Below are 57,671 nucleotides of genomic sequence, written 5' to 3'. Positions count from 1 at the left end.
CGGCGCGGCATGTCGCCAGGCTGCGGCGACCGTAATCTGGTCACGCTCTCCGACACCCACATCGGTGACGTAGTCCGCCCACCAGGCGGAGCATCGGACAGCGGAAACGTCGCCGGACACCATGTTCTCGATGTCGAGCAAGTGCAATCTGGATGGATCGATTCGGCTAGCCCGGTCGTCGCTCATGACTTCTCCGATCTCCGTCAGGACCCGCATATACGGGGTCTGACGATGATCAAACTGGAGGAGAGGCGACGACAACAGAATCGGTGCGTCCCCTTTGCCCGGGAACCTTGAATGCAACTACAGAACGACTGTTTGGCCGATGTCAACGGCTCAAGCTCTGCACGCCGACTCCCACGATATCTCGCGAGGTCGGTGGGGTAACCGCGTTTCCGCACATCCGAACATTTCGCTGCTTGGTTCCCCCGCGTAGAACGTACGTCGACGCGAAGCCCATTGCGCCTTTGAGTTCCGGTACGTCGAGCATTCTGAAGGACAGGTCTTCGACAGCGATCGGTCGGCGTGTGGACTTTCGATGGTGAGCGGCAGCGGGCACGACCAAGCCATGGTGGTTACCCGATGCCGTCACGGTGCAGAGAGCGTCGCTGACCGATCGCGCAGTCGAACCTCCACCTCGCAGCTCTGCGATGAACGGGGTGATCACCGCATGATGGCGGCCGCCCGCGGATACGGTCGACAGCGCCTCCGAGGTTCGATGATTCTTCGACTGGCCCCGCAGCACCGACACGAACGGCTCGAACACCGGGGCCCGCCCCTCAGACGGCCGTGATCTTGCCTGCCGATACTCGAACAGCGTGCCCGCGGCTTCTCTCGCGTCCTCGGCATGCGGAGCTGCCCAATACCGGTCGATGCCGGCCTGGATTCGTGCGATCGTTTTCGGCTTCAACGGACGAGTGCGGTCCCCTATCCGCTGGCCGGTCTTGGTCCAGTCGATGATGGTCGAGGCAGGGAGCCAGTCGGGCTCGAGCACGGTGTCCGCACACGCACGTGCGGGGCACCGGTAGGAGTACTGGCTACGGTACTTACCCACAGCCACCCCTGGGTTCTTCCAGGCCTGCAACGCACGCACGGGCCCGCAGCGAGAGCAGGTTGCCGGCGGACGGACCACGGTCTCGAAGTCAGGTGCCCGGTTGCCGGCCTTCCAGAAGCACACATAGAGGCGATCGCGGGACTGCGGCGCTGGTGTCCCAAAAGTCCATGAGTGCATCGAATTCAGGCAGATAAGGCGATGTTCGTAACCGAGGGCGTGCATCGCCGCGATCCATGGCCTGTAGAGAGGCCATGAGTAGATCTCGACGACGTTCTCGACGAAAACCAATTCGTATCGGTGATACTCGGTGAACCGAACGACGTCCCACATCGTCGCCCTCGATCGCTCGGCGGCCTCGGACGGTAGGTCGTCGGACAGTAACGAGATCTGCGCGGCGAGGCGCTTGGCCCCGCGAGCATTCGAGTGCCAGGTGCATTCGGGGCTGAACCATCCGATTGTCGTGCGAGGAAACAGCTTCGGAGTGATCTGAGAGAGGTCCGCGAGGATGTGCTCGGTGTGCTGGTGGTTGTACTGGTGCGTCTCGATTGCCTTGTCCCAGTGGTTCGACGCTGCCGATACCCTCACCCCGGGGATGGCGATCATTCCGGTCGTAGATCCGCCGGCACCGCAGAAGAAGTCCGATGCCGTGATGTCGAGCGATCCTCTCATCGTCCGGCTCCGTCGGGCACGCTGTCCCACACCCGTCGGTCGAGGATCCGGCCGGCGGCCTTACGGCCGACTCGTCGAACTTCGGTGCCGTCGTCGAAGTGGTGGTAGTCGCGGAATCTGGCGATCACCTCCGCTGGTGCCCACTCGCCCCACTGCTTGAACAGAAAGGGCACATCGGCAGCGGTGCACTGGTCCCGGATCTCTCGTACCCATCGCGGATGCATAGGCCGTGCCCCGCGGCCGGACTCACCGCCAACGATCACCCAGTCGAGCGCTGGTTCGCGCTCGCCGCCGCATTTCGAGTCTTCGACCGAACGGAGCCCGTCGCGAGTCAGCGCTCCTCCGATTCTGCTGGGTCGTAGGCGCGTGAAGTCGATCGGTCCGAGGAGCGGTTCGGCAGAGACGAACCGAAGAGCTGCAGGCGTGTCCAGCAGCGCCCATACTCGCAGGTCTGCAGTCTTCTGGTCTTCGGCCGAGACGCCGATCCACAGGTTCGGCAGCGGCCAGCTCTGGTACCAGACATCGGCGGGGCGGAAGGCTGCGACGACGCCAGCGATGGCGTCGTCGACGGCGCGGCGGAAGGCATCGGACTGGAGCAGTGCCCGCATCCGAGCGGGTCTCTTGGTGAGCAATTGAAAGGTGTGCTGGCGGGCGAGCGCGATCACCGCGAACACCGCGAACACCCGGGCGATGTAGTCGTCCGGGATTGCTGGATGGAAGAGGTCGCTCATCGAATTCACGAAGATCCGGCGTGGCCGGCTCCATCGCAGCGGCTGGTCGAGCTTGCCGGGGCGCATCTCGACGTCGAATCCGTGCTCGAAGTAGTGCCCCGGTGTGCCGCGGAACCGCTCAGCGAGGGTTTGGGCGTAGCAATGATCGCAGCCCGACGAGACTGCGGTGCAGCCGGTGACCGGGTTCCAGGTTGCGTCGGTCCATTCGATGGCCGTGGCGTCGCCCATCATCGCTCTTCCGGGTCGTGGAGGGCATCGAGGAGCTGGAATCGTAGATCGGCGTCAATCGCGAACGAGATCCCCCTGCTGGGCAATTCGATCGTGTAGCTGTTTCGATCAGGTGCGGTCGTGATGATCCATGGGTTGGGGTGGAGCGGGACAGCGTTTGTGTCGGTGGTGGGGTCGGTTTCGGTCATGGCGTCCTCCGAACGTTGGGTCATTGGCTGCAGACGCTCGACGCTGTTCGCGCATCGGCGCTGGTGATGTCGAGGTCGTATTTCGCGGCCACGGTGAGATACGAAGTGACGTAACGGCATTGGTATGGCGCGTTGGGTGGCAGCCAGGTGTCGATTCCCTTGTCCGACTTCTGCTGATTCGTACGTCCGTCCACCGCGAGCAAGTTGATGTCGACGTCGTTGGCGAAGGCGGTTCGCTGGTCGATCGACCAGGCCCACGCCCCTGCGTCCCACGCCCTCGCCAACGGGTACACGTGATCGATCTGAATCTTCCCGAGGTCGTCGATCGTCGATCCTGTGTAGGGGTCGTGGAGTATCCCTGCTGCGACTTTGCAGTCGCGGGTTCCGGGCTTGAACTCGACGTCGATCAGTTGGGTTGCCAGGACGTCGTTTCGAGTGTCACAGCCGTTGTGCGATCCAGGGGCGGACGAGTCATCGGTCCACGCCGGGCCGAACACGCACCCTGAGCCCTTCTTGCAGGATCGGTCGTATCCATCGACGTCTGCGAGCGAGTCCACCGTTTCGAGCTGAGCGAGGAGCTGCGCGATGGGTACAGGCGTGCTCGCCGCGGCTGGGTCTGGGGTGTTGACCACCGCTAGTCGTGAGAGCGGATCGGCGTGCGTTCCGAACGTGTACGTCCCGACCGCGAGTACGGCCATCACGATGGGCACCGCGATGCGGAGTCGTCCGCGCGCGCTCATCGAACCGCCTCCGCCGGCAAGTCGGCATGCCCGCAGCTTCCGCGCCGCCTACGGTCCGAACGGTCTGACCAACGATGCAGTAGTGCCAGAGTCAGAGCCGAGAAGGCAGCGAGCAACGTGCCGGCCAAGGAGATGACCAAACTGACGGTGACCAGATCCTTCACGATCGGCAGAGCCCCGTTGAAGATCGCGAGCATGCCGACGACGTAGCCGACACATGCAAGCGCAACAGTGCGAGCCTCGCGGCGGCCATCTTCGGCCGCGAGGTGGCGCTCTACGTCGTGGATGAGGCCGTCTCGGCCGGATTGTGGGTCCATCAGGGAGTCCTTTCGTAGTGAGCGCGATAGCAAACGCAGTCCTGCACGGGGTAGATAGCGTGGCGGTGAGGTCTGTGACAGCCGGCCACTGAATCGCAACCCAGGAGCGTTCTCCTGTGGCTGCACCGGGCGGGCAATATGCGCCCGGGTGTCACAAGCGTTGCGAGTTCGGGGCCGTCTGGTACTGGTCTAGTGGCCGGTCGCCGGGATGGACCGGGCCGACGTTGCGACGCCACGGCCCGGTCAGGTAGTCGTAGTGCTCTTGAGTGAAATCGGAACCGATCAGATCTCGTACGACCAAGCCTCGGCCGACATCGCGGGCAGCGACTCTGGCAGCCCCGCATCCGAGGACGCCGAGCAGGTTCATGGTCGCTGTGAGTTCGTGACGCCGATTGTCGCCGCAGGCCGCCGTGTGGGCAGCATGTGTCGCTTTCCGCCAGCCGGGTGCGCACCACCACGCGGCGCTGACCGTCTCCGGTGCGGTTTCCAGCAGATCGGACTCGACGTCGAGGGTGCGCGCCAAGTCGAACACCTGCCGCCACCGCAATCCGAAAACCACCTCGAAAACGTGGTCCGTCAGCTCATGGTCAGGAACGGTTGGTCGGAAGCGGTCGGCGGCGTTCGGAGTAGCAGCAAAGTACCTCTCAGACAGGCCGTGTTGCATCCGGCGATGGACTTCGCTGGCGATGGCGCTGTGCGCCTTACTGTTCGAGCTGCAGCCGGTACTGCCGGCAGCTCGTGCGTGCGGTGAGAGGTCGACCGAGGGCGGCCGCGTTGTCGAGATCGAGGATTGCATGGGTACTCCCGTTTCTGTGGGACAGATGGTCGGTCTGTCGATCAATTTCTGACTGGTCTCTGTGCCGCTATGCGACCAACAACGCGGCGCTATATCACTCTGCTGCTTAATTTTCCGATCTTTCAGCGCCGTCCAGCCAGTCACCGATCCTGCCGCGGACGGCGTCACCACCGGGGGGATCGTCGTAGGCGTCTTCGAGCGCTCCCCGCGCTCCGGATGAGATGACCGCGAGATCGCAGTCTCGTGTGTCGGCCCAGTCGCCCCACGTCCATCCCCTTCCTGCGTCGATGTGAAATTGTGTTGCTGCAGCCGGAACACCGTCGACGAAGACTTGGATGTGGGTAGGACCATCTGGATCGCGGACGACGATCACCTCGATCCGAAGTGCGGGGGCGAATCTTCTCGTCACGATGTCGCACCGGCCAGACGCTCGGGCCTGTCGAACTCCCCTGCCGCCCGACTATTCGAGTTCACAGTCCGGTGGTGGCGCGACGCAGCCTCTCTCGGTGGCCGTGCCCTGTGAACGGGCTTGGCATCCGTTGCGCCGCTACGCCGTCGAAGCAGCCACTCGATCCCGGTTGCTACAGCACACGCCACGGAGGAAACGGCGAACACCATCGCTACACGACGCGGATCTCCGTCGATGGCGGCATCGTCGGTCCGGCGCAGCAGTGCAGCCCAAGCCAAGCCGGCAAATGCAGCGAAGACAGCCAACACCCCCGCAACACCGCGCGCTACGGCTACCACGCAATATCGCGACGAACCCGAACTGCTCGCAGGTACATGATTCCTACCGTCGATCCGGACGAGGACTCTCATATTCGACACACCTCTGCACTTCTCGGAAGTCGGATGGTCAGTCCGCTCATCTGGTGAAAACGCCGACAACAACAGAAGTCGTCGTCGCCGCGGCTTCGTGGAACCACCCACCAAGCCGATACGCCAGGACACTACCCACCGGACCCGGAGTTCGCTAGGGCTCAGCAGCGAAAACGTCCCCGGCGCACCCAGTGCCGGGGACGGGCCTGGGGCGAGCAGCGACCCGGCGCACCGAACCGCCGCTCACTCCTCTCCCCAGAGCGTCCCCTACTCGGTCCCGTACAGCTCGCAGCGGTAGTGGTCTTGACCGCGTTCGTCTACGGCGTCCCAATCGACGCCGACGGCGTCGGCAAGGTGCCGCAGGTCGCTCAGAAAGTCTCCGAACACCGTTGTCAGTTCCTCGGTTTCGAGGCCGATCGGTCTGGCGTATGCGATCAGCCCTTCGGCAGCGTTGGCCGCTCGAACACCGTTGTCCCGGCTTTGGGTATCGAGGGTGTAGCCGATGCGCGGACGCTCGCGTCCCTCGACCGATGCGTGGAGTTCTTTCGGCGTCTCGATGCCGGATAGCCGCTCGGCCTTGTACTCGATACTTGTGTCGGACATGTTGTGTGCCTTTCTTTTTGGGGATCGCTACACGACGGGCGTGCAGTGCAGTGCGGCCATCAGGCCGGTGTGGGTGGCGTGAGCCGGGGATGGTTCGGCGTGTTCGAGGACGTGGGCGGTGGCGTCATCGATGACCACAGTCATGTGGGCTCGGTGGCGGGTGAGCATCACGCACGCTCTGCCGGGGTCGAGATTGAACGGCTCGGCTGTCCGGTACCCGGCAAGCGGGTGCAACACGACAACGGCGGCGCGTTCGAGGCCTTGCAGAGAGTTTGCGGTGCCGACCAGTACGTCGGGGTGATCCGAGAGCAAGGCCCGGACAGCGGCAGCCTGCGTGACATGAGGGACGACGACAGCCAGGTCCGCCGCTGTCATGGCCCGCTGTCCGTCCGGTGTGGTCACATCGGCGTCCAGCAGTTCTCGCGCGCGCAGGGCGCACTGTGTGGCCAGGACGGGGTCGGTTGGGCCTCCGATGACCCGCACTGGCCGATGCGCGAGTTCGGGCAGGCCGGGGCCGCTGGAATCGGTCAGATGCTCCGGTGGGCGACGGGAAGTGAAAGGCAGGCCGGGGTAGAACAGCGGTTGAATGAGGGCCGTTGTCCTCGCGCCGAGACGCCAGGTGTGTCGCAGACGGACCACGCCGACCGAATCGCCGTGAGCTGCTTGCAGAGCGAGGGGGGCAGGCAGGTTCGGTGCGGTCTCGCTGCCCTCCCACCGCGATACGTCTCCGGTGACCACCGGATCGATCTGTCCGGGGTCTCCGACGCAGACGACCTGTCGAGCCATCGCGCCGAGCGCCCCCAGATCGGCGTAGGTACATTGCCATGCTTCGTCCACGATCAACACATCGGCACCGATTCGGTCCGGGTCCGAGAAGAGCCACGGCGCCGTGGTACCGATGAGAATTGCGCCAGTCTCATTCGACCACCGCACTTTTCGTCCTGTCACTACGGGAGTGCTTCCACTGTCGGGGAGGGGTGCTTTCGCCTTCCAGATCAACGCTGCTCGATCTGTCAGCGCGCCGAGCCGACGCGCGATTTCCACGGCTTGTTCTCGGGTTTGCGCCGCGATACCCACCCGTAGGTCTGCGCGATGGGCCAAGGCGGCGGCGAGCAACGCGACCAGTCGAGTTTTTCCTGCGCCCGGTGGTGACGGGACGACGACAACGGGGTCTCCGGACCACACAGAGAACAGCACGCGTGCAGTGATCGGGTCGGCCATGATCTGTGATCCGGGCCAATGGGCGGGCGATGACGGTTCGGTTCCCTTGAAAGGTGTTGCGTCGGGGTTCGGGGTGTCCGCTCCGGGTGCGACGATACGCATTGTTGTCCCGTTCTTCTTCTAATGTGTTGTTCATGAATACTTTTGGTCGTCTTCTGATCACGGAGCGTCCTCTGCACCCGCTATCAGGACATCGAGCGGGACTTCGCGGCGCACGGCGCTCGGGGCTTGTCCGGTCGAAAGCCAGGAACGGCGAGCGCGGTACAGATTCCAGTACCTCGCCCGTCCTGCTCGCATCGTCGCCGGTGAAGGCGGTTGGGGCATCAAGGTCACCTGGTCTCCGTCGTTCGGTGCGTGCGCTCCGAACACCCCGATACCGAGCGTCAGTTTGCCGTTGACCACCTGTGCGGACGTGACGTCGGCAGAGAAGCGCTCGAAGGGTTGATCGAGCGGTGATCCGACCCATCCCGTAACTGCCGAATCAACCCGCATCCTTGAGTCCAGCCGGTCGCAGGTCACCGACACCGAAACGTTGCGGCGGCGTGAACCTGTCGGCGGTGCCGCCACCGATGCGATGCCCTGGGCCACGTGTCCTGTATGCAGCGCACGTACTCGCCACAGTGGATCACTCAGCAACGCAGCGGCTTTGAGGTCGGCGGCATCGCATCGGGTCCGTAGTCCCATGGCCGCACTAGCTGAGTTGTCCGGCCGTGACCAGTCGTGGCCCGCAGTCGTGGCCGACAATGTCCGATCCCAGGAGTATCGGTCATCGTCGTGTATCGGATCGAGAAGCGGCAACAGCGGTCCCGTTGCGATGCACGCTGCCCACTCATGCAGGCCTGCGACGCTCTCGTCGGTAATGCCGAGCCAGGAACGCCATGTTCGGGCCGCTCGCTCGGCGTCGGGCGCAGTGCCGAGGACCAGACGCGAGGACGACGCAGCAACCAGATCGATCACCGCCGACGTTCCGGGATGGTCGGCTCGATCGGCCCACCATCCGATCATGGCGGCAGCCCCCGCTATGTCCGGATCAGGGTGGTGGGCGTGCGCACGCGCCAGGGCCAGCAGGCTCGGTATCGTCGCGGCGTCATCGGTGAGCAGCATGGCCGGTTCAGCCGTACCCACCGTCGTTGCCCCGTTGCGAGCGAGCAGGGCCAGAGCCTCGGTGTCGTGCGCGGACTCTTCGGTGCATCCATCTCGAGCGACGGACACGGCCAGCGTTGTTCCTCGCGTGACCGCACGCACGGCCACGGCGGCTCTGGACGGCTTGAAGGTGGCATGTGCCAGCCGAGGGACCGGTTGCATCTTTTCGGCGGCATAGAGGCGTTGCGCGAGGTCGAACCACTCCACGCTCATCGCTCGTCACCGTCGACGAGGATCAGGGCGTTGCTCGCGCACTCCCACCCTGCGCGCAACGCCATTGTGGCGGCGTCGGCCGCTGCGCTGGCGACGACGATGCGGATATCGGCGGCGGCGATTCCAGTGCCGGTGAGCACCCTGTCTGCGTACTTGAGCAGTTCCACGGGTCCGCTTTCGTTCATCGTGTGGCCCCCGATCCGACTGGCACGTGCACCGTCGATGCCCATGCCGGTGTGACGCCCCTACCCTGGACGCCGCCGATGATTGCGCACACTAGGTGGGACCTCGTGGGCCGGTCGGGCCAGGGTGTATCGCCATCGGTCAGCACCACGACGACGTGGGGTGCAGGGCGCGCAGCGTTGGCTGCGGCGATTCCCACCCTCATATCGGTTCCGCCACCACCAACCAACGTCACATCAGCGACCGATCGTACGTGTTGTGCCGTAGTGGATTTGGCGTCACACGCCAGAATCCGAACCCGGTCGCGTGCTATGCCACCAGCTTTGAGAACTCCCGCCACTTCGCCCATCGCGGCATCGAGGTCTGCGGCGGGAGGGACGGGAGTACGAATAGTTCGTCCTACCCGCCTGCTCTGCCAACGCACGCCGAATTACGGCCCGTAGCAGACGATCCCACGCTACCGTGGGCGGGGCGAGAACATCAGCTGCCCACCGGACCAGTCCCGCCGGGGCACTACCTCGACCGGTACCAGCTGCTTCGCGAACTGCCTGCGCGATAGATCGGCGCACCAGGTCCGCTTCCGCATTGTCCAGTCCCTCCGTGATCACTTCTCCCGAGCCGATGAGTTCACCGGGGACCACAGGGCACCCCGATCCTGATCCGCATCCCGGATCGCCCTCAGCGCCAACGAGTTCGGTGACAGTCTGATGCGCAATCGGGTCACGCAGGTAGTCGTAGTACTGCTCGGCTGTGTCTCCGGAAAGGCAGCCGAATGATTGAGGGGTGATCACCCCTTCGGGCAGGCTGACTCCCGCAGCCAACAGGTCGTCGTTGATTTCGGCGTCGGCCGCGAAGTTCCACACCAGATGATCGATGGGCTTCGCCAGAGCGGCGGCACGGTCGGCGTGTGCCCGTAACAAATGCCCGACCTCGTGCAGCAGCACTGCACCGACCATCGGCACCGGCCACGCGCAAGGCCCGACCAACAGATCCGGATCCAGGTACAGCCGCCACCGAGCGTCGACCGCAAACGTACCCAGGCCCGGTGCCGCCACGGGTTGCGCTGCGAACAGAGCGCGCATGAAGTACGGCATCTGCTCAGCCGACACCAGCCGCGCGAGTCGGAACGCTCGCATTTCAACCGGCTCGAGCTCACGCACGCCGCTCATGCCGCAGCCTCGACCAAACCCGCTGCCACCAGCATCGGCGCAAACCGGCGCGCGCTCGCAGGAACAGCGGCCTTCGCCGGTCGCGCTTTCGCCAGAGTGCGTGCCGCAGCCCCGGCCACGTCGGGTGCTCCTGCCTCGGCGGCGGCAATCAGCGGACCCCAGGCGTTGCGCCACGCTTCGACGGTGCCCCGCGAGGCCGCCCACGCCGTCACGCCGGACAGCACGGCCCACACCAGATCAGGACGCGAGCGCCAATCGAACGCCGTCTCGGGGTTTTCGATCACGGCAACGGGGTCTGGGAGGTCGGCCTTGCGACGCCATTCGAGGAATTCGACACCCGCGCCTTCCCCGATCAAGCCGAATACCACCGCGTTGGTCGCCGCATTGTCGTCGTCGCAAAGATGTGGCAACACCCGCGCAAGCATCGACCAGGTGCGCCGAGACGGCCATGCTCCACCTGTCTGCACTCCGACCTTCGGAAACGCATCGAGCGCCTCGGGCGCACGCTGGATGTACCCGATGATGGAACTGCGCACCAACGCCTCCCGCTGCTCGTCGCTGGTCACCGCACGCGAAGAGGCCGTGCTTGCCCAACCCGTGGCCATACCGTCGAGCCATTCATCGACAGACGGCGTGAACTCGATGTGGCAGAAGCGGTTTGCTAAGGGAGCCTCCAACTCGTACCCCCCTGCAGCGCAATCGGGCGGATTCGCACCTGCGATGACCCGAGTCCCCTTCGGCAGTTGCAGATCACCCACCTTCAAATCCAGTGCGACTGCCAGCATCGCCGCCTGAACGGCCGGTGGACTCGTGGTCAGCTCGTCCAGAAAGAGGTAGCCCCCACCCTCTGCATGTAGCCGTCGCGCCCAATCCGGGGCCTCCAATCTCACGCCACTCTCACGGACTACCGGTAGGCCTGCGAAGTCGGCGGGCTCCCGCAAGGACCCCAAGACCGTTTCGCACAACACCCCCTCGGATGCAGCAAGTGCTCGAACCAGGCTCGACTTCCCCATACCCGGACCCGAGATCAACAACGACGGGACACCAGCCCTCCCGCACGCATCCACAACAGTTACCGCAGTCGCCAAATCCGGCATCGCAAAACTCCTCGAAAGATGGGCAAGATGGTCAGTCTCACCAACAACAGGACGCCTCAATCTTACTGCGTCAGAACGCTTTTCACCCAGTCACACCAACCGTCAACGTCCCCGGCGCACTCAGTGCCGGGGACATTGACGGTCCGGGCTCAAAGAGCACCGGACCGCCACGTGTGCTGCGTGAAGTGTCCGGGTCCCTCGATATCGTCGAACCCACTCGAAAAAGGCCGGGTCGCCCGAAAGAAAGGACCCAACACGTGACACCGCTCGAAACAGCCATCGCCGCGCCACTGCCCCCGCCCGCGGCGGAGGACATTTCGTCATGGCGCTCGGACGCATTGTGCGCACAGACAGACCCCGAGGAGTTCTTCCCGCCCCCGGGTGGAGCAACCAGCAGAGCAAAGCGGGTCTGCGCAGAATGCCCCGCCAGAGCCGCTTGCCTCGCCCATGCACTGACGTACAACGAACAACACGGAATTTGGGGCGGAAAGACACCACGAGAGCGCCAAGAGCTTCAGCACACCACAGCCATAGAGAGCCGGCCTACCCGGCATCAACAACAGGCGCTCACGATAGCCACGCTTTCGGCCCAGAACGTCCCAGCCGAGTCCAGTGCAAGCCAGCTCGGAATCACGACCCGGCAGGTGTACCGAATACGCTCCCGCACAGCGTGAATCAACGCGCGATTCGCCGGTCAGACCTGCCTGGTGATGCCTACCCCGTTACAGTCGGCGCGATCAACCGCGGTTGATCGTCGAAGCGTCTCGACTTGCGTCGCTCCTCGCTGAAGGCTTCTCGCCGCAGGTGATGTCTTGGCCGGCGAGAAGGTCCGCAAGAACGACCGCGCGCGCCGCATGGGCCAAGATTTCGGCAGGTAGCGGTGGACCATCGAGGGTTCGGATTCGCATGGTTGTCAGTATGGCGTTCGGCTCCGACAAGTTGCTGTCCCGCAACGTTTCCGGTGCGTGTTCACGGGTCACTGGGGTGTCCATGGCATGCATAGCTCGCGCATTCTCGACCGGTGCATGTGCGGTGGCCGTATCGCGCCTCGGCCCAAACCGCCTGTTTCGACTGTTGGTTTGCCCTGCAGACAGATGCGTGGGCTCAGGCGGCCGAGGTGGCCGTTCGGATGGAGGTGGCCGGCCGACCAGTCATCGATGTCGACGGGCTGCACTTCCCATCTCAGCACCTGCCCCTCGCCCTGGCTGCGCTTCTTCCCGATCGCATCGATCGACGCCAGGGTTGCGCTCACCCGGTCGATGTCGCCGACACCTCTCCAGAGCACAGTCCGCGTGGAGGTCAGTAGGAGCGGCATTTGGCGTGCGCGATATCGGCCCTGCCGGTCGGAGATGACCGATGGTCGGTACCTCGCGAGTTGCTCGAGCGCACGGTGGTCGGGTCGTCCGCTCCAGTGATGGATTTCCGGGGCGTCGGCCAGGTCTTCGGGATAGGCGTATGTCGCGCACCAATGCCAGTCGTCGCCTCCCCCCAGAGTGCACCGAGCGAGTGGTAGATCCAGATCGGCGGGCACCTCGTCGGGGCCGGCGGCTTCGAGGTACTGTCCGCGGTCCCGAGCAGCGGCTTTTTCGTCTTCCCACATCTCGGATGCGAGCAAGCCATCGAGGCTCGTCGCCCACGGAGCTGCATGCGCAAGTCCGACCGCCAGGTGTGCTTTTACCTCGAACGGCCTCATCACGTCAACGCCTCCATGACTTCCAGCGCCTCGTCACGGCGCTCTCGAAGATGGGTTCGCCAGTCGAGCTCTTTCGGCTCGTCGCCGGCGAGAAGGGTCCGCTCGAATCTGGTGCGGACGAGGCCGTGTCCGATAGCTGTACGCCCGCCGATGGTTCCGGACTCGACGAACCTGCCAACGACGTCGGAGAAGAAGGCCACGTCCAGATCGGTTGCGCGATCGAGACGCAAAAAGGACTCGAATCGTGTACCGGCAGGCAGCGTTTCGATCTCATAACGCATCAGAGAGCTACCGTCGACGGTGGCTGCGTCGGTTCGGCCGACTGCGGGGAAGTCATGATCGGTGGAATCGTCGAACCGGCTGTACCGTTCGAGCGCCATGGTGTCGAATTGGCTCAAGACAGCACGGTCCGGTGCGGGACGGCTCATGAGGTGGTCGGTTTCGAGGACGTGCGGGATCACTTTGCCCACGCGGAGACAGCCGTCGATCATTCGACCGCCGCCGCTCCCGCCGAACACGCTGACCTGTGGGTTCAATGTACGGAGCCGGTGTAGCCGTTCGCCGGACAGCGGCTCTCCGGTGACCTTGGTCAGGCTGCCCCCGTTCCGAAGTGTGTGTGCTGCAGACAAGCTGAGAAGCCCTTCGTATGCGAGGACGTCCCGTAATAGCTCCTCCCCGATCCGCCGGAGCGCCCCTCGGAAGGAGTTCCCGGACACAATCGGAACCAAGGCTGCGGAACCGTTGGGCTGCTGTATTTTTTCGCGCCGGAACAAGGTCGTTGTGGTGGCGCTGTGTTCACCGCGGTGCGAGATTGCCGAGACCGCTGTGATGTCGAGCTGCCAGCGCATGGTCGAGGTCACTTCTGCCTCCTGGGCGATGTAGCAGTCGCTGCGGTGGACCGGCGCGCTTGAACAGCTTCGGCCACGATCCGTGTTCGGAGTACGAGGGCGGTGGTGTTTTCCCGTAAGAGGGTCAGGACCGGTATCGATTCCTCGCGTAGAAGGACCGATAGTTCGAGGCGTTGTTCTTTCGTCGACGGCGCTGACTCGAGATCGGTTGCCACGGTGCTCCACCATCGATCGAGGTCGGCTCCGCCGGTGTATGTCGCGACCCGGACTCGGTCTGGCAGGTGGTGGTCCCAGTACAGCTCTCTCCGGCGTCCCACCCACCCGGTGTCCCAGTTGATTCCGTAGTGCAGCAGCAACAACAGTCGTTCAGCTATTGCTGCCGCACCGGTGACGGGCGGCAGAAAGCTCGCTGCGTCCAGCCAGGTTCGGGTCGGTGTCGTAGCTCTGGTCGGGGTCATGCCGTGCCTCTGGTTGACGTTGAAGCCGTCGCTGCGAGGTCGAGGTACACAGGACGCTCTCGCCACGGATCGAGGCTGTCCCAATCCGCGAACACAGACGTCCACGTTCGATGAGGAATGTTCTTGAGCGTGCTGAATGCCGGCGCTGCGCGCGCAAGCGCTGCCAGGGAGAACCCTCGCCGTCGCAATCGCACGACTGCGCTCAGGCGTTCCGCGTCGTGCTCTGTCCATGGAAGCGCGACGTCGTCGACGGCGACCCGACCCCACCGGGCATGAGGAAGAATGTGCTTGCGCCCAGGGCGTAACGGAACCACGACGGCGGACGTCGGAGAGATCGCTTGTCCCAGAACGCGACGTAAGCGGGTCTTCGACAATTTTGTGGCGCACACTGGATCACTGGTGACCAGCAGGAGGTCCGAGCGAAGTGCCGTTGTCGTGTACACCCAGACGCAGACGTGACACATCGTAGGAGCCGCAACGTCTACCCACCCGTCGAACCCGGTGAACGTTCTCGACACAGTCTCACGCACTCGCCGTCCGGAACCTTCTGTCGCGCCACCGCACCGCGCGCACGCGGAGTCACCAGAAACGCCGGCTGGTGGCCACGAAACCGCGCATCCTGTTGCGGCCTTGTAGGCGGTCGTCACAACGTCGAGCGCCGCACTGCCCCTTGATAGTTCGACCATCTCTGCACTCTAACGGCGCGCCCGGACACCACGGACAGGCCAACTTTCACCGGCACGGTCCAACTCACCAAGGACTCGGGCCGGGCGCTGGTGCGTGCCGGCCGACGTTGGCAGGAAAGTCGTCGGCGAGGAGAGCAGCCAGCTCGACGAACGCGCGTTGTGCAGGCTTGCCCAGTAACTCGAGATCGATGGTGTCGCCTTCGGCAAGGTGGTCGTCGTACGGGACGACCTGGACGGCGCGAGTGCGTTCTGCGAAGTAGGACTTGAGTTGCTCGACATCGAGGGCCGTCGAGCCCTTCCGTGATTCGTTGATGACGACAACGGTGCGTTTGACCAGGTCGTCGAAGCCGTGTCGCGACAGCCATTCGAGGGTCGCCCCAGCGCTGCGCGCTCCGTCCTTGGCCGCGGAGGAGACCAGGACCAATGCGTCGGCTTCTTTGAGGACCCCTGCCATGGCCGAGTTCATGAGACCGGTGCCGCAATCGGTCAAGATGATGTTGTAGAACTGTTCGAGGATGCGCAGTGCGGCGGTGTAGTCGTGCTCGTTGAATGCCTCGGAAACGGACGGATCACGCTCGCTTGCAAGAACTTCGAGCCTGCTTCGCGCTTGCGAGGTGTAGCTCCGTACGTCGGAGTAGCTGTGTACTTCTTTGTCCGCGAGCAAGTCCCGCACTGTGCGGTCACTGTCTCGGTGAATGCGGTAGGCGAGCGTCCCGAAATCTGGGTTGGCGTCATAGGCAATGACGCGCTCGCCCCGCAGTGCTGCGAATGTCGATCCAAGCCCTGTTGTCGTGGTTGTTTTTCCGACCCCGCCCTTCATGGACAGGACTGCGATCTTGTAGTTCCCTCGAACCGGTTGCCGTACGCGGCGCAGGAGCTGCTCGTACTCGAGTTCAGCCGGCGACTGTCCGGGATTGGCTGAACCGAACGAGAGTCGGTAGAGCCACCGTCGCCAACCTTTGCTCGGAGGCAGTTGCGCACGGCGGATCAGCTCCAGTTCGTCGATCGACCGCGGAGGGGCAACAGCTGCTGTCGGCCTTGCTGTCGGAATTGCTGTCGGCACTGGTTCTACCAACTGAACGGGCTGCGAGGTGAAGGGGCGATGAGCTGTCACTGCCAGAGAGTCGGAGGCGCTTGTTGGCTCCGGGTGAGACGTCGGTGCTGAACTGTCGACCGACTTGTTGGTGTGCCATTGCTCAACAGCGGGTGCGGAGCCGCCCTGCCCTGGCCAGGCCGAGGGCCGGTCCGGCATTGGTGCCTGACCATCGTTGACGCGCGGCGGCCGTGAGGCCGGCTCCGAGGTGGGTCGATGTGCACCAGAATTGGGCTGGCTCGCCGAGGGGGAGCTGCTGGGTGCGGAGCTGGGCCGGTCTCTCTGCGCGAATTCTGATGCGACTTTGGACCGGGCTTGGGATACGTTTTTCGACACGTTTTCATCAGCGTTGTTGGCTGCGACTTTGGGTGCGTCGTTCGGCACGAATTCGCTGGCTACAGGCTGTTCACGGGCGGGTTCTGGATGGCCTACGCCCGAGTCCTGGACGAGGTCACCGTCCTGCCCATCGTGGCGATCTTCCGACCCCCCTTCCGGCTCGGAATGGTTCGACTGATCGGTCGCATTGTTCGCCGCCGACGGATCGACCACCCACCGGGGCAACGCGCTGCCTGGGTCGGACTCTGTGGGACTCATCGGTCGCCACCTCTTCCTCTTGCTCATTCAACGGACGATATCCGGGCGAACATAACACCGGCACCGGACACCTCGAACACCCCGAAAACTGCTGCCGAGCGGCCCCACGGACCGCCGTTGTGCAACCGGTAATTCCGCCTGTTCGGGTACAGCTTCTGCTTTGTCCAGTCTGAAGTGTCCGTGTCCCGACTATCGTTGTGGCGGTGCGTAGCAACGATTTCGACGGCCTCGATCTCACTCGACTACGGTCCCTTCGATCCTCGCGGCATGACATTTCGACGATCGTCGATCGCGTGGCCGAACACCTCGACGAATTCGATGGGTACGTCGCATTCAGCGGTGGAAAAGATTCCGTCGTTGCTGTCGATCTCGCCCGCCAGGCGGACCCAGATGTCCCGGTAGCCTTTTTCGATTCCGGTCTCGAATACCCCGAGACCTACGCCTACGTCGAGCAGATTGCGACGAAGCTGGGACTGGACCTGCACATCATTCGCGCTGAACCAACGCTGCTGACAGTGATGGCCCGGACCGGGGAATGGGACCACGGCGGTAGCCCGTCGGCTCATGTACCCGCACGAGGCTTCGAGACCTTGATTGCGCAGCCTGCCCGGGCTGCGCACACCAAGTTCGGTGACGGGGAGGTCTGGGGCGTGCGGGCAGACGAATCCAGGAAAGGAACCGGCAGGTGGTCGATGTACTACTCCGCTCTCGCACGTGAGATCAGCGAGCGCTGCCAAGGCGCGAGCTGCTGCAGCAACAAAGCGGAGCAGCGTCGACACCACGGGGGGACGGTTCGCCGCACCGATGGAACTGTGGCCTATGGGCCGGTATGGGACTGGTCCGCGGACGATGTGCTCGCCTATTCGCATCAGCACGACCTTCCGAGCAACCCTGTCTACGCCAAACTGGCCGCGCTGGGCGCACCTGCAGCGAATCTGCGGGTTTCACACATTCTCGACGGAAATTTCCTCGAATCGGGCAGGGTCACTCGTCTGCGTCGAGGTTGGCCGAGCCTGTTCGAGGAGATCGCCGCAGTGCTCCCGCGAATACGCGAGTTCGTGTAGATCGCCATATCGACTGTGCGCGTGTAGCATTCCTGGCACTGAGATTGCACAGGGTGAGTCGGAGGCACACCACACGGTGGCCTCCGACTACTTTTTTTGCATCAGAACCAAACGACCTCTTGTCGGCCGATCGGCGCTAGCTCAGGCGTAGGTTCATGAGGTCTGAACTTTCCGGGTTGAGCTCCAACAACAGGCGATACCCCGGCCCTGTCCGCTCGGTCTCGTCGGGCAGGTTCAGCATTCGACCCACCAGATCGTCTCTGCCGATCTCATGAGCGAATTGTTCGGCGCTCGCGAGGCGCTGAGCGTAACGCGCCTCATCGCGGGGGTCGAGAAATTTCCTCATCGTGTACATGCCGTAGGCGGCCTGCTCGGCTTCGCGAGACGGAATCGGGTAAGTCATTGCTTCGAAGGCATCGTCGGTGAGCGGCGATCTGTTTCCCTCCATGTGGTGCAGGTTCTCGGCCACCTGCCGCACAGTCGGAGCCGCGCCCGAAGGCCCGGAGTGAAGTAGATACGCCCAAGGGGTCGAATGCACGAGATACCGTGGGATATAGCGCTTGTTTCGGCGGGTAGCAGCTGGGATGAGAGCTGGCGGGAAGACTGATGTGGATGGGTTCTCATAAATTTCTTTGACCTTCTGCGCCGCGGAGACTGCGCACCCCCAATCCAACGAGCCCCACATCGGATACGGAACGTGCCCGCCGTGCACCGCCCTGAGGTTGCGTGCGATCGCATCGATGTACTGGCCCTTTACGAGAAATCTATCTTCGGGCCACCCGTTGAAGAAGACATACAACGGAGTTGCACCGTCGAGCCTGCTCTTCAAAATCAGGGTCTCGTACTGCTTGACTTCTTTAACTGAGTGTCCGAGCTGCTCATAGCGGTTGAATTTGTGGCTGGCGCGTTTTGCTTGAATACGAAGCTTGATCCACCGCTCGTCGGCCGAAGAACCGATCCACCACTCCCAATCCGCACCGTTGCCCGCCTCGACCGCCTTGGCGTATTTCGTCACTCTCAGCGCCGGAATACGCTGCTGAAGCTTGATCAAGTTGAGGTCGGTGAGCGTCTCTTCTCCAGGTCCGATGCCGCCTGCAATTCCCGTCTCCATCAGACCCCAGGTATCAGAGGCTGCTTCATTCATCGCGTGGACCATGTAATTGGCACTGAAGTGTGTACTCATCCCGGGGCCGACTTCAGGCGCTCTTGCGGTCGCGTCGCGATCCCAGTTCGTCGATTCGGGTGACCTTGTCGCTTCCCACAGAAACTGCAGGGAGCGCACGGATATCGGCAGCCACGTCCGCGACTGTATGTCCGATCGCGATGCCGAACACGCCCTGACCACCGTGTAGCAAGTCCACTATCTCGTCGTCAGATGTGCACTCGTACACCGAAATACCGTCGCAGAGCAGAGTTACAGACGCCAGCCCCTGGGCGTCACGCGCACGCAGGCACTCGATCGCAATGCGTACATTCTGCAAAGACACTCCGGCCTCGAGGAGACGACGAATCACTTTGACCACCACGATGTCGGAGAAGGCATACATCCTTTGCGATCCCGAACCGGATGCAGGGCGGATCGACGGTGACACAAGCCCTGTACGGGCCCAGTAGTCGAGCTGGCGGTACGTTACCCCAGTCACTTGCTGGACCTGGGGCGATTTGTACCCCAGACACCCGTTCACGGCGTCGGCGGCGGTGCCGTTCGAGGTCTTGAAAAGCCCCGGCACGATGTCCTCGAACGAACCCTGTTCGCTGCAGCTCACAACTCGCACCCACCCTTTAATCGATCGTTCGATGCACGATACCGCTCGACATCGCTCTGCTTTCTCTCCCGGCCAGCGGGCCACCTCTGCACGTCCGCCCCCACCGTTACTCGGCGGACAAACCGAGCAGCCATCCGATGAACGGCGTAAGACGAGGAACACCGAACCTGAAGAGCAGAAACACCGCGAGGAAGACGGCTATCGTGACCCGCTTGGATCGGAACTCCGTGAAGGAACGGATCGCTATAACGGCAGTGACTGCCACTACCAGGGAGCAGAAGTTCAGCACGTCGTCGCCGCTCATCCGAGCAAACCTGCCGATGCAATCGGGCTGAGTGGGGTCATTTCATGGGGCGTGATGCTGTTCATCGCCGCACCGTAACGATTATGGCACCGATGGCGGAGGTCTTGAACGGAACGTAGAATTCCCCGAATAGGGGAATTCTACGAAGCTTGATCCCACGGGCGTGTCGGACAGTGTTCGGCCACCACCGTCGCCCTGCTGACGTTCAGCATTCTCGATCTCCCCGCCTCCGGTGGCCGTGAACCCGGATCTAGCGCATACCTGCGCCCTGACAATCACTGCCATACAACCTGTTTCGCAGATGTCATGTGCCTGCCCGTTACCTTTTGAGCAGTCCTGATAACCGAGCGTTACGGGTGAGATCGGCCGCGGAATCAGCCTGCGAGAATCACGTTCATCGCATTCAGGAGCGCGCCGACTGCCGGGATTCGGGTCGAGCTCGCCGCACGTAGCGAACGTGTCACGGCCGGCTCGGTCGGCAGATACCGCACCCTGGCCGTTCGGACTCGCGCGGTGTCCGGAACCAGCGCGACGGCCAGACCTGCTTCGACGAGGGCCAGTTGGGTCGAGTAGTCGGACACCTCGTAGCGGATCGTCGGTTCGACTCCAGCTTCGCGCAATGCGTGCACGAGCGCGGAGTGCGCATCCGACCCTGATGGGCATACCGTCCAGATCGATTCCGTTTCGCCGGAGAGGGTTGCCATCTCACGGTTGTCCTCGATCGGTACCGCGAGGTGTACATCCTCGGTGTGGAGCGTGTGGACGTCGATACCTGCGGGGACCGTCGCCGGCCGATGGTCCCAGGACTCGAAGACGACGAGATCGAGGGTGCGGTGCTGGAGGCGGTCGAGCAAATCGATTCCTTCTCCGTCGACGACCTCGGGGCGCAGCAGTGGATACGTGCGAGCAAGGTCTGCCAGAGCTGGGACCACCAGCCGACGTAATGCACTTGCGACCGCGCCTACTCTCAGCGCTCCGGCAACGTCGGTGTCGATCGAGGCAAGGTCGTCTTCTGCGGCTTCGGCGAGAGCGGACATGGCGGCCGCACGTGTCGCCAGTGCGCGACCGGCGGGGGTCAGCCGTATCGACCTTCCCTCTCTCTCGACCAGGGTGGTGCCGGCTTCCTTCTCCAACTTGCGGATGTGTTGCGACACTCCGGGTCCGGTGAGGTGTAAAGATTCTGCAGCTCGAGTGACCGAACCTTGTTCGGCTACTGCGGCGAAAACTTTCATCCGATCCCACGACAACATATAAGTGATACTACTGTTTCAGCGGTAGAACTGGCTAGTAGACTTATCGGTTTGTAACTGGTTGCCTTGACCAGGTGACCAGAACCGCGATACCGAGAGCTGACGCCGCCGATCGGGGGGTGGGCGGGAATGCGGCGCTGGTCATCGCCGGTGCCGCGTCGCTGTCACTGTCCGCAACCTTCGTCAAACTCGCCGATGTCACCTCGGGGACGGCGGCATTTCTACGATGTCTGATCGCGCTGGCGGCTCTCGTTCCGATGGCGCTGTGGGAACTTCACCGACGCGGCGCAATGCCGACGAGGTTGTATCCCATGGCCATTGGTGCCGGAGTCTTCCTCGGAGCGGACTACGTGATGTGGACCGCGAGCATCCTCGACGTCGGTGCCTCGATCGCCACCGTCCTTATCAATGTCCAGGTCGTCGTGCTGCCGCTGATCGCGCTCGTCGTCGATCGAACCGCAATCCCCCGACGATTCCTCATGGCGGTGCCTTGCATGCTGCTCGGCGTTGCACTCGCCGGCGGACTCATCGGCGGAACAGGAGCCGACAACGCGCTCCGCGGGTCCATCCTGGGAATCTCCGCCGGTGCCGCGTACGCGGCCTACCTGTTCCTGAACCGCCGCTCCACCCAGCGAAGCCCCAGCCATCTGGTCACCCCGATCTGTGTGGCCACCGCATCGGCAACGGTCACTGCCGGCATTGTCTCGGCAGGCCTCGGAGACCTCGATCTCGACATCTCCGCGGCCGCGTGGGGATGGATGATCGCGCTCGCTTTGCTCGGACAGGTTGCCGCCTGGCTGTTCATCAGTTCGGGATCCCGATCGCTGGCGGCTAATACCGTCGCGGCCCTACTCCTGCTGCAGCCTGTGCTGGCTATCGCGTTCGGATTCGTTGTCCTCAGCGAGCGACCCACCTGGATTCAACTAGCCGGAGCCGCCGTCGTCGTCGGAGCCGTCTGGACCGCAACCCGACACCCCCACCACCCTGACTCCACTTCAAGCCACGGAAGAGGCCTTCATGACCCCATCTCCGACGAGCATCGATCGAGTCGTCCTACCCACCGATAGCACCATCCCTGTCGCCCGCAGCGCCGAATACGACACCTACTTCAGGATCTCCCGCAGCAACGACCCGCACGCGTGGGCGGTCAGCGCACTGACCGTCGTCACCGCCATCACCACAGATCTGCCGCAGTCCACTCTGGACAACGACTCACGACTCCGCCTACTCGACGCCCTGGCCGTAGTCGTCGGCGATGCCTCCGCCGCAGCAGCCGTGTCCGCACGGGAACGAGATCCTTCCCAATTGGCAGCGCCGACGGACCACAGTGCGGACAATCGCACCCCGCAGGCTCCGAACGACTCTGCACGACAAGCGATCACACGCTGGAAGAAGGGCCACCACCTGTTCCACCTGTTCGTCATATCCATGAACAGCCGGCTCGCGGCAGTGCTGGAGTGCCTTGCAAACAAGCAGTGGCCCACTCTCGCCCACCAACTCACCGAACTAGGGACTCTCTATGCCGGGGCGACCGAGAGCATGCGGTACGCGTCCGATTTCTCACCGGAGATCTACCGTGACTTCGTCCGGCCTTCCATGGAACCGCCCTGGCTCGAACCCGGGTTCTCCGCCGTGTTCAACCGGGATCACGACGTGATGCTCACCCGCGCCAAGATCGTCCGTACAACGCTCAAGACGGCTGAACTTCCCGGCGTCGCAGCAGATTCCGCACGACGGCTCTGGAAGAGCCAGGCCGAGAACCGGCGCGCCCACCAACTCATCTGCCAACGATTCGTCCCCGGCGGCGATTCACTGCTGCAAGAGCACTTCGACAGCACCGGTCAGAGCAACTGAAACAGAAAGGCTTCGCCCTCTCATGATCACCGTCATCGAAACCTGGCACCTGACCGCCGAAGCGGCCGAGAACGCCCTCTCGGTCCTGCAAGAAATGGACGAACTCCTCGACGACAACGCACACCACCACCCGGGGTGGGCGGGCCACGCGCGCTTCTTCCAGCACGCATCGGACCCCCAACGCGTAACGATGACCTACCCCTGGGAAAGCGCCGAGCACGCCACGCACCTCCTCGAATCGGAGACGCCACTACTCGAAGATTTCTACCGCCGGTACTGCGAACGCCCCCGCGAGGTCGTCTTCGCCCACGAGCTGCCGGTCGACGTCGAATGACCCCCGACCCAACAAAGCCGACTGGCGACTGGACTCCCGAGCAGCTCAAAGCCTTCGGCACCGACACCCTCGATCGAATATGTCGACACTTCGCCGCGCTCGACGACGTGCCCGTCACGACGCCGGCCGATGCGGCCGATGTCGCCGACGCGATCGACAGCGAGCTGCCGTCCGAGGCAACAGATTTCGCCGACATACTCGACGACACCTGGAACAACGTCGTTCCGCATTTGACGCACTGGAACCATCCACGATTCCACGCCTACTTCAGCAACAGTTCCTCCGGACCGGCCATCCTCGCCGAGATGACCGCTGCGGCATTGAACGTCAACGTCATGTTGTGGAAGAGCGCGCCCTCGGCTGCCGCCGTCGAAGACACCGTCACCAGATGGCTCGCCGAACTGCTCGACTACCCCGCCGCAGACGCACTGCTCGTCGACGGTGCATCACTGGGCACGTTCTACGCGTTGGCCACCGCCCGCCACCGGGCACAGCCCGAGGTTCGACATCACGGAACATCCGGCCAGAAACCCGGCCGGATCTACGCCTCCGACCAGGCCCACTCGTCGGTCGACAAAGCTGCGATCGCTCTCGGCATCGGGCTCGACAATGTCGTACGCCTACCCACCGACGCTAGCGGCCAACTCGATCCTGCTGCTCTGTCGACTCGCATTGGATCGGACGTCGCGGACGGTTACACACCGATCGCTGTTGTCGCCACCGTCGGTACGACCACTTCAGGTGCTCTCGACCCGGTCGAGGCGATTGCGGCCGTGTGCCGCGACCACCGAGTGTGGCTGCACGTCGACGCCGCGTACGGAGGCTTCTGGCGCATAGCCCCGGCCATCGCGCAGGTCCTTCCGTCACTCGCGGCCGCCGATTCTCTCGTCGCCAACCCACACAAAGTGCTCTTCACCCCTATGGAGTGCGGGGCACTGTTCTGCCGTCACCCCGGAGCACTCGAAGCCGCCTTCACACTGGTTCCCGAATACCTGCGTACCGACACCACCGGCGGTATCGACTACATGAATTACACCCTCAACCTTGGGCGACAATTCCGAGCTCTGAAACTGTGGTGGACCCTGCGCGCCTTCGGAATACGAGGCATCCGAACTCGACTCGAACACAGTCTCACCCTGGCGACGAGGCTGCGAGACGCCCTTGCCGCAGACCCGCGGTGGCATCTCGCGAACGATTCGCCGCTCCCCTTGCTCTGCCTCCGGATCTCCTCTGCCGACGGACAGGCGACGCGGAAGATCCTCGAGACCGTCAACAGCACCCACCGGACGCTGCTCTCCCACTCCGAGCTCGACGGCCACTACGTCATCCGAGTGTCCATCGGCAACATCCACACCACTGCCGACCACATCGACCAACTGGTTGCCGAACTTACCGAGGCAGCCGACGCCGTCGTCGGCACACCCCGACCACTCGCTTCAGTGACCGTCACCCAACAGGAGGTACCTGCATCGTGACCACCACCATTTCCACCGAGGCCATGCTGCACGAGAAGGCGGCAGCAATCTCCGCCATCGGGCGGTGGTCCGCGGCCAACGAGAACTTGCCGTGGGCCCCGGCCCCCGACTCCCATGCCGTGCACTGGAGTTATGCCGAGCTTCGACCGCTCGCGATCGCGGCCGCCGACATGGTCAAGGGCGACCGAGCAGCTCTACGGGTACTGACCCTCGCCAATCCGGGCCATGCCCGCGAGGCCGCCGTCGGATATCTCTATTCGGGGCTGCAGATCATCAACCGCGGTGAAGGTATGACCCCGCATCGGCACGCGCCGACGGCCCTGCGCTACATGCACGAGGGTGACGGGGCATGGACGGCCGTCGGTGGAACCAAGATGTATCTCGAGCCTCGCGACGTGGTGATCACCCCCGCCGGCGAATGGCATGAGCACGGCAACGACAGCCCCACCGACTCCCCCGCCATCTGGCAGGATTGCACCAACGACCCCCTCGTCGCCGCCCTCGCCGCGACACAGTTCGAGCTCCACACCGACAACACCCACCTCGAGCCCCACATTTTCGCGCAAGACAGACACCACCGAAACCTGAGCGAGCCGCTGCTCTACAAGTGGGACAACGTACTTCGCGCTCTCGGTGAGCAACAGCGGACCCACGAGGCCGACCCGCACCACGCATACCGACACACCCTGCACGCAGAAGGAACCCACGACCCTGTCACACCGGTCATCGATGCTGCATTCACACTCCTACCTGCAGGGATCCAAACACAACCGATGCGGCGCACCGCTTCCGCCGTCTTGATCGGGGCACAAGGGTTGTCCACCATCCACGTCGACGGAAAGCCGTTCCGGTGCAGCGAAGGAGACAGCCTCGCCGTTCCATCGTGGTCGACTGTCAGCTACGTCAACGACACCGACATTCCAGCCGTGCTGTTCGAGTTCAACGACGCGCCCGCGATGACCGCCCTCGGTCTCTACCGCGAAGAGAAAGACGCACAACGGTGACACCAACGTCGACCATCACGATCCTGCTGTCCGAAGCCCACATTCTGACGCTCAATGACGGCTCCACTCAACCATGCGGCTTCTGGGCCGAAGAGTTCATCACAGCCCATCGAATCTTCACGGCCGCAAACATACGGACGATCATCGCGACACCCGGCGGCGGCGCTGCGCACGTCGAGCCCGACAGCATGCACGCCCCTCACAGCCCAGACCCTGACGGGTACAGAACGTACCTATCCGGTCTGAGCGAAAATTTGCGCGCGCCGGCCGCGCTCGAAACGGTTGACCCCTCTACCGTCGACGGGATCTTTGTGCCCGGCGGCTACGGGCCAGTGGTGGACCTGCACAAGAACTCTCACGTTGGAGAGTTTCTCCGCGCGCTCCGACGGGAGGGGACCCCGATCGCGACGGTCTGCCATGGAACTGCGGCGTTGCTTGCCGACACAGCATCCGGAGCAACGTGGCCGTATGCAGCCCTGACGATGACGAGTTTCTCGGACCAAGAGGAAGCCGATGTAGGACTGCTCGGCACGCTCCCCTTCACCGTCGAGCAGGAAATCCAGCGCCGGGGCGGCACGTACACCGCAGGACACCCGTGGCAGCAGCACATCGAAATCACCGACACGCTCATCACCGGACAGAACCCCGCCTCCACCGAGGCGGTCGCAGAACAGCTGACCCAACGGATCGCAAACTACTCCAGTTCGACTACCCGTTCAGGAACTCGCTAGTTCACCGGCCGGTTGACCTCTCGGCTTTATCCCTGGATGGAACTGCTCGGAACGCTGTAACGTGCGTGGGATTTGGAATTTTAGAGGCCTATTCTGTCTGTCAGGATTGACGTCTTGGCCGAAGTCGCCACGACCAGCATTCTTAACCACTGACCGACCGAAACGAAAACACGACCATGAAAACCGACATTACAGATACAGAAAACCCGCCACCCTAGGTCGAGTGACGGGTCTTTCCATCGATTAAAGCGCCGCAATAATGCAAATCAACATTAATATCGAAGGGATCAATGTAGACGCTGCTACAACCAATCCCGTTGTTGCCTTAATTACTTCTGTCACGGCAACAATGATCGCCGCTAAGGTGTATAATTTATCTATCATGATTCAAATAGATCCTCCATTCAATAGATTTACCGATGCTTTTCCGGCATCCACCAATTATAGCAGGTAATTCACCTTTTCGCTTGAGCAACCCATTCCTCCAAACGATGAGAACGAACTCTGCGAAGAGTAGAAGGCAGATACTTTAAGTAGTCCTATTGTCGCATCAATTCTGCCGCGCCGCTGCCCGGCAGACCTTACGGAATTGACCGCTTCGATACCTGCGATAGCACTTCCCGGATCACCGGCCAAAACGATTCAAGACCTCGCCTCAATCACCCCGGAGGCGTCGTGCATGCTGGGACCACTCTACAGCTGGCTGACTGCATTCGGCGACCTAGCATTGCTCGACCTCGTAGGCTGCACGAATGGACAGAGCAAGCATTCCGTCGCCTGGCGATATGGACCATCTGAGCAGCGCAGAACGCAAAGCGAAGCGCAAAGATGACCGTGGACGGCGAGTCGGCACCAAAGTGCGCGATTACGAGCGCATGTGCGGATCTGGACCCGATCGATTGGCCGAGACTCTGATTGCGCGCCACAACGTCAGGATGAAGAACACGGAGAAGCTGCCGGATGGATTCCGATTCGAAGCAATCCTTTTTCTGGCACCGATAGCAATACTGGATATCGCGCATCGCAAGCTGAACCTCACTTTGGATCGCGCACCGTCAGCCTATTATGGCAAATGGCCTCACGACCTCGGTTGGGGAGTGGACAGCTGCGTCGCGGCCACCCGACTGCTTCTCGCAGGACAAGTGGTGGCCGCTGCCACGATCGCCCGACAACAACTCGAACGATGGACTGCGGTCATGGCACCTGTCGTCGGAGTCGAGCAACATCCGTCTGAAAAAGTGGAGGACTTCATCGCGCGTGCGTGGACCGCATACGCCGAGCGCATGCCAAATCCTGGCGCACCGCCGGAATCATCCAACATCGAGGGCGACGCAGACCCGACTACTGCGCAAGATATCGAGGGCGACGACAGCTCCGCAAGCACAGAGGAGCCAACCGCACCTCATAAGCACGTCGTCCTGGCGAACGGACGTGAAGTATGCCCAGCCGTCGTCTACGGCGTTCTCAGCGAAATAATGCATGCGCGACTCTTCGAGGAAGCCATGTGGTGGGAGTCGGCCGCGCTCCTGAGCAGATTCGATGTACCAAGTGTCGTATACGGCGCGGTGGACTGCATAGCGGACGCGTTGAGCTTGAGCCTTACCCAGATCCAGTACATGACGGCTGCTGGCCTGTATCGGCAGGGCGATCCCGAGGACGCCGTGACGTTGATAGCAAGTATCAACCTTGCCGTACGGCCGTCGGCTGACGTCGCGTGTGAAGAACCACCAGATGATGCCCTCCCTTATTCGGCATCGTTCGTACTGCCGAGATTGCCTACAGTCATGCCATTGTCGCCCGATGAAGGCCTCTTGCCGGTGTTTGTTCGCTACCTAGACGATCAACGATCCACGTACGAGTCGCTGGCCTGGAATCATCGGCCCGCAGGTCGCTTGTATCGGGACGACGAGCTTGCGACTTTAGCCTTCGGCGCTCATCGCCAGGCGAGTGCATCGTTTGCGCTACGAGCCCTCGCCGCCGAGCGAGACGAACTAGGCGACGATTTCAACATTGACTCGGTGGCCTCGCGCGGGACGAACTACATCGTGGTTGCCGAGTTGGCAGCTCTTGCTGCTCTGTGGACACGCAACGGTCCTCTGCTACCAGCAGCATCGACTCCACTGGCTCTGGTGTCGTCGACGTTGCGGTCCGCATACTGGCTGTGGTTGGAAGACGACGACCGGGCGATGGCCTCGCTTCGATGCACGCTCGAACAAATCGCTCGATCAAGAGTCCACCGGACGAAACCGGAGAAAGCGCAGCGCCTTGAAAAATCCGTACACAACAAGCCCCAGCGGTGGATAGAGACCGCCGGGTGGAGTCGACTGTCGGCTTGGAATCGAGTATTGGGCGCATACGCGCACGCCCACAAAAAGCCTAACTGGGAAGGCGCAAGAGAGCTCCTGAAGGACTTGCAGCTCGACGCTCACGAGCCGTACGCCTTGCAACGCGCGCGTGGTGACGCACTGAATGTGGTGACGACTCTGGTGGCGCACGAGTCAATCAGCATTCTGGCTCTATTCTCACAGAAGGTGGCGGCTACCGCCGCTGAACTGCTGGAAAACCACTCAGGCTTGGACATGACACGGGAATGGATGGATGCGTTGATGAGTAACGCACTTGCCCATCGGAAAACACCGATTACAGAACAAGACTGATCGGCCAGCCCGAACACCCCGCTCCGGTAGCTACTCGACGGGCTGGGCGGCGTCGGCGGGGCACCATTGGTGATCGAGGCGTTATGCGGTTCTGAACTTTGTCCGCAGGTATCGGTGATAGCTTGCGGCTGTGCATTCGGGGGGTTCCGGCGTATTGGGCTGGCGACTGTTTTTCACTCGTCAGCAGTTGCCTATACCTCGGTCAGTGAACGACCCGGGGGCTGAATCGGAGGATCTCGACAGATTGCCTCACACCGGCAAAACGCCGGATGGCACTCCGTACCTGATCGATCCGTCCGGACGATACGACGTACGCCTGAACGACTTTTTCACCACGGAGTTGATCAACGCACCGCCGACCACCCAGGCAGCGTATGCGTACGACCTGAAACGGTTCCTGAAATTCCTATGGGACAACCGATCCCAGAGATCATGGACTGATGCAACGCCAGGCGATCGTGATGCGTACAAGCATTGGCGATTGCTCGACCCGGCGGGCGCACGAGTAGAAGCTACGACGTGGGACCGTGAGGTAGCGACGGTGAACCAGTTCTATCGCTGGGCAGTCGTACGCGGGCACGCCGCATGTAACCCGTTCGTGCAGCGCCTATCTCGCAGCCGAGATCCACGGAGACCCCGCGGTCAAACACCGGCAGAGTCATCGCACAGGGGCCGAGTCAATGACGTCGCGTGGCTCCCACCGGCCACGTATCGGCGGTGGCGCGATATAGGTGTCCGAGGTTTCGACATGGCAGGGTTGCCGGATCCGGCGTTCCGCGGACGGTTTGCCTCACGGAACGGGGCTTATTGCGACCTGATGATTCGCACCGGTTTACGGTTGTCCGAGCAGACAAGCTTGAGTGTGTTCGAATTCCCTCACCCAGTAGCGGGCACGTTGAACGTTCGATCGTGGCTTCCGCGGAGTATCGCCAAGGGTGGATCGGCCCGCCACATCTACTTCCCGATGTCGACGTTGACCGAGGTATGGAACTACATCGCGATAGAGCGGGCGGAAGCCATCGAGATGGCCCAGGCGAACGGCGCGTACGAGCAGATTCGGAGTCCGCTGATCGTTGCCAATCGGCTTCGGCCGTTCGTTCGAATCGGCGGCGAACGGGTCGACGCTGCCAAGCTCACCCACGACGAGCGGCGCCGTACTTTCATCGAGTGCCGCGAGGGCTTGGAGCCAATTGCCCTGTGGATCAACGAGGACGGTCTTCCGAGCAAGCCGTCCGCGTGGCAGGAAGTGTTCAAGACAGCAAACCGCCGCTGTGTGCGCCGCGAGGTCCCGATCCGGTGTCATCCGCACATGCTTCGGCATTCGTTTGCCGTGATCACTCTCGAACAACTGTGGCGCGGGCATATCAAGGAGCTGACACCGATGTCGGGACCTCAGCGCGAGACGTACCAACGTGTGTTCGGCGACCCGCTGAACTGGATCCGCATTCGATTGGGGCATCGCTCGATCGAGACGACACAGATCTACCTGCACACCCTCTCGGAATTGGAGATGGAGACGCGCGTGGCGTTGGTCCCCGACGGGTGGGAGCCCACCGTTGTCGAGAAGCGAGTCGACCCCGACTTATCCTGCGCGGACAATTGCGTTGTCTGAGCCGATCAACGGCCAAGTGCGCCGTGCGGGACTGCATCACGTGGCACCGCATCCAGATGGCTACTACCAGCCCGATGTCACCGAGCAATCAGCAGGCGACCCGCCGGTTGTGCGGTTCTACGGCGAGGACAACAGGACAGCGCACTATTCGTTCGCGCGGTTGCCCTGCCCTGAGCTTCACGCCGATCTGGCTGTCGCATGGGCGGCTCGAATCGGGCCGGTGGGTCAGGTGCGCACCCGTTCGGGTGCCGACAACGGGTGGATCACTCTGCAGCGTTTCCTGAGGTTCCTCGGCGATCTCCCACAGCCGCCTGTCTGTTTGGACCGAGTGACGGTGGCGAATCTCGAGCACTATCGCGCACTGCAGCTCAAAAGAACCACTGCGACGCGCGTGACCCAACAGATGGCTGCAGTGAAACTGATACTTCGCCACCTGCCGGTCACCCGATTGCACTGGGAGGTCGCAGAATACGTAGCGCGACCGGGTGACTTCCATGAACCTCACCGACCCGGGGCCGGCGCGGCTCCCGGATACTCGGACCGCGAGTTCATGGCGATCATGGCAGCGGCACGTTCGGACGTCGCTGCCCTTCGCGGGCGGCTGCGGTCGTCGCGGCGATTGCTGTCCGTGTTCGAGCTGCAGCCGCACACGCTTTCAGCGGCAGAACGCGAGCGAGCCGCGCATCTGGCGGAGATGGCGAGCACCGGTGCCGTCACACCACCGCAACGCCCGAGCACTGTCTCCGGATCTGTCACCGACCTGGCCGGATGGCTGACGAAGGCCGGTCAACTATTTCTCACGACCCGCGACGTGCTGCCCCTGCTCGTGCTGGGCGTCGGACTCAGTGGCCGTAACAGCGAAACAATCAAGGAGCTTTCGCCCGAGCACCGCGTTCTGGAGGATCGCGCGGTAGCGGTCAACGTGATCAAGCGCCGGCGAGGAAAGGCTCGTACCTGCGAAACAGTGCACTGGGAGGGCGGCCCGAACGACTCCGGACTGCACACCCCCGGCGGCTTCTTCCTACTGCTCCACGAGTTGACCAGCAGTAGCAGAGCATTCAGCGGTAGCCGACGGGTGTGGTCCATTTGGACACGTGACAACATGCGAGGAACAGCGGACTTCATCCGGACGCGCTCGGCAGCCAACGGTCACATCGACCCTTTCGATCTGCAGGTTGGCCGATGGCTCGAGCATCGCAAGTGGGTTGCGCAGCATGGTCTGACAGCCGACGGCAATGGTCCGGGGGCGGAACCGTTGGTGTTGTCGATGAACCGTCTGAAAACCACGGTGGAAGTGCGTCGAACACGCGCTGTCGGAGGGCATCTCAGGTCTGCGTCGAGAACGAACACGCCGGATGTGTCATTTCTGCACTACCTGCGTAGCGATCCTAGGGTGCGTGACTGGGCCGATGAGGTACTCACCGAAGCACTCCACGAGGCAGAACACAATGCTCATGCCTTCCGTGGGAGAATTCTCGGACCCACTGGGGCGGCTGCATTCGTGTCGGATCCAACTGGCACCGCCGCCGGACTGGGTGTTTCGGTCGATCAGATCCGGCGCGCAGTCGACGGCGAACTGGACACCTTGGTGAGTTCGTGTCTGGACTTCGAGCACAGCCCATTCAGCGGCGGCGGAGTGTGTGGGGTGTCCTTCCTGACCTGCCTGCGCTGCCCGAACGCGTTGGTCACCGAACGCCACCTCCCCCACCTTTTCTCGTTGCTCGACTGGCTTCAACGTGATCTCGACCAACGCGACATCGACGATTGGTGTGGTCGGCACGGCGTCACTTGGCTGATCATCACCCGCCTGATACTTCCCAAATTTACTGATGCGCAACAGGAACAGGCCCGCGCCGCGAAACCTGACGACCTACCCGCCGACCTGCTCGACGGATTGAAGGAACTCGCATGAGCTTGCCAGCACCCCACCCCGGGCCAGCACGGATATCTGCCGAAACGCTGGTGCTCGGGGACCGAACTTTGCGACCGGGCGCGGTACTCGAAGACACGGCACGCTTTTCGGACACGGTGTGGAGGCTGGGACCCGCACAGCGACAACAACACCAGAAGCAGATATCCATCGACTTCACCAATGTTCCTAAGAGTTTTCGCGAGGTCGCGAAACAGGTTACTTACGCATTGCTCCGGGCGGATCGTCCTCGCGGGTGCGAACGCATCAAGGCGATCGACACGGTCGCAAACCTGTCCGGGCAAGTGGGTGCGGTCCTGCGCTGGGTCGACAACCGTGGCCTACGCTCGATCTCCGCGATCACGCGCGACGACCTACGGGCCTTCAAGCAGCATGTGCACGAGCTCCGCCTCACCGACGGAAGCAGAGCGCACCTTCCGCGGGCCTTTCAGCTGCTGTGGCTCTGCCGTGCACACCTCGATGATCCTTTGACCTTCGATCCGGCCGCCGCCCTCGATACACCCCGGTCCGGACACTCCCAGCACGGACACGAGAACGAGACCGCCCGCATACCCGAGCAGGTGCACGCACCGCTACTGGTCTGGGCCATGCGATGGGTCGACGATTTCGCACCCGATGTGCTCCGCGCCGGGGCAGAGTGGCACACGCTGCAAAGACCCCCGGCCGCGCCGGGACAAGATCGCCGAGGGCCGCAGACAGACACACGGGCCAACGTCGCGGCGATCTCCCGGGTAATAGCTCGCTATCGCGGTGAACGACGCGCGCTTCCGGCCTACCAAGGAACGGTGAATTTGAGTCACCTGCGCCGCGAAGCCAATCTCGGCCGCTCGGTCGTCGGCCCGACCCGGCCCGCCGGCGCGGTCATCATCGCTGCCGTCGCCGAGCTCGGGATCGACGACGACACCTACCTGCGGGCACCGATCGACGGACTGTTGGACGGACAACTCTGGCGGGGACGGATCCGATATGCGGAACTCGAAGAACTCACCAGGATGCTGTACATCGCCTGCTACATCGTGATCATCTACCTCTCCGGCATGCGGGACAGCGAGGTCAAACACCTACAGCGAGGATGCGTATCGGTATGGCGGGACGACACCGGAAAGGTCGCAAGGCACCGGATAACCGGAGTGGCGTTCAAAGGTGAACGACAGGCCACCGGGGTCGCCGCCACCTGGGTCGTTACCGCGCCTGCACAACGGGCAGTTGCAGTCCTGGAACGGTTGCAACCCACGACGGAGAAATACCTGTTTGCGCTGCCCCCGACCTCGAGAAGAAGCGGCAGCCCGCGGCCCAACCATGTGAAATCTACCGCTGCCACGAACCGCGACCTGGCCGACTTCGTAAGTTGGATCGACAAATTCAGCAGCAAACTCGGTCACCGCGATCGGATTCCCGAGGTCAATGGCGCGGCATGGAAGCTGAGCAGCCGACAGTTCCGGCGAACCCTGGCCTGGTACATCGCGAGACGCCCCGGCGGGAGCATCGCCGGGGCACTGCAATATCGCCACGTGCGCGTCCAGATGTTCGAGGGCTACGCCGGCACCTCCCAGTCGGGGTTCCGCGACGAAGCCGAAGACGACATCGCCCGCGGCGACAAGCTCGCCGACCTGATCACCAACCCGGATCTGCACCGTCTGACCGGACCCGCCGCCGCCGAGGCAGAACGACGGCTCGCTGAATTCGAGCGTCACGTTCGATTCGACGGCACGGTCATCAACGACCCCAAACGAATGCAACGCCACATGGCACGTCACGACCCCCACATCTACCCAGGCGAATTCGTGACCTGCGTCCACAACCCCGACCGCGCGCTCTGCCGACGAAGCGACGGACGAGACGGACCGTCACTGCCGGACTGCCAACCACTGCGCTGCCGCAACGCAGCACTGACCACCGGCAACCGCGAGCAGATGAAGGAAGCGCTGCAGTCCTACGACCGCGAACTCTCCGACACCGTCCGTCTGGGCCCCTATGTTCGTCACCGCCTCCAACTCAAACGATCCGAAATCGCAGAATTCCTCACCGACGAGCACAACGTTTCACTCACAGCACCGTGAAGAAACCACTCCCCGATGACGCCGCAGTCCAGGCCGCGATGGATGGCGTGCTTACCGAATGCGAAACATCGGGGCGTCGAGCAACCGTCACCTCGGTAGAGGACCGTCTCGGCATTACCCACGCGACGTTCTACCGGAACTATCCCGCCCTCATCACCTGGTTCCAGCAACAAAACAAGAGTCGGGCAGCGACACAGGTCAGCCGAAAAGACAGTGCAGCAGACGATCTCGCTCGACTGCGGCGCGATAACTCCGACCTGAAAAAGCTAGTGGCGATCTACGCGAACGCAATCCGTCAACTCACCCTCGACAACGCAGCGATGACAGCGGAGCTCGATAAGACGTCCGGCGTCACCACACTCAGACCTCGATGAAGCTGGCACCTTCTCCAGCCCAACTCCGATCCGCGTCGGCCGTAGCCGTGACCTCGCTGGTCAGGTTGACATATCGCGTGCCCAAACGCTTCCCGGGCGGATACGCAAGCCAGTGGCCAACGCGAATGGAGCGAAGCCTTGAGCCCAATGCGACAATCTCACCCCACCTCGAAGCTCCGGCGACTCCGGTGTTGCAGCTCTCGTGCCCGGACCGGCTCACACCCGCCCCGAGTTACCGCCACCGCTCTGAGCTGTAGGTCTAGATCGCAGGGTCAGGCGGTTTTGCGAATCACTGTTGTGGCGTACTCGACCGATCCTGGCCGTCTGCCAGGACGTTCGGGAACAGAGCAGTGAGAAGAGTTGAATACGCGGTATTCCAAGTCCATTGCGCCGCAACCCAACTGCGTCCGCGTTCACCCATCGCGCGGGCGCGGACCGGGTTGTCGAGGAGTTCGACGATGGCTTGGGTCAATTGCTCGACGTCTTTGACTACATAGCCAGTTCGGCCTGCCTGCACGGTTTCGGGGGCACCTCCGGAATCACCCGCGATGATCGGCAGTCCCATGGCGGAGGCCTCCAGGTATGCGATACCGAGTCCCTCCTCTTCGAGTCCCAGGCGACGCGTTCGGCACGGCATCGCGAAGATCGTGGCGCCGGCGAGGACTTGCGCAACGAGCTCGTGCGGAAGTCCCCCAACGAAGGTCACCGCGTTCTCCACGCCCTTTGTCCGGGCCAGACGCTGCAGACGTCGACGGTCAGGGCCGTCGCCGACGAGAAGCAACGTGGTGTCGGGATGTCGTTCCAGAACCGCAGGAAGCGCACGAATCAACGAGTCCTGGCCTTTCCGCGGGACGAGACGCGCGGTGCACACGATCACGCCGCTGTTGCCGTCCGGGGATGGATCGGGGCCCGCCACGGAGCCGCGCACGGGGTTGAATTGTTCGACGTCGACGCCCGGGCTCAAACGCACCAACGCTGTATCGGGCGTAACCGCTGGCAGGATTGCGCGGTAGGTATGGCCGGAGATGTACGTCAGCACGTCGACCCAACGGCCAATTGTGTGCAATCCCCACCGCGTCAAAGGAACCTTGGCCCACCATGTTTCATGCCCGTGAGTGGTGGCGACGACCCGCTTCACCCCGCAGGCCCGAAGCGCGGGAGCGATCAGGCCCAGGGGAGCTGCGGCAGCGATCCACGCGGTATCGCAGCCGTGTTCGAGCGCGATTCGACCTGCCCTGCGCATCACCCGTCCCGTCGGAAGCAGGGTTCGGCTGCGGTCCCGTATGACCAAGAATGGAAGCGAAGCGTCGTATGCGGCTGCTCCGCGTTCCGCCGAGGTGTAGACCACGATCGACTCGGACGGAAAGCGGTGAGCCATTTCCGATGCGAACGTTTCGATGCCGCCCTGCCTCGGCGGGAAGTCGTTGGTCACGATCAAGGTCCGGCTCATGCCGCGACCCGCTCGCTTTCACGATTGGGACTCGAGACGGCGGTGTCCGTTCCGGGAACCCTCGCAATCCACGCCATTCCCCAGAACATCAAAGGGTAGGCGAAGTACCCGAACCTGGCCGAAGGGGCAAGAAGGAACAGCACGGTGAGCCCGAGTGCAGCGATCGAGCAGGCCGCCGCGAACGTGCGCGGTGGTTTCACGCACAGTCTGATTCCGATGACGATGGCACCGACGAAAAGTGCGAGCAAAGAAACGATGTGGCCGTACTCGCCCGCTTCCGCCAACGCGCCGCCGATCACCGACGAGCCTGCCGGAGTCGGAACGTCTGCGCGACCGAGTGGGAACAACACCGTGTGCTCCACCAGTGCGCCGCCATCGAGGATCACTGGAGGAACGACTACCGCTCCCGCCAGAGCAACGGACACCGCACTGACCCGCACTGCTGACCATGTACCGGCGCGTTGACGATGTAGTACCAACGCGACGATGGCTACCGGCCATGCGGTCCACTTCAGTGCGCATGCGAACGCCAACACAGCAGCCGCGGCCCATCGGCGGTCTGCCGCCATCAGCGCCAAACCGAGCAGACAAGCACCGATGACCGGCAGATCCACCCCACCTGTGCACAGCGGAATCGCGATGAGAGGGGACGCTGTGAGAAGCCCGAGCTTCCCGAACGACTCCTGATCGATTCGTCCCCGGTCGGATCTCGTCAGCCGAACAACGATGAGCACACAGGCGGCGAAGAACACTCCGAACCAGACTCTGGGGTCCCCGAGCGGACCCTCCAGGACGACGCCAGGCAGCCCGAACAACGCCATCGCCGGAAGGTACGGGTTGTACTGAGTCAGCTCGTGAGGGTCATTGACATATGGACTGCCGGTGTCGAGCAAGTGGCGGGCCGAGTCGATGACTACTGCAACCTCGAGCTGCGCGAGTGCGCCCCCGATCAGCACGATCATCGGAACCAACACAGCGCCCAACACAGCGACACCAGCCGCTCGAGGTCGATTACGTGATCGCAACAGGACCGCACCCGCAGCGAGATAGCCAGTGACAGCGCACACTCCCCACACCCGATGCGTGGTCAATTCGGTGGTCATCACGTACACGGCCGTGTACGCGGCGAGTGCCACGTAGATCCCGACGAGTAGGCGGTCCCGACCGACAATGCTACGAGAATCCCTCTGTAAGAGCATGTTTCGACGCTACAAAGACAGTGGGACTATGTCGTCACGCATCGGAGCCAAACTCGGCATCCCCCGGAGGAGCTAGTCGAGTCGGTGGGAGAGTTCATTTTCGTAGTAGAAAACGACAGCCTGCGTCCGGTCACGAAGGTCGAGCTTGGTGAGAATCCGCCCGACGTGGGTCTTCACTGTCTCCTCCGCCAGCACGAGATCGGACGCGATCTCTCGATTCGACAGACCCGTGGCCAGAGCGTCCAACACGTCGAGCTCTCGGGGAGTCAACGCCGACACTGCGGCGGTGTTCGGGCGACCGCGCCGACGCCGGGCGAACTCCGAGATGAGCCGGGTTGTGACAGTCGGTGCCAGCATCGATTCCCCGGACGCGACTGTGCGGACGCCCCGGACGAAATCCGCTGCGGTGGATTGCTTGAGCAGAAACCCGCTTGCACCGACACTGAGCGCTTCGTACACGTAATCGTCGAGGTCGAACGTCGTGAGCATCAGCACGCGGATCGAGTTCGTCCTCTCGCCCAGTGATGCGAGGATCTGCTCGGTCGCCCGGATTCCATCGAGCACTGGCATTCGGATGTCCATCACGACAACGTCGGGCCGCAGGCTGACAGCAAGATCGACGGCCTCCGCACCGTTCGCGGCCTCACCGACCACGACGATGTCAGGTTCGGCCCTGAGTACGGCTGCGATTCCGTCGCGCACCAATTCCTGGTCGTCCGCCAGCAGAACCCTGATGGTCATCGGCGGCGCTCCACTGCGCTCGGATCATCGCCAATGTTACTGCGTGGTGGGATGTTTCGTCCGCGAACTGGGAAGATTACAGACACCTCGAATCGTCCGTTCTTCGTCATCCCGGCAGTCATGCTTCCGCCGAATGCGGCTGCCCGCTCGGAGATACCGACAAGTCCGTGTCCTCGGCCTCTCGAATCGGCGGACACCTGTTCGGTTTCGTTGCCGACAGTCACCCGAAGCTCGTCGTTCGTGCGGGTCACGCGTATCTCAACCTTCGTGCCGGGTGCGTGACGTGCTGCATTGGCGAGCGATTCCTGGAGGATGCGGTAGACGGTAGTGGACAGCGCTTCCGGCAGCGTGTCGAGCTCCCCGTCCGTATACAACGTGACGTGGGCTCCGGCCGCGCTCCATTGGCTCACAAGGGCGCCGATGTCGGACAGGTTCGGTGCCGGTGAGTGTTCAGTTGCCTCGTCCGGGTCACGAAGGACCTCGATAACCTGGCGCATCTCGGTCAGTGCGGTTGCCGATGCGCGATGTATGTCGTCGAACGTCGCAATCGCCTCGGGTGGGAGGTCGGGGCTCTTGAACCGTGCGGCCTGTGCCTGCACCGCGATCATCGACATGTGGTGCGCCACTACATCGTGCAGTTCCCGTGCGATCCGCGCCCGCTCTTCGATCACCGCCTGACGCCGCTCCTGTCCCATGCGGAGCTGCTGTTCGTCCGCCAGGGCGGTTTCCGCCGACGACAGTCGCATCATGACCACTCCCGCGACGGTGATCGCAGCCAACGTCGCGGCAATGATCAGCAAAGCGAACGGTGGCATCTTCACCGTCAAGACAGTCGGGACCACGACCGCCAGGAAGGACACGAGGGCGACCGCGGCTCCCACGTTCGGCGGATGCACTCGGGCCACTCGATACAGGGCGAGCCCCGCCGCAATGCAACTTGCCGCCGGCCATGGGAAAACCTCTTCCTGAACCAGCCCTGACAGCGTTCCGGCGAACATCCCGAGTGCGATCAACTGCCAGGTCAGCAGAGGTGCCACCCGGATCAGAAGGAGGGGAAGTGTCTGAACAGCGCCGAGGACGTAACTGGCGGCGACCGAGTTGACCATACTCGTCAGTTGACCTATCGCAGTACCGAACAGCACGGCGACAAGCACCGCTCCAGCTGCAAGCGCCATGAATCTCGGCCGACTACCAGGCTCGTCGGTCCGCCCTCTCATTGTGGGCAACGTCGGGCGCAGGGCCGTTTTGATTCCGGCTGTCAGTTCGGCAATCACCGACACGACCCTACTTTGAGAAGATCCGCTTCAAATCGAAGATTGCGCGGCCGCCCACGATGCAGTCGTGGGCGCGCGGCGAAGCTGATCGCAGACAGCTTCTAGATCGACTGTGGACGGTGACACAGGTTGAACGACCTACGGCGAGCCGGACATAGCCCTTGTCGTTGCCCTCAGCCACGTTCGGGTGACATACTCGAATGGTCAGGAGCGACGCCGTGGTGGTGCTACGGGGTTTCCGGCGAATCTTCCACTATTTCGGCTGTCCCTGCTTGGCAACCAGTCTGGCAGTGCCACGTGCACTCCTGGTCGCCCGGCTCGGCCCGGCTCTCAAACGAGAAGGCGGCACCATCATGACCAGCTACAGCGTAATGAAGGCATCACACGACCGGGCAGCGGTAATCGCGACGTGGCCGGGCTTCGACTCAGAAGAACATTCCATCAAGATCACCACCGTCGCCAGCGCCTCGTACGCTCACAGCCTTGCTTTTTACCTCACTCAACTATCGGAATCCGCATGGGACGCAGCTATGTGGCTCGACACCTACCCAGAGATAGCCACGGCCATATCGAAATTGATCGTGCAGCTCCGAACATCCAATAGAATTGGGCCACAAACAGTTTCGACCGACGGCCTGCGCCATGGAGAAACGTGGACGTCCTCGGCACTGGCAGAGCAGCTCGTCGACGACTACTTCATCTCCCTACTCGACGACCTGACCACCACACAACGACTCTCTGTTGCCGATGAACTCGAAACCGACGCTGACGAACGACGCGACCTACTCGACCACACTCGCGACGAATACGAAACCGACAGCAGAGTCAATCAAGCCGGCCTGGTCACCCGCGTTCAAGAATTCGGCTCCATAGGACCTCTACCCGAAGGCGCATCCGGCTACCTACGCACCTGCTACAGCGAAGGACTCGATTTCGGAGACCGATTGAGGGCCGCGAAACAAATCCGACGGATGGAACAACTCGTCGCTGCATGCAACCATCACGGCGGACGCGCACGGGCACATACCGATCCCTGCGAGGCACACTGCGTTGTCGCTGTGCACCCCGGGAAAATCAGCGACGGCGACACACCGTGCTACATCACTCCCGTTCGCTTCGGACCGCACACACATTCCCCGGGCAGACCCAACCCGTACGGCAAGCTGCGCATACGTCGCGGCCACGAGTGGATCGCCGAGGTCGACCCAGATGACACTGCAGGTTTTGTCACCGCCCTTGGTGACTGGGCTGGAACCTTCGCGTCGTAGTGCCTGAGGCCCAAAATCGGCTCTGCGGCCAACTGCCCGAGGGCGGTAAGGGAAGGAGACCTCGTCGACGCCCGCAATCACCTCGCACACGGCGATGAACCCCGCATTTGCAAACGGTCAGAGAACGAATGGTTCGCACTCTACGAATCCACCCTCACGTTGTTGGCATTGGTGGCGATGACGAAGCCGGCGTATTCGAGGCGGTGCAACTTCGTGCACTTCGACGCGGTGCTCTACGACGAGCAGGTGTCGATCGCAGAGAACGCGCGTTGAACCGTCCGTTGGGCAAGGCCCGGCCAGGCTGCCGATCGTGCTGGGGCGGGCTCTAGGGGTGCTGTGTAGCTGTCTGGTGCGCGAGTGCCACGGTGCTTACGGCCTAGCTTCCAGGGCGGCTGGGGTCGTTGTGCGGCCTTGCCCCTGCTGCGCCAGTCTGCCTGTTCGTGGTCAGTTCGGAAGTTCGCAGTCGATGGTTGCACTGCACACCAACCCGGCCAGGCGCGAGGGTGCCTGCAGGCGGCACAGGTGGGCTCACCTCCTTAGGGTGATTGGGTGAAAGCAATGCGTGGAGATCGCCCCTGGAGCCGCATCGCAGGCCTGGTGTGCGGTGCACTCGCCGTCATTTTCGGCACCTTTTCCCTCCACCGGACGGGGTGGACCGTAGATCGGGTCTTCCAGGAGTTCTGGGTAGCCACAGCTCTCATAGGCCTTGTATTGGGCTGTGCCGCGATCGGGTGCCCCATCAGCGATTTCTGGCGTGCCCGTCCACGCAAAAGAGACTGGGCGTGGTCCATGGCCGTAGCGCTCGGCCTGGTCGCCGTCCTTGCTCTGACGAGTACCCACACCAACGTGGATCTGGGCTCGCTGCCGGCATGGGTCTCGGCAGGTGGTGCTCTGTTCACCGCCGCAGGCGTCGTACTCGCCCTCCGGTCGTACCAATCGACGCGGCATTCGGACCTGGAGGACCAGGCGAACCAGGTCCGACTACTGCACATGCTCCCGTGGCCCGACGGCCTCGACGCGAACCGAAAGCAACAGTGGCGCACAGAATTCACCAATCGCAGCAAGGACCCGCTGTACGAGATCGAAATTCACGGCTTCCGCGCCCAGGTCGAAGACGACGCTGACGCGGTGAATATGCGGGCGTTCGCAGAGACAGCCCTGTCGGAGGACACACCGATCAGATCGGGTGGTTGGCGGAGGCAGGCCGTGCTCGAGGCGGGTGAAACGTTCAATATCCGGTGGGAATCAGACGATCCCGCCGAGCAGAACCCGGCTCCCGCATTCGTTAGCATCTGGTACTCGGTAATGGACGCCAACGGCCGCTACTGGAACGTCGTCGACAACAACGAACCCGAGAAAGTGCCCCGCCCGTCCCGTCGCCTCGGATGACACGAGCAAAGGCTCACACCCCCAGCCGCGGAAGCACACTCGACGGTGTCAGCCCTCTGCTTCTCCCCCTGGGCGGCTCAGACACCATCCGAGGTAACCGGAAGAACGTCGAACTCAGCGTCGCGGATCACCGATAGATCGAACGCGTCCGAGCCGTCGACCGGTGCAACGAGAATCGTCTGACCCTCATCTGGGGCTGTGATGATCCGCCCCCACTTCTCAGGCTCGTAGCGGACGAGCCCGAAGCGATAATTCCCGAGGTGACGGCCTCGGGCGGTGACGACACGAGCCGGGTCGATAAGCATGTTCGTAGCCATAATCGCACCGTACCCGAACACGGAAAGCCATAGTGCACAACACCATCAAGCATCAAAGACCTGCCGAACAATGGCAAGTTGCTGGTCGCGTTGTGTTCGCGATGACCCGAGGCTTCTACCGTCGAAATCCCCGCCGAGGGTCACGTGGCTCGTGTCCGTCCATGGCCGTGAACCACGTATCGCATGGAAAGACACGTAGACCGTGTGCCGCTGTCGCCGGGTGATAGAACACCTCGACATCGCGGTCGCCCATCAGAACGTCTGTGACGGCGTCCCAGTCGACGTCCCGCGGATGGGACGCCAGTACGGCAACATCGTCGCCGTACACCTCATCGGCCAGCGCTGCGGCGGCTTGGGCGATGACGATCATGAGCGCGAGCTGTTCGGCGATCGTGTGAGGCCGGGGTAGCCGACCGGCGTCGAGGTCCTGAGCCAAGTCGTCGAAAGATCGGGCCATCTGACGTCGCCACAGAGCGGACTCGGCGAATGTGCATTCGGGAAGTCGGTTCAACAAATACCACCACCGCACCGTGTCGACCGGATCATCACCGCGCTCCTCGACGTCGTCGTACGCCATGTCGGCGCACACCCACGCGTGGATCCGTAACAACTTCCGCTGCCGATCAGTCAGTGAGAACCGCGGCACAAACTCGATGACATCGCCCATGGTCGTCCATGCTGCCCGCCCCAGAACTGATCTGCGCACGGATCGACCACATCCGCACGTCGACCCGTGCATGCAGGAATACGCGCACGTCTGCATGCAGATCGGATACCACGTACCAGCCAGGGTCACTCGGCAGTGAGCTACCAGGACAGCCGGAAGCTCCTCAGATCATTCGATTCGATGGTGTCACCGTCCCACGCGAATCGATCGTCGGGCAGTTCAGCGTGTTCGGTCAGTTTCTCGAGGTGGAGCGCCTTGCTGTGATCGCGGCTGCTTAGGCTCGCGATGAGGCCGGTTCCATCGTCGATGACGATTGTCGTGGTGAGTCCAGTGGGCGATGTCAGCTCGGTCGACCATGCCGGACGGTCAGCGTGGTCGATCGCCGTCGGGCCCTGGGTGACGTGCTGAGGTGGTGTGCGCCGAGTCAGGAGTGAACGCGGGCCGAAGAGATCTCGCGGGGTGAACAGTGCGCCGAGGCGGATCAGGCTGGTGGTGCGTTGGTGGACCATCTGTCCATCGATGCGGGCGACGGGGACCGTATCAGTGGAGCTCGACGATGAGTAGACGATCTCGCCATTGCGTTCGACCCACCAGCGGTCACCCCGGCCGTAGCGGAACTCGAAACGGTCGTCGACGAAGCCTGTGTCGGTCACACCGACAACGTGCAGCGAGCCTGACATGTTGAGGTCGGTCGCCGCGGCATTGCGCGCTGTGAGTTGTTGCCACGTCGGGACATTCACCGTCTCGAATTTACACTTGACCTCGTTCGCTTCGACCTCCCCGAGCAGGGGCGCATCTTCCAGCCGGCGGCACGCTTCTCCCGGGCAGGCGATCGAGTCCGCACACAACCGCCGGAGTCGTTGATCGCAGGCAGCCTCTAAATCAACCTTGGACAATAGACACAAGATGAACGACCGTCATAAGAGCTGAAGGTACCCCTTGCCGTTCCCGATCGGAATTTTGAAACTTAGGCAGCAAATCTTGTGCATACTCGGTCACTGACCGGATCATGAGCGGCGATGACAAGCAGCCGATGGCATGTTCGTACCACTGCCGCAGAACTTTCCAAGTCCCGATCTTCACCTACCGCAGACGGCGTCACCTACACAGATGACTGGACCGACTGGCTCAAAGAGACTCGTCAGACTCCAGGGACTCCGTTCTTGCTCTCGCCCGCCTTCGACTACGACACCGATCTGAACGATTTCTTCCGCACCACTGCGATGGCCACCATGGCCAGGATGACACAGATCGGATACGCCCGCGACCTCGCGAGCTTCCTGACTTTCGTCAACCATGTTGACCGCGAACGTCATTGGCGTGACATCGAAGACAGTGACCACCTTTCGTATCTGCATTGGCGACGACATGATCCCGATGGCCCGCGCGTGTCCGGCAACACGTGGAACCGTGAAGTGGCGGCGGTAAACAGGTTCTACCGGTGGGCTCACACCGCCGGACACGTGCGAGTCAATCCGATCCCACAGACCTGGCGACGGCCTGCCCCTGCACATACCGGGTATGCGGTCTCGCGGCGATCCGACGAGCTGCGCCCTGCCACCTACAGTCACGACGGCGGCCGGGACCGCATCCAGTGGCTTCCCCTTGCCGACTATCGCAGGTGGCGCGAGGTCGGTGTCCGCGGGTTCGACGCCGCCGGGATGCCGCGAGAAGGTTTCCGTGGCCGGTGGTCGGGGCGTAACGCTACCTATTGCGACGTGATGGTCCGAACGGGCCTTCGGATCTCGGAACAATCTGCACTCACCGTGCTGGAGCTTCCACACATCGATACCAATCGCAGTGGTTATCAGCGGTTTTGGCTTCCCGGGTCAATCGCGAAAGGCCGCTCCGCACGGTGGGTCTACGTTCCGGCTTCCCTCGTTCGTGATCTGGCTACTTACAGTGCCTTCGACCGAGCCGACGTCATCGCTGCAGCCCGAGAGAAACAACGGTACGAGCGCATGCGGCACCCTCTGGTGGTGGAAGATCCGGAACACGCGATCGCCACGCACGTCACCGGTGCCGCGCTGAAGCGGACCGTGAAAGTCTCGGAGCTGAATTGGGCGGAGCGCCAGCAGTTGCTGATTGCGCGCCCCGGCGGTCTCGAACCCGCCGCGTTCTGGCTCGGCGAGCACGGCATGCCGCTGTCAGTGGCTGCGTGGAAGAAGATGTTCGCCGAGGCCAACACCCGCTGCCAGCGAGCCGGTGTGCCGCTGTCGGCGCATGCTCACATGCTCCGGCACACGTTTGCCGTCATCACCCTCGAACAGCTCCAACGCGGTCACATCGCTGCCCTTGGCGAGCTGAACCCGGACCAGCGCGGGCACTACACCCGCATCTTCGGTGACCCGCTGGACTGGGTACGCCGCCGACTCGGACATCGATCCGTGGTGACCACACAGATCTATCTCCACGCGCTCGCCGAACTCGAGATGGAGACGAGAATGGCGCTTGTGCCGGATGATTGGGAAATCCCCACACCGGATCCGGCCAGTGCCGGCGACGCAGCGACTCTCCCGGCGGCCGGTGTTGTGCTGTGACCGAATCGCGAACTCACCCCGGGACACATGCCCCGCTCCCTACGCCCGGAATCTATCGCCCGCCATCAGGACCATCCTCGGTACCGTCTCTGGTCGTCGACTTCCACGGCGACGACGGACGCACCGGCACCTTCGACGTCGAGGTCCTGGCCATGCCGAACTGGCATGCTCCGGTGGCAGAAGCCTTGGCATTACGCATAGGTCCCGCCGGTGACAGACGGACCCACAGTTCGGCTACTACCGTGTTCTCGTTCGTCGCACGGCTACTGCGCTTTCTCGAGAGCCTCGACAACAGCCCCGCCTCACCGGCTGACCTGACCGTGACCCACGTCGAGATGTTCCTCAACAGGATCGACACACCGCGAACCGTCGCCACCCGCACAGGCGAGCTCAGCGAACTCCGCCTGCTTCTTCGGCTTCCTCCCCTAGCGAGCCATCTCGATATCGAGGTCCTCGACCACATCAGCACCCCATCAGGCAAAGGCACCCTCGTTTCTCTGACCGGGTACTCCGACGGCGAATTCACGCGTCTAGTCGATGCCGCCCGCACCGACGTGGGGGCCATTCGCGCGCGCACAACAGCAGGAAACGAGCACCTCGAGGCTATAGACGGGATGGACGTCAAACCGACAACCCAAGCCGAGCAATTGATTTGGGACATGGCAGCTACCGGAGTCGTCCCGGTGCCCGGCGGACCGATCGTCCGCCACCGTCATCAACGCACAGCCTGGGCGGGTCAACTGTTCGTCACGCGTGCCGACCTGGCGCCACTGCTGACCCTGTTCGTTGCAGTCACCGGCCGCAACGTCGAAGCCCTCAAAGAACTGCCCGCCGAGCACCGGATCGTCGGAGACCGAGCCATCGAGGTCCAGTTGAGTAAACGCCGCAACGGACCGAACCGATGGCACGACACCGTGACCTGGGAAATCGGACCCCCGCACCGAGAACTGCACACGCCCGGCGGGCTGTACCTGCTGCTGCACCGCCTCATGGAGCGTGGGCGGGCACTCAGCGATCCGACCGCACTCTGGTCATCATGGCGAAACACCAACCACGATCGCGGAACCGTCGCCGAACACCACAACCCGTTCGCTCAAACCCTTACCGGCCGCGCCGATTTGTCGAAGTGGAGCAGGCTCCAAGGACTACACACGGACGCCGACGCCTTCGGACACACCACACCACTGGGGCTGGATATGCGTCGAGTACGCACCAGTGTCGAGGTCCGTCGCACTCGCTCGGTCGGTGGACATCTGCCCTCGGCTGCCCGCTCGAACAGCGTCGAAGTGCTGTTCAGTCACTACCTTCGCGGCGATCCCACCGCGAAGGAGTGGGCGAGAGAGACGATGTCCGAGGCCCTCCGTGATGCGGAAGCAGCGGCCCTCTCCGCACATTCCCACGTCTTGGCCGAACACGGCGTCACAGAACTCGAGGTGCGCGCCGGCACCGACGTCGATGAACCGGCTGCAGGCGAGGAGGGTGCCTGGACAGCATGCGCCGACTCCTCCGCTCACCCTGTTACCGGCCGTGCCTGTCGACGAGTGTCATTCCTGGACTGCTTCCACTGCGGCAACTGCGTCGTCACCACCGCTCATCTACCGGCCATCACCACCTTGACCGCGACCATAGCCAGGCGACGCACCGAGCTCGACGAACCCACCTGGTGGACGCGCTACGGACCGACTTGGACCGCGATCCACCACGACATCTACCCCAAATTCACTGCTACGCAGATCGCCACAGCAGCCGCCGAGGCACCTGAGTGTCTCCTCGAACTTGCCGAAGATCCTTGGGAGCATCCATGAACACCCCGTCTACTCGCACCGACCTCGAACTTGGCCCATCGATCGACGGCCGCTACGTCCTGACCGGTTTATGGCTTCGCCCTGGCTACTCACTGACCGATACCTCACAATTCCGCGACGATGCCTGGCGGCTGGAAGCTGCAGTGACACAAGCACATGTTCGATCAGTGGTCGTCAACTTCGACACCCTCGCCGCCCCCTATCGATTGCCGGCCAAGGAGCTGTGCCTGGCGATGCTCTCCGGTCCACTACCTGCAGGCGAGCGGCGTCAATCCGTCGTCGGGATCGGCAGCACATTTGTCGAAGTGCGCAAGTTCTTGCACTGGCTCACAGATCGCGCACCGGAGTCCGGTCGACCGTCCGTTCCGACGTTAGGTTCGTTGACCGCGGCCGACGTCCTCGACTACCACCGCCATTTGATGACTCTGTCCGTCGGATTCGGATCGCGCGAGAACTCCAGACGGGCGGTGTGCATGCTCTGGCGGTACCGCACTTGCCTCACCGACACCTTGTCCTTCGACGCACGCCGCATCGACGGCTGGACCATGCATAAACCCGGTACCACCGAGAACGCGACCGGCCGCATCCCCGAACTCGTTCTCGGCCCGCTGATCACCTGGGCGATCCGTTTCGTCGACGACTTCTCCGGCGACATCCTTGCCGCCGCTGCGCATCGAGATGATTACCGTTCACGGCGCACCAACGGACGGTACGGGCGTAACAGCGGTGCCGCCGAAGCGCTCGAACACTATCTCTCACGACACAAGGCCGAAAACGACCCGCTCCCCGGTTATCAAGGCCGCCCCAACATGCAACAGATCGCCGCCGAAATCGGCACCGGGAGAAACGGACTCGACACCAACCCTGCGATCCGCGGCAAAGTCCTTGCCTGCGCTGCGCGAGTCGGAGTCACCGACTACACCTGGATGCCTATCGCCATCGAGGGGCGACTCCACGGTCGCCCATGGATCGACGGAATCGCGCGCCAGCATCCCACAAAGTCGTACCTGCATCTGCAGCGAATGTTGCACATCGCCTGCTACATCGTCATCGCGTTTCTTTCCGGGATGCGGGACGCCGAGATCAAACACCTACGCCGCGGTTGCCTGAGCACCGCGCGCGATACCGACGGCACCCCCTACCGATGGACGCTGACCGGCGTGGCGTTCAAAGGCGAAGCCGATCCTCACGGTGTCACCGCCGAGTGGACCGTCGGGGCTCCCGCTGCCAGGGCGATCTCGGTCCTCGAGAAGATGCACCCGCACGGCCGGGCTCTGCTGTTCTCGCACCCGCCCGGCTCGCAGAAGGTCCGCCCCCGAAACGACGCCACGGTCGGGGTCTTGACCACCAAAGCCACCTCCGGACAACTGAAAGACTTCGCGATCTGGATCAATTCTTACTGCACCGAACACGCTCTTACAGAGTCGATTCCGTTGGTCAACGGCCAACAGTGGGTTCTGAGTACACGGCAATTTCGCAGGACGCTGGCATGGTTCATCGCCCGTCGGCCGGGCGGGTCGATCGCCGGTGCCATCGCCTACCGTCACCTGAGCATCCAAATGTTCGAAGGCTATGCAGGCACCTCGGACTCAGGGTTCCGCGCCGAAGTCGAAGCCGAACAGGCTCTCGCTCGCGGCGAAGACTTGATGGCCATCGCCACCGATCACCTCCATGCACCCGTCACCGGTCCAGCCGCCGACCTAGCCCACTACCGTCTGGACACGTTCGCCGCCGCAGCCGCGTTCTCCGGGACCGTCATCACAGACAGCACCCGCATCAAGCGGCTGATGAAGCGATCCGATCCCGCGATCTACCCCGGAACATTTGCGCTCTGTGTCTTCGACCCCGACAAAGCGATGTGCCAACCCCGGCCCGACCAGGGCGGCAACGTGCTCCCACAACTCGGTCACTGCCAACCGCTCGAATGCAGCAATACTGCCCTCACTACAGCCAACCTCGATGCACTGCGGACCGAACACCACCACCTGGAGCAGGAATTGACCACCAGAGCCGACCTGCCACCGCTACTGGACCACCGATTGCGTGAGCGGCTGCGCCGCCTGGTCGACTTCCTCGACCGCTACAGCCACGCCGACCCATATATCGATCGCACCCACAAGGGGAAGAGATGACAAAGAAGCGCGACGAAGACACGATCGCCATCGACGCCGCGATCGAACACCTCCAGGATGCGTCCGGCCGGACACCGTCGGTGCTCGCACTCGCCCGACACATGGGGTTGGCGAACACCACATTTCGCCGACGCTATCCCCATACGGTCAATCGGCTCAAGCGTTCGACATCACCTGTGACCGACCATGTCGCCCCACACCGGTGCTCGGACGAAGTAACCCAGATTCGGCAGCGCAACCGCGACCTCACCACCGACCTGGAGCTGGCAGTTGCCAGCATCCAGCGATTGTCGATCGACAACCGTTCGCTTCTCCGCCGAGTCGAGGAGCTCTCGAACGTCACCCACCTCCGGACCACGGACTGAAGACGTAGATCGTCGGACGTTGCCCCATGGACCCAACGGATGCTCTTCGGGACAACAGGTCCACACCGCTACGAGTGCTCAGGCGGTGGGACGCGCCGGGATTACGAAGGCAGAGATCACTGCGGCCAGTGCAGCAGCGGCTGCGGCGAAGAGGAACGCGTGTTGGAACCCGGTGTCACCGCCACCCGCGACGAGGCTGAGTGCAGCGATGCTCGAGACGGTTGCCACGCCGATGGATGCACCGAACTCGTGGAAGGTGCTCAGCAGGCCGGATGCGATGCCGGCCTCCTCGGGGCCGATCTGCCCGAGCGCGGTGGCCGAGGCGACGACGAACAGCGCGCCGATACCGAATGCGCCGAAGCTGACGCCGATCGTGGTCGCCGCAGTGGTTGCCCACACCGCTGGCACAAGCAATCCCAACGCCGCGATGAGCATCCCGGCGGTGCCGAGGATCCTCGCGCCCCATCGTCCGATGAGGCGTCCGCCGAGGTTCGCTCCCGTCATCGTCGCCACCGCAATCGGTAGAAACAACAGTCCGGTCACGAGGGGACCATGCCCAGCGGACTGCTGAAAATAGAAGGTTCCCAAGAAGAACACTGCAACCATCAAAGCTGTGGCGATCAAAATCACGAACACTCCGGCACCGACTGGACGCCGGCCCAGCAGTCCTAGGTTCATCAGCGGGGAGGACGCAGTCTTCTGTCGCCAGCAGAACAACAGGTAGAGCGCTGCCGCGGCCCCGGCGGCGGTGAGGGTCTGCGGGTTGGTCCATCCGATTTCACCGGCGACGGTCAACGAGTAGATGGCCGAGCCGGTCGCAGCGGTGACCAGCGCTGCACCGAGAATGTCGAGCGCGGGACGCGGCCCGGGTGCCGGGGTAAGCGGCGGTAAAACCCGGAGGAGGCCGAAGATGACGATCAGGCCAACCGGGATGTTGATGTAGAACACCCACGGCCATCCTGGCCCGGCGGTGATCAGGCCACCGAGCAGGACACCGACCGCCGCGCCGCCGCCGCCCAATGCAGACCAGATGCCCAGGGCGCGGTTGCGTTCGTCGCCGGCGAACAGGCGCACCACCACCGACAACGCCGCCGGTGAGAGCATCGCCGCGCCAATGCCTTGGACAATGCGGCCGCCGAGCAGGAACTCGGCATTGGCAGCCAGTCCGGCCGCCAGGGAGCCGGCGGTGAAGACGGCCAGGCCGGCGAAGACGATTGGTTTGGACCCGAACAGGTCCGCGCTACGCCCGCCGAGGAGCATCAAGCCGCCGAAGGTCAGGGTGTACGCGGCGACGACCCACGTCACCGCCTCCCGCGATAGGGCCAGGTCCACGCCCATCTGCGGCAGCGCGATCGCGACCACTGTGACGTCGAGAATCAGCATGAACTGCGCTGTGCCCAGCAGGGCCAGTGCGAGCCATCGCTTCGGGTGAAGCCCTTCGCCCGCTTCCGGTGTCGTTTTCGACGTGGTCACCACGGCCCCCTAAGTTGTACATAGTTGTTTGAGTTGGACACTGGTACCGTAACTCATACAAACGTGTTCGGGAAGTGAGGGTTCATGGCGACCGATACGTCGCAGGTCGTCGGTAAACGAGCCGACGCGGTACGCAACGTCGAGCGGATTCTCGATGCCGCGATCGTCTGCCTGTCTCGGCGGCAGAACGCAACGATGGGTGATATCGCACGGGAAGCCGGTCTCGGGCGGGTGACGCTCTACGGTCACTTTGCCTCTCGCCCAGCGCTCATCGATGCCGTGGTGGCGCGTGTGATCGATCGCGGTGAGCAGACGTTGGCTGCGGTCGATCTGGGTGGGGATCCCCGAGAAGCGTTGTCCCGGCTCATTCACAGCAGCTGGGAGCTGGTGGACCGGTCACGATCGGTCATTGCCGCCGCCGAGGAAGAACTTCCCCCAGCGCGTATCCGCGAGCTTCACGACGGCCCCGCGAGCCGGGTCGAATCGTTGATCGAACGCGGACGCAGTGCAGGACTGTTTTCACGTGACATGCCCACCTCGTGGCAAGTCGCCGTGCTCCATCAGGTCCTTCACGGTGCCGGAGCCGAGATAGCAGCAGGGCGACTGGATTCGATGGACGCACCCGATCTGATCGTGAGGACCGTCCTTGCTCTACTCGACACCCATTGAGGCTTGGGCGCACCACCTTCCGCTCGGTTGGTCGCACACCTTCGGTTCGGTCGGCGTAGATCGGTGAACCGTCGCCCTCGTTCACGCAAGACCTTGCCGTTACCGGTGGCGTTGTCGACGGCGGCGGGCGTCCTGGTTGTGTCGTTGTGGGCGAGCGGCGCGCCCTCGATGGTCTATCCGCTCTTAGCGGATCGGTGGCGCGTGGGTGAGGTCGTCACGACCGCGTTGTTCGCTACCTATCCGGTAGCGCTGGTTCTCGCTCTCGTTGCGTGTGGGTCTCTCTCGGACTCGATCGGGCGACGCCGCGTACTGCTTGCCGGTGTCGGCATGGTCGCCGTCGGCACTGCGCTGTTTGTGGTCACGAGCGGTCTCGTCCCGATCTTCGTCGGCCGCACTCTTCAAGGAATCGGGGTCGGGCTGGCGATGAGTGCGGCCAGCGCCGCACTCGTCGAGTTCGCACCGCGCCGCACCGCGGCACTGTCCACTTCCGTCAATACTGCGGCGACGGCCAGCGGTACCGCACTCGCGCTCGTTGTCGGCGGTGCGCTCGTGCAGTACTCCGCGTCGCCCACCACGCTTCCGTTTGCCATCTTGCTCGGCGTGACGATTGCTCTGCTGCCGCTGGTGTGGTTCCTCCCCGAGGAGGCCACGCGCAGCAATGTTCGATGGCGGCCCAGTCGGGCGCGAGTACCCGCGAGGAATCGAATGCAGTTCGCCATCGGTGTTGCTTCCCTCACCGTGGCCTTCATGATGGGCGCGGTGTTCATCGGGCTCGGTGCGCAGATCGTGAGGGATCTCGTCGGTACCGTCGACGCTTTCGTCGCCGCGTGTGCACTTGCGTGTTGGGCTGTTTCCATCGTTCCCGCGTCCGTCATCGCCCGGCGCGGTTCACCGACAACTGCATCTTCGGCCGGTTCGGTGCTTTCCGCCGCCGGGTCTGTCACCCTCGTCGCCGCATCGCACGTGGACTCGCTCACCGTCTTCCTGCTCGCTGCGGTTATCAGCGGGGCGGGCTACGGCCTGATGTTCTACGGCGGACTCGGAATGGTCGTCGCAGCCCCCGAGGCCGAGACGCGGGCGACGACACTGTCGTTGATGTACTTGGTGGCGTACCTGTCACAGGGTCTTACTGCGGTTGGGATCGGTGCGCTCGCAACCTTCTGGGGGCTCGACAGGGCGATCGTGGTGGCGATGCCGACGCTCGCGACACTCAGTGTCGCGAGCGGGGTGTTGGTTCACTGGTTCGCACGACCGAGAGCTGACGTCCGACTGGCCAGCTGAACGATGCACCGACGCTACCCCTGGGGGGTATGCCCTGTTACCGTCGAGAGCATGAACTCGACGATTCGTCGCTCTCGACGGGGCACAGCCTCGGCGATCGGATTGTTGATTGCAGTGACGGTGTTCGGGGTGTTGTTGATGCATTCTGTGACACCGGCATCGTCGATGGGCCCGATGTCGGAGTCGATGAGTGGTGGTCATGCCGCGATGGCGTCGACAGCCCCGGGCAGTAGCTCGGCTTCGGTGATGTTCGGGGAACACGATTGTCCGTCGGCGCATCAGATGCTGCATCCCTGTGTGGGCACTCCGGTGTCGTGGGCCGCGTTGTCCGTCCCGACGATGAGCACCGAGATAGGCCAGTCGCCGACAGCGGTGGACGGGATCGGCGGGCGCACAGACTCCATCCTGGAGCGTGCACCGCCGTGGACGTTGTGGGAGTTGGACAGATCGGTGACCTTGCGAGTGTGACAGGGAGCCCGGTAGACGCGCGTCGACCGGCGGACCGAAACACGTCACACACCCCTGATTGTCCACTCTTGCAAGGAGATTCCACATGCGTACCAAAGTCATGGCTTCACTCGCTGCTGCCGCCGCCAGCGCGTTCCTCGTCGTCGGCTGTAGCAACGACTCGACCGATTCGTCGATGGACGGGCATTCCATGGGCTCGATGTCCTCGGCACCGATGTCCTCGGCCCAAGCAAGCGCGTCCGCAGAGTTCAACGATGCCGACGTGATGTTCGCGCAGATGATGTATCCGCACCACGCACAAGCAGTCGAGATGGCCGACATGGCGGACGGCCGCACCGACAACCCGGACGTGCTGTCGCTGGCATCGGCGATCGCCGGCGCACAGCAGCCCGAGATGGACCAGATGACGGCATGGCTGACCGAGTGGGGTCAGCCCGCACCCTCGGCTGATATGGATCAGATGGGCGGGATGGACCACAGCTCTGGCAGCGGCATGATGACCGCTCAGGACATGGACGCGTTGATGGCAGCGTCGGGACCGGAATTCGACCGCCAGTGGTTGACGATGATGATCGCCCACCACACCGGTGCCATCGAGATGGCGAACACCGAAATCGCGGACGGTTCCAATCCTGACGCCCTGGAGATGGCACGCGCAATCGTCGCCACTCAGCAGCAGGAAATCGAGACCATGCAGCGGCTGCTCGGCTGACCCGGCCCGCCACACAACGATGGCCGCATCCTCTCCGGCGGAGAGGGTGCGGCCATCAGCGTTCCACAATTGTCAGGGCTGCGTTCCCGGTACGAGATCAGCTCTCACAGTACCGGTTCGCGCTGCGATGGAGCATCGGAATTCCCGTCGTTCACCGCTCCGGTGATGGCGTCGGGCGCGAGGTCGAGTCGCCGGAGCAGCTGCGCGTTTGCGGCGACGATGATCGTCGACAACGACATCAGGATCGCGCCGATGGACATGGGCAGTACGAACCCGACCGGTGCCAGCACCCCTGCCGCGAGCGGGACAGAGATCAGGTTGTATCCCGCTGCCCACCAGAGGTTTTGCTTCATCTTTCGGTACGAGGCGCGCGAGAGTTCGATCACCGACAGCACCGACCGCGGGTCGTCGCTGGCGAGGATCACTCCTGCCGATGCGATAGCGACGTCGGTGCCGGCCCCGATCGCGATACCGACATCGGCTTGCGCGAGCGCCGGTGCGTCGTTGACTCCGTCGCCGACCATCGCCACCGTACGTCCTTCGCCCTGGAGTGCAGCGACGGTGTGGGACTTGTCTTCCGGTTTCACCCCGGCGAAGTAGCGGTCCACACCGAGTTCGGTGGCGACGGACTTCGCGACGGCATCGGCATCACCGGTGATCATCACCACCGCGATTCCGCGGGCGTGGAGCGCGTCGATCGCGGTGCGTGATTCAGGCCGGATCTCGTCGGCGAGCGCGAGCGCACCGATCACGGCACGGTCGGCGAGGACGTGCAGGATGATCGCCCCGTCACCGCGCCACCGGTCGGCGACGGCGAGTTCGGATCCGTGTTCCTGCTCGAGCAGCGCGGGCCCGCCGACCTGTACGCGGGTACCGTCGACGTCGGCTGCGACCCCGACCGCGGGGGACGACTGGAAGTCAGTCGCAGGCTGCACGGTTAGGTTCCGTGATCGTGCGGCACCGATGATGGCGCGTGCGAGTGGGTGCTCTGAGTCAGCTTCTGCGGCAGCAGCCAAAGCGAGGACATTGTCGGCAGTGCGCCCGTTCGTCACCTCGATTGCGGTGACGGTGGGTTCACCCTTGGTGAGGGTCCCGGTCTTGTCGAAGAGCACGGTGTCCACTGTTCGCATGGTTTCGAGTGCGAGCCGGTCCTTGACCAGAACGCCGCCGCGGGCTGCTCGTTCGGTGGCGATGGAGACCACCAGCGGGATCGCGAGTCCGAGTGCGTGTGGGCAGGCGATGACCAGCACGGTGATGGTGCGGATGACGGCGTCGTCGGGCATCCCGAATAGCGTCCACACGGCGGCGGTGATGATCGCGGATCCGAGTGCGAACCAGAACAGCCAGCCGGCGGCGGTGTCGGCGATGCGCTGAGCGCGCGAGGTCGAGTTCTGGGCGTCGGCGACCAGGCGGCCGATGCCGGCGAGGGCGGTGTCCTCCCCTACTGCGGTGACCCGAACCCGGAGACCGGAGTCTGTGGCGACAGTGCCGGCAACGACCTGATCGCCTTCGCGGCGACGGACCGTCTTCGATTCGCCGGTGATCATGGACTCGTCCATACTCGCCGATCCGGAGACGATGGTGCCGTCCGCGGGTACGCGGCCGCCGGGGCGGACGACGACCAGATCACCGAGCAGCAACTCGGCCGGGGACACCTGCACTACGTCGTCGCCGTCGACGCGTTCGGCGGTGTCCGGGAGCAGTGCTGCCAATGAGTCCAGAGCGGTGGTGGTCTGCGCGAGAGATCGCATTTCGATCCAGTGCCCGAGCAACATGATCACGATCAGCAGGGCCAGTTCCCACCAGAAGTCGAGCTGATGATCGAGCAGGCCGAGGCTCGCTCCCATCGACGCGACGAATGCGACGGTGATCGCCAGGGCGATGAGAAGCATCATTCCTGGTGCGCGTGAACGGATTTCACTCACCGCGCCGGTGAGGAACGGGGACCCGCCCCAGGCATACATCACGGTTCCGAGCAGCGGGGAGATCCAGGCGATCCATGATGCGTCGGGTAGCGAGTACCCGAGGAGCATCGCGAACATCTCGGAAGCGAGGATCACCGGGACGGCGAGGGCCAGCATGATCCAGAACAGGCGACGGAACATACCGACGTGATCACCGTGGCCGGCATGCCCACCGTGGCCGGCATGCCCACTGTGGCCGTCGTGTCCGTCGTGACCGCCGCGCTCCGTGTGCTCGCCATGTCCCGAGGGGGGCGCGCGGTGCCCGGACATGTCGTGGCCCGAGTGTGGGTTCGCAGCCTCGGCCATCCCTGTGTCGTCGCCGGCATGTGTGTGGTTGTTCATCGTGCGAGTCCTTCCGTCCACCGAGTTCGGTGGTTACGCAGTGCGCGGGTCCGAGGGTTGCTGTTCCGCTGTGTATCCGGCCTCGCGAACAGCGGCGATGACTTGGTCCTGGTCGAGCTCGGCTGCGCTTGTCACCGTCAGGGTTCCCGCCGACGCCGATGCCTCCACTGTGACGACCCCTGCTACGGCGTTGACTTCTTCGCGAACCGAGGCTTCGCAGTGCCCGCACGTCATACCGGTAACTCGGTAGCTCGTGGTGATCATGTCCGCTCCTTCAATCGTGAATGCATACCCCCCTGGGGTATGTTGTTGACATGTCGGACCATACCCCCTCCCCGTATAATTGAAAAGGCCTAATACTGCATCAGAGGCTGACCAACCATGCGCGCCCTGACCGGTCAGTTGGTCAACAACAGACCGTAGCTACAACAAATCCACTGTCCCCTTCCAGTTTTCGCCCATGCGTGAAAAAGCCCAGGGGCCTTGACGTCCATCGCGAGACCTTCCGACCGGACTTTGAGCGGCACCCCGTCACGGAAGGATCCTCCAGACGAGCCAGCCACGGTGAGCGCTATGTTTTGTGCACGGATGGACAGATGTCCACGTACTGTTGCCCACCATGCCGAAACCTGGTTGGCGTGTTTGTATCACTCCACA

The 57,671-nt window shown here is 63.1% G+C and carries 54 protein-coding genes and 2 pseudogenes (1 of these 56 running past the window's edge); 24 read left to right on the top strand and 32 right to left on the bottom strand.

The window, feature by feature from the left end; translation table 11 throughout:
* From CH305_RS27855 to CH305_RS27785, 14 genes and pseudogenes are all read right to left on the bottom strand, one after another.
* Window positions 1–186, bottom strand: partial view of an NYN domain-containing protein gene (locus tag CH305_RS27855; protein ID WP_157773221.1) — the start only. 426 nt of this gene lie to the left of the window's left edge; only the first 186 of its 612 coding nucleotides appear in the window; it begins with the start codon at window positions 184–186; its stop codon lies beyond the left edge, outside the window.
* A gap of 142 nt (window positions 187–328) precedes the next feature.
* Complete coding sequence (locus CH305_RS27850) at window positions 329–1,723, bottom strand: DNA cytosine methyltransferase (RefSeq protein ID WP_015586227.1); 1,395 nt, start codon at window positions 1,721–1,723, stop codon at window positions 329–331.
* On the bottom strand, window positions 1,720–2,682 hold the full coding sequence (locus CH305_RS27845; protein WP_015586226.1) for a DUF5131 family protein: 963 nt from the start codon (window positions 2,680–2,682) through the stop codon (window positions 1,720–1,722). Before CH305_RS27845 ends, CH305_RS27850 begins: the two co-directional genes overlap by 4 nt.
* Entirely contained in the window at window positions 2,682–2,870 is a 189-nt protein-coding gene (locus CH305_RS27840; protein WP_139278549.1) for a hypothetical protein, read from the bottom strand. The genes CH305_RS27845 and CH305_RS27840 overlap by 1 nt, the downstream gene beginning before the upstream one ends.
* Window positions 2,871–2,890: 20 nt before the next feature.
* Window positions 2,891–3,610, bottom strand: coding sequence for an HNH endonuclease family protein (locus CH305_RS27835; protein ID WP_015586224.1), 720 nt, complete (start codon window positions 3,608–3,610; stop codon window positions 2,891–2,893).
* Window positions 3,607–3,927 (bottom strand): hypothetical protein, encoded by a 321-nt coding sequence (locus CH305_RS27830; protein ID WP_015586223.1) that lies wholly within the window; start codon window positions 3,925–3,927, stop codon window positions 3,607–3,609. Before CH305_RS27830 ends, CH305_RS27835 begins: the two co-directional genes overlap by 4 nt.
* Before the next feature lie 151 nt (window positions 3,928–4,078).
* The gene (locus CH305_RS27825) at window positions 4,079–4,486 is read right to left on the bottom strand and encodes a hypothetical protein (protein WP_032375879.1); all 408 of its coding nucleotides are present in this window, start codon (window positions 4,484–4,486) and stop codon (window positions 4,079–4,081) included.
* 343 nt (window positions 4,487–4,829) lie between these two features.
* Complete coding sequence (locus CH305_RS27820) at window positions 4,830–5,132, bottom strand: hypothetical protein (protein ID WP_032375878.1); 303 nt, start codon at window positions 5,130–5,132, stop codon at window positions 4,830–4,832.
* Between the two features lie 677 nt (window positions 5,133–5,809).
* Window positions 5,810–6,145 carry a hypothetical protein gene (locus CH305_RS27810; RefSeq protein ID WP_015586219.1) on the bottom strand — a complete coding sequence of 112 codons (336 nt, stop codon included), beginning with the start codon at window positions 6,143–6,145 and terminating at the stop codon, window positions 5,810–5,812.
* A gap of 27 nt (window positions 6,146–6,172) precedes the next feature.
* Window positions 6,173–7,468: an AAA family ATPase gene (locus CH305_RS27805; protein WP_015586218.1), complete on the bottom strand. Its 1,296-nt coding sequence runs from the start codon at window positions 7,466–7,468 to the stop codon at window positions 6,173–6,175.
* Between the two features lie 57 nt (window positions 7,469–7,525).
* A complete protein-coding gene (locus tag CH305_RS27800; protein ID WP_015586217.1) occupies window positions 7,526–8,722 on the bottom strand; it encodes a hypothetical protein in 1,197 nt (398 codons plus the stop codon).
* Complete coding sequence (locus CH305_RS27795) at window positions 8,719–8,907, bottom strand: hypothetical protein (protein WP_032364835.1); 189 nt, start codon at window positions 8,905–8,907, stop codon at window positions 8,719–8,721. The genes CH305_RS27800 and CH305_RS27795 overlap by 4 nt, the downstream gene beginning before the upstream one ends.
* Window positions 8,904–10,074: pseudogene (locus CH305_RS27790) on the bottom strand (VWA-like domain-containing protein). Before CH305_RS27790 ends, CH305_RS27795 begins: the two are co-directional and overlap by 4 nt.
* Complete coding sequence (locus tag CH305_RS27785) at window positions 10,071–11,171, bottom strand: ATP-binding protein (protein WP_015586215.1); 1,101 nt, start codon at window positions 11,169–11,171, stop codon at window positions 10,071–10,073. The pseudogene CH305_RS27790 and the gene CH305_RS27785 overlap by 4 nt, the downstream one beginning before the upstream one ends.
* Here CH305_RS27785 and CH305_RS29790 point away from each other — a divergent pair.
* Window positions 11,060–11,845: a WhiB family transcriptional regulator gene (locus CH305_RS29790; protein ID WP_255183024.1), complete on the top strand. Its 786-nt coding sequence runs from the start codon at window positions 11,060–11,062 to the stop codon at window positions 11,843–11,845. The two genes, CH305_RS27785 and CH305_RS29790, sit on opposite strands and share 112 nt — an antisense overlap.
* Before the next feature lie 302 nt (window positions 11,846–12,147).
* Here CH305_RS29790 and CH305_RS27770 read toward each other — a convergent pair whose 3' ends face one another.
* From CH305_RS27770 to CH305_RS29635, 4 genes are all read right to left on the bottom strand, one after another.
* A complete protein-coding gene (locus CH305_RS27770; protein WP_015586212.1) occupies window positions 12,148–12,864 on the bottom strand; it encodes a hypothetical protein in 717 nt (238 codons plus the stop codon).
* Window positions 12,864–13,724, bottom strand: a complete 861-nt coding sequence (locus CH305_RS27765; protein ID WP_015586211.1) for an RAMP superfamily CRISPR-associated protein — start codon at window positions 13,722–13,724, stop codon at window positions 12,864–12,866. Before CH305_RS27765 ends, CH305_RS27770 begins: the two co-directional genes overlap by 1 nt.
* Window positions 13,721–14,170: a hypothetical protein gene (locus CH305_RS27760; protein ID WP_015586210.1), complete on the bottom strand. Its 450-nt coding sequence runs from the start codon at window positions 14,168–14,170 to the stop codon at window positions 13,721–13,723. Before CH305_RS27760 ends, CH305_RS27765 begins: the two co-directional genes overlap by 4 nt.
* A gap of 750 nt (window positions 14,171–14,920) precedes the next feature.
* Window positions 14,921–15,970: a MinD/ParA family protein gene (locus tag CH305_RS29635; protein WP_306436928.1), complete on the bottom strand. Its 1,050-nt coding sequence runs from the start codon at window positions 15,968–15,970 to the stop codon at window positions 14,921–14,923.
* 770 nt (window positions 15,971–16,740) lie between these two features.
* Here CH305_RS29635 and CH305_RS27745 point away from each other — a divergent pair.
* The gene (locus tag CH305_RS27745; protein WP_015586207.1) at window positions 16,741–17,607 is read left to right on the top strand and encodes a phosphoadenosine phosphosulfate reductase family protein; all 867 of its coding nucleotides are present in this window, start codon (window positions 16,741–16,743) and stop codon (window positions 17,605–17,607) included.
* A 136-nt stretch (window positions 17,608–17,743) separates the two neighbouring features.
* Here CH305_RS27745 and CH305_RS27740 read toward each other — a convergent pair whose 3' ends face one another.
* The 4 genes from CH305_RS27740 to CH305_RS27725 all read right to left on the bottom strand — a co-directional run bounded on the left by CH305_RS27740 (window position 17,744) and on the right by CH305_RS27725 (window position 20,909).
* Complete coding sequence (locus CH305_RS27740) at window positions 17,744–18,751, bottom strand: DUF6615 family protein (RefSeq protein ID WP_141215470.1); 1,008 nt, start codon at window positions 18,749–18,751, stop codon at window positions 17,744–17,746.
* A gap of 52 nt (window positions 18,752–18,803) precedes the next feature.
* Window positions 18,804–19,457 (bottom strand): MerR family transcriptional regulator, encoded by a 654-nt coding sequence (locus CH305_RS27735; protein WP_371828345.1) that lies wholly within the window; start codon window positions 19,455–19,457, stop codon window positions 18,804–18,806.
* 22 nt (window positions 19,458–19,479) lie between these two features.
* Window positions 19,480–19,677, bottom strand: coding sequence for a hypothetical protein (locus CH305_RS27730; RefSeq protein ID WP_032375875.1), 198 nt, complete (start codon window positions 19,675–19,677; stop codon window positions 19,480–19,482).
* A 374-nt stretch (window positions 19,678–20,051) separates the two neighbouring features.
* The gene (locus CH305_RS27725; RefSeq protein ID WP_158514280.1) at window positions 20,052–20,909 is read right to left on the bottom strand and encodes a LysR family transcriptional regulator; all 858 of its coding nucleotides are present in this window, start codon (window positions 20,907–20,909) and stop codon (window positions 20,052–20,054) included.
* A gap of 92 nt (window positions 20,910–21,001) precedes the next feature.
* Between CH305_RS27725 and CH305_RS27720 the strand changes: the two genes are divergently transcribed.
* The 12 genes and pseudogenes from CH305_RS27720 to CH305_RS27670 all read left to right on the top strand — a co-directional run bounded on the left by CH305_RS27720 (window position 21,002) and on the right by CH305_RS27670 (window position 34,958).
* Entirely contained in the window at window positions 21,002–21,994 is a 993-nt protein-coding gene (locus tag CH305_RS27720) for a DMT family transporter (protein WP_230591638.1), read from the top strand.
* Complete coding sequence (locus CH305_RS27715) at window positions 21,945–22,781, top strand: hypothetical protein (RefSeq protein ID WP_015586201.1); 837 nt, start codon at window positions 21,945–21,947, stop codon at window positions 22,779–22,781. Before CH305_RS27720 ends, CH305_RS27715 begins: the two co-directional genes overlap by 50 nt.
* Window positions 22,782–22,803: 22 nt before the next feature.
* Window positions 22,804–23,115 (top strand): antibiotic biosynthesis monooxygenase, encoded by a 312-nt coding sequence (locus CH305_RS27710; RefSeq protein ID WP_015586200.1) that lies wholly within the window; start codon window positions 22,804–22,806, stop codon window positions 23,113–23,115.
* Complete coding sequence (locus tag CH305_RS27705; RefSeq protein WP_015586199.1) at window positions 23,112–24,590, top strand: pyridoxal-dependent decarboxylase; 1,479 nt, start codon at window positions 23,112–23,114, stop codon at window positions 24,588–24,590. The genes CH305_RS27710 and CH305_RS27705 overlap by 4 nt, the downstream gene beginning before the upstream one ends.
* On the top strand, window positions 24,587–25,594 hold the full coding sequence (locus CH305_RS27700; RefSeq protein ID WP_015586198.1) for a cupin domain-containing protein: 1,008 nt from the start codon (window positions 24,587–24,589) through the stop codon (window positions 25,592–25,594). Before CH305_RS27705 ends, CH305_RS27700 begins: the two co-directional genes overlap by 4 nt.
* Complete coding sequence (locus CH305_RS27695; protein ID WP_015586197.1) at window positions 25,591–26,325, top strand: type 1 glutamine amidotransferase domain-containing protein; 735 nt, start codon at window positions 25,591–25,593, stop codon at window positions 26,323–26,325. The genes CH305_RS27700 and CH305_RS27695 overlap by 4 nt, the downstream gene beginning before the upstream one ends.
* Before the next feature lie 752 nt (window positions 26,326–27,077).
* Entirely contained in the window at window positions 27,078–28,982 is a 1,905-nt protein-coding gene (locus tag CH305_RS27690) for a hypothetical protein (RefSeq protein ID WP_015586196.1), read from the top strand.
* Between the two features lie 130 nt (window positions 28,983–29,112).
* Window positions 29,113–29,544: pseudogene (locus CH305_RS29785) on the top strand (site-specific integrase); the annotation flags it as partial.
* A gap of 294 nt (window positions 29,545–29,838) precedes the next feature.
* A complete protein-coding gene (locus CH305_RS29630) occupies window positions 29,839–30,594 on the top strand; it encodes a site-specific integrase (RefSeq protein ID WP_230598334.1) in 756 nt (251 codons plus the stop codon).
* Window positions 30,587–32,506 carry a hypothetical protein gene (locus CH305_RS27680; RefSeq protein WP_015586194.1) on the top strand — a complete coding sequence of 640 codons (1,920 nt, stop codon included), beginning with the start codon at window positions 30,587–30,589 and terminating at the stop codon, window positions 32,504–32,506. The genes CH305_RS29630 and CH305_RS27680 overlap by 8 nt, the downstream gene beginning before the upstream one ends.
* The gene (locus tag CH305_RS27675) at window positions 32,503–34,584 is read left to right on the top strand and encodes a hypothetical protein (protein ID WP_139278551.1); all 2,082 of its coding nucleotides are present in this window, start codon (window positions 32,503–32,505) and stop codon (window positions 34,582–34,584) included. The genes CH305_RS27680 and CH305_RS27675 overlap by 4 nt, the downstream gene beginning before the upstream one ends.
* A complete protein-coding gene (locus CH305_RS27670; RefSeq protein ID WP_015586192.1) occupies window positions 34,581–34,958 on the top strand; it encodes a hypothetical protein in 378 nt (125 codons plus the stop codon). The genes CH305_RS27675 and CH305_RS27670 overlap by 4 nt, the downstream gene beginning before the upstream one ends.
* Window positions 34,959–35,247: 289 nt before the next feature.
* Here the strand turns inward: CH305_RS27670 and CH305_RS27665 are convergent, their stop codons facing one another.
* The 4 genes from CH305_RS27665 to CH305_RS27650 form a co-directional block, all read right to left on the bottom strand.
* Complete coding sequence (locus tag CH305_RS27665) at window positions 35,248–36,408, bottom strand: glycosyltransferase family 4 protein (protein WP_015586190.1); 1,161 nt, start codon at window positions 36,406–36,408, stop codon at window positions 35,248–35,250.
* Entirely contained in the window at window positions 36,405–37,607 is a 1,203-nt protein-coding gene (locus CH305_RS27660; RefSeq protein ID WP_015586189.1) for a glycosyltransferase 87 family protein, read from the bottom strand. The genes CH305_RS27665 and CH305_RS27660 overlap by 4 nt, the downstream gene beginning before the upstream one ends.
* A gap of 72 nt (window positions 37,608–37,679) precedes the next feature.
* Complete coding sequence (locus tag CH305_RS27655; RefSeq protein ID WP_015586188.1) at window positions 37,680–38,348, bottom strand: response regulator transcription factor; 669 nt, start codon at window positions 38,346–38,348, stop codon at window positions 37,680–37,682.
* Entirely contained in the window at window positions 38,345–39,523 is a 1,179-nt protein-coding gene (locus CH305_RS27650) for a sensor histidine kinase (protein ID WP_139278552.1), read from the bottom strand. The genes CH305_RS27655 and CH305_RS27650 overlap by 4 nt, the downstream gene beginning before the upstream one ends.
* Window positions 39,524–39,912: 389 nt before the next feature.
* Between CH305_RS27650 and CH305_RS27645 the strand changes: the two genes are divergently transcribed.
* Both CH305_RS27645 and CH305_RS27640 read left to right on the top strand, forming a co-directional pair.
* Window positions 39,913–40,890: a hypothetical protein gene (locus CH305_RS27645; RefSeq protein WP_032407140.1), complete on the top strand. Its 978-nt coding sequence runs from the start codon at window positions 39,913–39,915 to the stop codon at window positions 40,888–40,890.
* A gap of 549 nt (window positions 40,891–41,439) precedes the next feature.
* Window positions 41,440–42,279: a hypothetical protein gene (locus CH305_RS27640; protein ID WP_141215047.1), complete on the top strand. Its 840-nt coding sequence runs from the start codon at window positions 41,440–41,442 to the stop codon at window positions 42,277–42,279.
* A gap of 77 nt (window positions 42,280–42,356) precedes the next feature.
* Here the strand turns inward: CH305_RS27640 and CH305_RS27635 are convergent, their stop codons facing one another.
* The 3 genes from CH305_RS27635 to CH305_RS27625 form a co-directional block, all read right to left on the bottom strand.
* On the bottom strand, window positions 42,357–42,596 hold the full coding sequence (locus CH305_RS27635; RefSeq protein WP_141215468.1) for a hypothetical protein: 240 nt from the start codon (window positions 42,594–42,596) through the stop codon (window positions 42,357–42,359).
* Between the two features lie 115 nt (window positions 42,597–42,711).
* Window positions 42,712–43,302, bottom strand: coding sequence for a hypothetical protein (locus CH305_RS27630; RefSeq protein WP_141215467.1), 591 nt, complete (start codon window positions 43,300–43,302; stop codon window positions 42,712–42,714).
* A 101-nt stretch (window positions 43,303–43,403) separates the two neighbouring features.
* The gene (locus CH305_RS27625) at window positions 43,404–44,003 is read right to left on the bottom strand and encodes a hypothetical protein (protein WP_141215048.1); all 600 of its coding nucleotides are present in this window, start codon (window positions 44,001–44,003) and stop codon (window positions 43,404–43,406) included.
* A 279-nt stretch (window positions 44,004–44,282) separates the two neighbouring features.
* Between CH305_RS27625 and CH305_RS27620 the strand changes: the two genes are divergently transcribed.
* The 4 genes from CH305_RS27620 to CH305_RS27605 are packed head-to-tail and all read left to right on the top strand — an operon-like array spanning window position 44,283 to window position 50,105.
* Window positions 44,283–45,803: a site-specific integrase gene (locus CH305_RS27620; RefSeq protein WP_072692250.1), complete on the top strand. Its 1,521-nt coding sequence runs from the start codon at window positions 44,283–44,285 to the stop codon at window positions 45,801–45,803.
* A complete protein-coding gene (locus CH305_RS27615) occupies window positions 45,800–47,608 on the top strand; it encodes a hypothetical protein (protein ID WP_072692251.1) in 1,809 nt (602 codons plus the stop codon). The genes CH305_RS27620 and CH305_RS27615 overlap by 4 nt, the downstream gene beginning before the upstream one ends.
* A complete protein-coding gene (locus CH305_RS27610) occupies window positions 47,605–49,740 on the top strand; it encodes a hypothetical protein (protein ID WP_032407143.1) in 2,136 nt (711 codons plus the stop codon). Before CH305_RS27615 ends, CH305_RS27610 begins: the two co-directional genes overlap by 4 nt.
* Window positions 49,737–50,105 (top strand): hypothetical protein, encoded by a 369-nt coding sequence (locus CH305_RS27605; RefSeq protein ID WP_032407144.1) that lies wholly within the window; start codon window positions 49,737–49,739, stop codon window positions 50,103–50,105. Before CH305_RS27610 ends, CH305_RS27605 begins: the two co-directional genes overlap by 4 nt.
* Window positions 50,106–50,183: 78 nt before the next feature.
* On the opposite strand, the gene CH305_RS27600 is transcribed toward CH305_RS27605, so the two are convergent.
* The gene (locus tag CH305_RS27600; RefSeq protein WP_032407152.1) at window positions 50,184–51,578 is read right to left on the bottom strand and encodes an MFS transporter; all 1,395 of its coding nucleotides are present in this window, start codon (window positions 51,576–51,578) and stop codon (window positions 50,184–50,186) included.
* 84 nt (window positions 51,579–51,662) lie between these two features.
* On the opposite strand from CH305_RS27600, the gene CH305_RS27595 reads away from it, so the two are divergent.
* From CH305_RS27595 to CH305_RS27580, 4 genes are all read left to right on the top strand, one after another.
* The gene (locus CH305_RS27595) at window positions 51,663–52,247 is read left to right on the top strand and encodes a TetR/AcrR family transcriptional regulator (protein ID WP_032407145.1); all 585 of its coding nucleotides are present in this window, start codon (window positions 51,663–51,665) and stop codon (window positions 52,245–52,247) included.
* A gap of 63 nt (window positions 52,248–52,310) precedes the next feature.
* On the top strand, window positions 52,311–53,528 hold the full coding sequence (locus tag CH305_RS27590; RefSeq protein ID WP_139278555.1) for an MFS transporter: 1,218 nt from the start codon (window positions 52,311–52,313) through the stop codon (window positions 53,526–53,528).
* Between the two features lie 51 nt (window positions 53,529–53,579).
* The gene (locus tag CH305_RS27585; RefSeq protein WP_032407147.1) at window positions 53,580–53,996 is read left to right on the top strand and encodes a DUF6153 family protein; all 417 of its coding nucleotides are present in this window, start codon (window positions 53,580–53,582) and stop codon (window positions 53,994–53,996) included.
* A gap of 85 nt (window positions 53,997–54,081) precedes the next feature.
* Entirely contained in the window at window positions 54,082–54,708 is a 627-nt protein-coding gene (locus CH305_RS27580) for a DUF305 domain-containing protein (protein WP_072692252.1), read from the top strand.
* A 104-nt stretch (window positions 54,709–54,812) separates the two neighbouring features.
* On the opposite strand, the gene CH305_RS27575 is transcribed toward CH305_RS27580, so the two are convergent.
* Together CH305_RS27575 and CH305_RS27570 are read right to left on the bottom strand one after the other, a co-directional pair.
* On the bottom strand, window positions 54,813–57,014 hold the full coding sequence (locus CH305_RS27575; protein WP_032407148.1) for a heavy metal translocating P-type ATPase: 2,202 nt from the start codon (window positions 57,012–57,014) through the stop codon (window positions 54,813–54,815).
* 33 nt (window positions 57,015–57,047) lie between these two features.
* Window positions 57,048–57,278 (bottom strand): heavy-metal-associated domain-containing protein, encoded by a 231-nt coding sequence (locus CH305_RS27570; RefSeq protein ID WP_032407149.1) that lies wholly within the window; start codon window positions 57,276–57,278, stop codon window positions 57,048–57,050.
* Window positions 57,279–57,671: the final 393 nt, after the last annotated feature.

Source organism: Rhodococcus sp. 15-649-2-2, from assembly GCF_002258645.1.
Taxonomy (GTDB): domain Bacteria; phylum Actinomycetota; class Actinomycetes; order Mycobacteriales; family Mycobacteriaceae; genus Rhodococcoides.
This window is presented reverse-complemented; position numbering and strand designations above follow the sequence as displayed.

Coding starts and splice junctions, on each gene's coding strand:
- CH305_RS27850 (WP_015586227.1), bottom strand. CDS start 1,723: ATGAGAGGATCGCTCGACATCACGGCATCGGACTTCTTCTGCGGTGCC.
- CH305_RS27845 (WP_015586226.1), bottom strand. CDS start 2,682: ATGGGCGACGCCACGGCCATCGAATGGACCGACGCAACCTGGAACCCG.
- CH305_RS27840 (WP_139278549.1), bottom strand. CDS start 2,870: ATGACCGAAACCGACCCCACCACCGACACAAACGCTGTCCCGCTCCAC.
- CH305_RS27835 (WP_015586224.1), bottom strand. CDS start 3,610: ATGAGCGCGCGCGGACGACTCCGCATCGCGGTGCCCATCGTGATGGCC.
- CH305_RS27830 (WP_015586223.1), bottom strand. CDS start 3,927: ATGGACCCACAATCCGGCCGAGACGGCCTCATCCACGACGTAGAGCGC.
- CH305_RS27810 (WP_015586219.1), bottom strand. CDS start 6,145: ATGTCCGACACAAGTATCGAGTACAAGGCCGAGCGGCTATCCGGCATC.
- CH305_RS27805 (WP_015586218.1), bottom strand. CDS start 7,468: ATGCGTATCGTCGCACCCGGAGCGGACACCCCGAACCCCGACGCAACA.
- CH305_RS27800 (WP_015586217.1), bottom strand. CDS start 8,722: ATGAGCGTGGAGTGGTTCGACCTCGCGCAACGCCTCTATGCCGCCGAA.
- CH305_RS27795 (WP_032364835.1), bottom strand. CDS start 8,907: ATGAACGAAAGCGGACCCGTGGAACTGCTCAAGTACGCAGACAGGGTG.
- CH305_RS27785 (WP_015586215.1), bottom strand. CDS start 11,171: ATGCCGGATTTGGCGACTGCGGTAACTGTTGTGGATGCGTGCGGGAGG.
- CH305_RS27770 (WP_015586212.1), bottom strand. CDS start 12,864: ATGAGGCCGTTCGAGGTAAAAGCACACCTGGCGGTCGGACTTGCGCAT.
- CH305_RS27760 (WP_015586210.1), bottom strand. CDS start 14,170: ATGACCCCGACCAGAGCTACGACACCGACCCGAACCTGGCTGGACGCA.
- CH305_RS27740 (WP_141215470.1), bottom strand. CDS start 18,751: ATGAATGAAGCAGCCTCTGATACCTGGGGTCTGATGGAGACGGGAATT.
- CH305_RS27730 (WP_032375875.1), bottom strand. CDS start 19,677: ATGAGCGGCGACGACGTGCTGAACTTCTGCTCCCTGGTAGTGGCAGTC.
- CH305_RS27725 (WP_158514280.1), bottom strand. CDS start 20,909: ATGAAAGTTTTCGCCGCAGTAGCCGAACAAGGTTCGGTCACTCGAGCT.
- CH305_RS27715 (WP_015586201.1), top strand. CDS start 21,945: ATGACCCCATCTCCGACGAGCATCGATCGAGTCGTCCTACCCACCGAT.
- CH305_RS27710 (WP_015586200.1), top strand. CDS start 22,804: ATGATCACCGTCATCGAAACCTGGCACCTGACCGCCGAAGCGGCCGAG.
- CH305_RS27705 (WP_015586199.1), top strand. CDS start 23,112: ATGACCCCCGACCCAACAAAGCCGACTGGCGACTGGACTCCCGAGCAG.
- CH305_RS27690 (WP_015586196.1), top strand. CDS start 27,078: ATGGACAGAGCAAGCATTCCGTCGCCTGGCGATATGGACCATCTGAGC.
- CH305_RS27675 (WP_139278551.1), top strand. CDS start 32,503: ATGAGCTTGCCAGCACCCCACCCCGGGCCAGCACGGATATCTGCCGAA.
- CH305_RS27665 (WP_015586190.1), bottom strand. CDS start 36,408: ATGAGCCGGACCTTGATCGTGACCAACGACTTCCCGCCGAGGCAGGGC.
- CH305_RS27660 (WP_015586189.1), bottom strand. CDS start 37,607: ATGCTCTTACAGAGGGATTCTCGTAGCATTGTCGGTCGGGACCGCCTA.
- CH305_RS27655 (WP_015586188.1), bottom strand. CDS start 38,348: ATGACCATCAGGGTTCTGCTGGCGGACGACCAGGAATTGGTGCGCGAC.
- CH305_RS27650 (WP_139278552.1), bottom strand. CDS start 39,523: ATGGCGCTTGCAGCTGGAGCGGTGCTTGTCGCCGTGCTGTTCGGTACT.
- CH305_RS27635 (WP_141215468.1), bottom strand. CDS start 42,596: ATGGCTACGAACATGCTTATCGACCCGGCTCGTGTCGTCACCGCCCGA.
- CH305_RS27620 (WP_072692250.1), top strand. CDS start 44,283: ATGACAAGCAGCCGATGGCATGTTCGTACCACTGCCGCAGAACTTTCC.
- CH305_RS27610 (WP_032407143.1), top strand. CDS start 47,605: ATGAACACCCCGTCTACTCGCACCGACCTCGAACTTGGCCCATCGATC.
- CH305_RS27605 (WP_032407144.1), top strand. CDS start 49,737: ATGACAAAGAAGCGCGACGAAGACACGATCGCCATCGACGCCGCGATC.
- CH305_RS27595 (WP_032407145.1), top strand. CDS start 51,663: ATGGCGACCGATACGTCGCAGGTCGTCGGTAAACGAGCCGACGCGGTA.
- CH305_RS27585 (WP_032407147.1), top strand. CDS start 53,580: ATGAACTCGACGATTCGTCGCTCTCGACGGGGCACAGCCTCGGCGATC.
- CH305_RS27580 (WP_072692252.1), top strand. CDS start 54,082: ATGCGTACCAAAGTCATGGCTTCACTCGCTGCTGCCGCCGCCAGCGCG.
- CH305_RS27575 (WP_032407148.1), bottom strand. CDS start 57,014: ATGAACAACCACACACATGCCGGCGACGACACAGGGATGGCCGAGGCT.
- CH305_RS27570 (WP_032407149.1), bottom strand. CDS start 57,278: ATGATCACCACGAGCTACCGAGTTACCGGTATGACGTGCGGGCACTGC.